Source organism: Pseudomonas sp. PDNC002 (genome assembly GCF_016919445.1).
In the GTDB taxonomy this organism is placed as follows: domain Bacteria; phylum Pseudomonadota; class Gammaproteobacteria; order Pseudomonadales; family Pseudomonadaceae; genus Pseudomonas.
Genome location: NZ_CP070356.1, coordinates 1,085,024 through 1,142,694, shown reverse-complemented (window position 1 = coordinate 1,142,694; position 57,671 = coordinate 1,085,024). Strand labels below are relative to the sequence as shown.

Annotated in this window: 40 protein-coding genes (2 of these 40 running past the window's edge); 26 read left to right on the top strand and 14 right to left on the bottom strand. The window is 63.9% G+C overall.

The features are described 5' to 3' along the window. Nucleotides 1–988, bottom strand: the 5' portion of a protein-coding gene (locus tag JVX91_RS05230) for an AraC family transcriptional regulator (protein ID WP_205338314.1). 50 nt of this gene lie to the left of the window's left edge; only the first 988 of its 1,038 coding nucleotides appear in the window; the start codon lies at nucleotides 986–988; its stop codon lies off the left edge, out of view. A 100-nt stretch (nucleotides 989–1,088) separates the two neighbouring features. Next, nucleotides 1,089–2,810: a Na/Pi cotransporter family protein gene (locus tag JVX91_RS05225; RefSeq protein ID WP_205338313.1), complete on the bottom strand. Its 1,722-nt coding sequence runs from the start codon at nucleotides 2,808–2,810 to the stop codon at nucleotides 1,089–1,091. Between the two features lie 329 nt (nucleotides 2,811–3,139). On the opposite strand from JVX91_RS05225, the gene JVX91_RS05220 reads away from it, so the two are divergent. Continuing rightward, a complete protein-coding gene (locus JVX91_RS05220; protein ID WP_205338312.1) occupies nucleotides 3,140–4,447 on the top strand; it encodes a sorbosone dehydrogenase family protein in 1,308 nt (435 codons plus the stop codon). A gap of 17 nt (nucleotides 4,448–4,464) precedes the next feature. Further along, a complete protein-coding gene (locus JVX91_RS05215) occupies nucleotides 4,465–4,938 on the top strand; it encodes an LEA type 2 family protein (RefSeq protein ID WP_205338311.1) in 474 nt (157 codons plus the stop codon). Nucleotides 4,939–5,024: 86 nt separating this feature from the next. Here JVX91_RS05215 and JVX91_RS05210 read toward each other — a convergent pair whose 3' ends face one another. From JVX91_RS05210 to JVX91_RS05195, 4 genes are all read right to left on the bottom strand, one after another. Then, on the bottom strand, nucleotides 5,025–5,786 hold the full coding sequence (locus tag JVX91_RS05210) for a TerC family protein (protein WP_205338310.1): 762 nt from the start codon (nucleotides 5,784–5,786) through the stop codon (nucleotides 5,025–5,027). 17 nt (nucleotides 5,787–5,803) lie between these two features. After that, nucleotides 5,804–7,108 carry a CitMHS family transporter gene (locus tag JVX91_RS05205; RefSeq protein WP_205338309.1) on the bottom strand — a complete coding sequence of 435 codons (1,305 nt, stop codon included), beginning with the start codon at nucleotides 7,106–7,108 and terminating at the stop codon, nucleotides 5,804–5,806. 405 nt (nucleotides 7,109–7,513) lie between these two features. Further along, on the bottom strand, nucleotides 7,514–8,488 hold the full coding sequence (locus JVX91_RS05200; protein WP_205338308.1) for an AEC family transporter: 975 nt from the start codon (nucleotides 8,486–8,488) through the stop codon (nucleotides 7,514–7,516). A gap of 79 nt (nucleotides 8,489–8,567) precedes the next feature. Beyond that, nucleotides 8,568–11,003 (bottom strand): carbohydrate-binding family V/XII, encoded by a 2,436-nt coding sequence (locus JVX91_RS05195; protein ID WP_205338307.1) that lies wholly within the window; start codon nucleotides 11,001–11,003, stop codon nucleotides 8,568–8,570. Between the two features lie 317 nt (nucleotides 11,004–11,320). Here JVX91_RS05195 and JVX91_RS05190 point away from each other — a divergent pair, with 317 nt between their 5' ends. From JVX91_RS05190 to JVX91_RS05175, 4 genes are all read left to right on the top strand, one after another. After that, nucleotides 11,321–12,295, top strand: coding sequence for an ABC transporter substrate-binding protein (locus JVX91_RS05190; RefSeq protein ID WP_205338306.1), 975 nt, complete (start codon nucleotides 11,321–11,323; stop codon nucleotides 12,293–12,295). A gap of 57 nt (nucleotides 12,296–12,352) precedes the next feature. Next, nucleotides 12,353–13,159 carry an ABC transporter permease gene (locus JVX91_RS05185; RefSeq protein WP_024764976.1) on the top strand — a complete coding sequence of 269 codons (807 nt, stop codon included), beginning with the start codon at nucleotides 12,353–12,355 and terminating at the stop codon, nucleotides 13,157–13,159. Next, entirely contained in the window at nucleotides 13,147–13,980 is an 834-nt protein-coding gene (locus tag JVX91_RS05180; protein WP_024764975.1) for an ABC transporter ATP-binding protein, read from the top strand. Before JVX91_RS05185 ends, JVX91_RS05180 begins: the two co-directional genes overlap by 13 nt. 174 nt (nucleotides 13,981–14,154) lie before the next feature. Further along, a complete protein-coding gene (locus JVX91_RS05175; protein WP_205338305.1) occupies nucleotides 14,155–15,783 on the top strand; it encodes a GMC family oxidoreductase N-terminal domain-containing protein in 1,629 nt (542 codons plus the stop codon). A 145-nt stretch (nucleotides 15,784–15,928) separates the two neighbouring features. Here JVX91_RS05175 and JVX91_RS05170 read toward each other — a convergent pair whose 3' ends face one another. Together JVX91_RS05170 and JVX91_RS05165 are read right to left on the bottom strand one after the other, a co-directional pair. After that, entirely contained in the window at nucleotides 15,929–16,399 is a 471-nt protein-coding gene (locus JVX91_RS05170) for a nuclear transport factor 2 family protein (RefSeq protein WP_205338304.1), read from the bottom strand. Between the two features lie 352 nt (nucleotides 16,400–16,751). Further along, complete coding sequence (locus tag JVX91_RS05165; protein ID WP_205338303.1) at nucleotides 16,752–17,726, bottom strand: GlxA family transcriptional regulator; 975 nt, start codon at nucleotides 17,724–17,726, stop codon at nucleotides 16,752–16,754. Between the two features lie 224 nt (nucleotides 17,727–17,950). Here JVX91_RS05165 and JVX91_RS05160 point away from each other — a divergent pair, with 224 nt between their 5' ends. The 12 genes from JVX91_RS05160 (at nucleotide 17,951) to JVX91_RS05045 (ending at nucleotide 41,869) form a co-directional block, all read left to right on the top strand. Beyond that, nucleotides 17,951–18,889: a choline ABC transporter substrate-binding protein gene (locus JVX91_RS05160; protein WP_205338302.1), complete on the top strand. Its 939-nt coding sequence runs from the start codon at nucleotides 17,951–17,953 to the stop codon at nucleotides 18,887–18,889. Between the two features lie 88 nt (nucleotides 18,890–18,977). Beyond that, on the top strand, nucleotides 18,978–19,862 hold the full coding sequence (locus JVX91_RS05155) for a 3-keto-5-aminohexanoate cleavage protein (RefSeq protein WP_205338301.1): 885 nt from the start codon (nucleotides 18,978–18,980) through the stop codon (nucleotides 19,860–19,862). Nucleotides 19,863–19,999: 137 nt separating this feature from the next. Next, nucleotides 20,000–20,965, top strand: coding sequence for an L-carnitine dehydrogenase (locus JVX91_RS05150; protein WP_205338300.1), 966 nt, complete (start codon nucleotides 20,000–20,002; stop codon nucleotides 20,963–20,965). Nucleotides 20,966–21,050: 85 nt separating this feature from the next. Continuing rightward, nucleotides 21,051–21,524, top strand: coding sequence for a thioesterase family protein (locus JVX91_RS05145; protein WP_205338299.1), 474 nt, complete (start codon nucleotides 21,051–21,053; stop codon nucleotides 21,522–21,524). Nucleotides 21,525–21,530: 6 nt separating this feature from the next. Continuing rightward, a complete protein-coding gene (locus JVX91_RS05140) occupies nucleotides 21,531–22,460 on the top strand; it encodes an alpha/beta hydrolase (protein ID WP_205338298.1) in 930 nt (309 codons plus the stop codon). Between the two features lie 260 nt (nucleotides 22,461–22,720). Next, nucleotides 22,721–22,969: a hypothetical protein gene (locus JVX91_RS05135; protein ID WP_205338297.1), complete on the top strand. Its 249-nt coding sequence runs from the start codon at nucleotides 22,721–22,723 to the stop codon at nucleotides 22,967–22,969. A 235-nt stretch (nucleotides 22,970–23,204) separates the two neighbouring features. Further along, entirely contained in the window at nucleotides 23,205–24,881 is a 1,677-nt protein-coding gene (locus tag JVX91_RS05130) for a ShlB/FhaC/HecB family hemolysin secretion/activation protein (protein ID WP_240201756.1), read from the top strand. 33 nt (nucleotides 24,882–24,914) lie between these two features. Then, nucleotides 24,915–27,377 (top strand): filamentous hemagglutinin N-terminal domain-containing protein, encoded by a 2,463-nt coding sequence (locus tag JVX91_RS05125; protein ID WP_205338295.1) that lies wholly within the window; start codon nucleotides 24,915–24,917, stop codon nucleotides 27,375–27,377. Continuing rightward, entirely contained in the window at nucleotides 27,259–38,109 is a 10,851-nt protein-coding gene (locus JVX91_RS28970; RefSeq protein WP_240201755.1) for a DUF637 domain-containing protein, read from the top strand. The genes JVX91_RS05125 and JVX91_RS28970 overlap by 119 nt, the downstream gene beginning before the upstream one ends. Before the next feature lie 3 nt (nucleotides 38,110–38,112). Beyond that, entirely contained in the window at nucleotides 38,113–38,628 is a 516-nt protein-coding gene (locus tag JVX91_RS05055) for a hypothetical protein (RefSeq protein WP_205338294.1), read from the top strand. A gap of 910 nt (nucleotides 38,629–39,538) precedes the next feature. Beyond that, a complete protein-coding gene (locus JVX91_RS05050) occupies nucleotides 39,539–40,381 on the top strand; it encodes a Slam-dependent surface lipoprotein (RefSeq protein WP_205338293.1) in 843 nt (280 codons plus the stop codon). Between the two features lie 75 nt (nucleotides 40,382–40,456). Continuing rightward, nucleotides 40,457–41,869 (top strand): porin family protein, encoded by a 1,413-nt coding sequence (locus JVX91_RS05045; protein ID WP_205338292.1) that lies wholly within the window; start codon nucleotides 40,457–40,459, stop codon nucleotides 41,867–41,869. A 165-nt stretch (nucleotides 41,870–42,034) separates the two neighbouring features. Here JVX91_RS05045 and JVX91_RS05040 read toward each other — a convergent pair whose 3' ends face one another. Both JVX91_RS05040 and JVX91_RS05035 read right to left on the bottom strand, forming a co-directional pair. Next, entirely contained in the window at nucleotides 42,035–43,141 is a 1,107-nt protein-coding gene (locus tag JVX91_RS05040; protein ID WP_024766695.1) for a GlxA family transcriptional regulator, read from the bottom strand. Between the two features lie 385 nt (nucleotides 43,142–43,526). Further along, on the bottom strand, nucleotides 43,527–44,903 hold the full coding sequence (locus JVX91_RS05035) for an L-serine ammonia-lyase (RefSeq protein ID WP_205338291.1): 1,377 nt from the start codon (nucleotides 44,901–44,903) through the stop codon (nucleotides 43,527–43,529). Between the two features lie 347 nt (nucleotides 44,904–45,250). Between JVX91_RS05035 and JVX91_RS05030 the strand changes: the two genes are divergently transcribed. From JVX91_RS05030 to choV, 4 genes are all read left to right on the top strand, one after another. Continuing rightward, nucleotides 45,251–46,189, top strand: a complete 939-nt coding sequence (locus JVX91_RS05030) for a choline ABC transporter substrate-binding protein (RefSeq protein ID WP_205338290.1) — start codon at nucleotides 45,251–45,253, stop codon at nucleotides 46,187–46,189. A gap of 241 nt (nucleotides 46,190–46,430) precedes the next feature. Further along, a complete protein-coding gene (locus JVX91_RS05025; protein WP_205338289.1) occupies nucleotides 46,431–47,369 on the top strand; it encodes a choline ABC transporter substrate-binding protein in 939 nt (312 codons plus the stop codon). Nucleotides 47,370–47,435: 66 nt separating this feature from the next. Then, complete coding sequence (gene choW, locus JVX91_RS05020) at nucleotides 47,436–48,275, top strand: choline ABC transporter permease subunit (protein WP_015479715.1); 840 nt, start codon at nucleotides 47,436–47,438, stop codon at nucleotides 48,273–48,275. A 5-nt stretch (nucleotides 48,276–48,280) separates the two neighbouring features. Continuing rightward, nucleotides 48,281–49,459 carry a choline ABC transporter ATP-binding protein gene (choV, locus tag JVX91_RS05015; RefSeq protein ID WP_205338288.1) on the top strand — a complete coding sequence of 393 codons (1,179 nt, stop codon included), beginning with the start codon at nucleotides 48,281–48,283 and terminating at the stop codon, nucleotides 49,457–49,459. A 452-nt stretch (nucleotides 49,460–49,911) separates the two neighbouring features. Here the strand turns inward: choV and JVX91_RS05010 are convergent, their stop codons facing one another. The 4 genes from JVX91_RS05010 to JVX91_RS04995 all read right to left on the bottom strand — a co-directional run bounded on the left by JVX91_RS05010 (nucleotide 49,912) and on the right by JVX91_RS04995 (nucleotide 54,828). Beyond that, nucleotides 49,912–50,922: an alpha/beta hydrolase gene (locus JVX91_RS05010; RefSeq protein ID WP_205338287.1), complete on the bottom strand. Its 1,011-nt coding sequence runs from the start codon at nucleotides 50,920–50,922 to the stop codon at nucleotides 49,912–49,914. Between the two features lie 235 nt (nucleotides 50,923–51,157). Continuing rightward, nucleotides 51,158–52,027 (bottom strand): helix-turn-helix transcriptional regulator, encoded by an 870-nt coding sequence (locus tag JVX91_RS05005; protein ID WP_205338286.1) that lies wholly within the window; start codon nucleotides 52,025–52,027, stop codon nucleotides 51,158–51,160. A 53-nt stretch (nucleotides 52,028–52,080) separates the two neighbouring features. Beyond that, nucleotides 52,081–53,499 (bottom strand): aminotransferase, encoded by a 1,419-nt coding sequence (locus JVX91_RS05000; RefSeq protein ID WP_205338285.1) that lies wholly within the window; start codon nucleotides 53,497–53,499, stop codon nucleotides 52,081–52,083. A gap of 225 nt (nucleotides 53,500–53,724) precedes the next feature. Continuing rightward, a complete protein-coding gene (locus tag JVX91_RS04995) occupies nucleotides 53,725–54,828 on the bottom strand; it encodes a polyamine ABC transporter substrate-binding protein (RefSeq protein ID WP_054907630.1) in 1,104 nt (367 codons plus the stop codon). A gap of 160 nt (nucleotides 54,829–54,988) precedes the next feature. Here JVX91_RS04995 and JVX91_RS04990 point away from each other — a divergent pair, with 160 nt between their 5' ends. The 4 genes from JVX91_RS04990 to JVX91_RS04975 form a co-directional block, all read left to right on the top strand. Further along, complete coding sequence (locus JVX91_RS04990; protein WP_205338284.1) at nucleotides 54,989–55,636, top strand: TetR family transcriptional regulator C-terminal domain-containing protein; 648 nt, start codon at nucleotides 54,989–54,991, stop codon at nucleotides 55,634–55,636. A 110-nt stretch (nucleotides 55,637–55,746) separates the two neighbouring features. Beyond that, nucleotides 55,747–56,499 carry a response regulator gene (locus tag JVX91_RS04985; protein WP_205339934.1) on the top strand — a complete coding sequence of 251 codons (753 nt, stop codon included), beginning with the start codon at nucleotides 55,747–55,749 and terminating at the stop codon, nucleotides 56,497–56,499. 90 nt (nucleotides 56,500–56,589) lie between these two features. After that, entirely contained in the window at nucleotides 56,590–57,351 is a 762-nt protein-coding gene (locus JVX91_RS04980) for a transporter substrate-binding domain-containing protein (RefSeq protein WP_205339933.1), read from the top strand. Beyond that, a protein-coding gene (locus JVX91_RS04975; protein ID WP_205338283.1) for an ATP-binding protein crosses the window boundary here: on the top strand, nucleotides 57,348–57,671 show its 5' portion. The gene runs 1,920 nt beyond the window's last position; the window shows 324 of its 2,244 coding nt (coding positions 1–324); the start codon lies at nucleotides 57,348–57,350; its stop codon lies off the right edge, out of view. Before JVX91_RS04980 ends, JVX91_RS04975 begins: the two co-directional genes overlap by 4 nt.

Genomic DNA, 57,671 nt, shown 5'->3' with positions numbered 1-57,671 from the left:
CGGTCCAGTGGCGGAAGGCGCGGAAGAATACGCTGGGTTCGGAGTAGCCCAGCAGTGCGGCGATATCGGTGGCCGGCAGGTTGCCTTCCCCGAGGTAGCGTTCTGCCAACTGTCGCCGTGTGTCGGCGAGCAACTGTTGATAACTGCTGCCTTCCTCGGCTAGCCGGCGCTGCAGCGTGCGTTCGCTCAGGCCCAACTCGTTGGCCAGGGCGGCGCGGCCTGGCTCGCCCCGGGTCAGTTGTTCACCCAGTAGCGCCACCACACGGCCACTGATGCTGGCGCTGGGCAGGCGCGCGAGCAGGCCTTCGGCGTGCTGCCGCAGGAGGTCGCGCAGCGGCGGGTTAGCCTGGGGCAGGGCGGCGTCGATCATCGCCTTGGGCAGGCCCAGGGCGTAGTCCGGGGCGTCGAACTGCAGCGGGCAGCCGAAGAACGCCGTTTCGTAGTCCGTGAGCTTATCCGGCTGGCCGTGCATGAAGCGGCAACCGGCCAGTTGCAGGCCGCTGAGCAGCGCCTTGAGCTGTCGCGCCCAGAAACCCAGCAGGGCCAGCGCGCGGGCTCGGGTTGCCGGGAGTTCCGGATTGAGCGGCCGGTAGGCCACCCAGATCACCTCTGCCTGGGCCTCGATCGAGACCTGGCCGCCTTCACCGACCAGGCGCTGGTAGCGCAAGGCCGACTCCAGCGCATCGCCCAGCGTGGTGCTGGTCTGCAGCAGGTAGCCGAGTGCGCTGAATGACGCCGACGACAGCGCGCGACCCAGCGCAAGTCCGGGTTCGTCATTGGGCAGGCTCGACTGGATGGCTTGCCACATCAGTTCCTGGCGCATGAAATCGATGCGCGCATCGGGGTCGCTGAGTTGGGATGCCTGTATGCCGCTGGCGGCGAGCAGCGTGTCGCGGTCCAGGCCGAGACGAACGGCCGCCAACAGGATGGCCTGGGTCAGGCTGGCGCTGACCGAAGGCGGGCGTTGATTGTGAGTGCTTTCTTCCATGGCGGCGGATTCTGCCCTAACCCTGGGCCGGGTGTAATCGTCACTTTTAGGGCGCAGCTCGATACGCCGACGAAGCGTTCGAACAGCGCCCATCCAGCTTTCAACCCGTGGCGCTGGAACCGGGCGGGGCCGGCCTGTCCTCCTGCGCCGCCTTCACTTCGCGTTCGACGAAGTCCGGGTCATCCTCGGGCTCCTCGATTGCCGCACTGCTGGCGTCTGGGTTATCCAGAACAGCATAGGCGATAGCGCAGAACAGCGAGTTGAGACGCTTCATATCGCTGATCAGATCCAGGTGCAGGGAACTGGTCTCGATGCTCTGCACCACCTGCTGCCGAAGGCGATCGACGTGGGAGTGGGCGAAGCGCCGTTCCTGCAGGCGGAAGCGCTGCTTGGCGCGGCGCAGGCGCTTGGCGCCTTCCTGGTCGCCATTGAGGAATACCGAGAGCGACAGGCGCAGATTGGCCACCAGTTGGCCGTGCAGCACGGTGATCTCCTCCAGGCCGTTATCGGAGAAGGAGCGGCTGCGCGAGGTCTTCTTGTCCTGCACGGCGCCGAGCATGTGCTCGATGATGTCGCCGGCCTGCTCGAGGTTGATCGCCAACTCGATGATCTCCGCCCAGCGGCGGCTGTCGGCTTCGCTGAGGTCCTCCCGGGGCATGCGCGCCAGGTACAGCTTGATCGCGGTGTAGAGCGCGTCGACGTCGTCGTCCTGCTTGCGGATCTCCTTGGCCAGCAGCGGGTCGCCGCTGTGGATAACCTGCATCAGGTTGTTCAGCATCTGCTCGACGATATCGCCCATGCGCAGGGTTTCGCGTACCGCGTTGACCAGCGCCAGGCTCGGCGTATCCAGGGCGCCGGGGTCGAGATGGCGCGGGCGCACGATGTCTTCCGGCGAATGGCGGTCCGGCATGATGCGCGTGCAGAAGGCCGCCATCTGCCCGGTCAGCGGCAGGCAGGCGAGGCAGCGGGTGGTGTTGTAGAGCACGTGGAAGGCGATCACCAGCTCCGCGGTGCTGAACTGCCAGTGGTCGATCCAGTCGGCCAGCGGACCCACCAGCGGCAGCACCAGGGCGCAGCCGGCGACCTTGAACAGCAGGCTGCCCAGCGCCACGCGGCGGCCGGCGGCGTTCTGCGACGAGGCGCTGATCATCGCCAGGATACCGCTACCCAGGTTGGCGCCGATCACCAGGCACAGCGCGACCTTCAGCGAAATCACCTTGGACGCCGCCAGTGTCGCGGTGAGCAGCACGGCGGCCAGGCTGGAATAGGAAATCATCGCGAACAGCGCGCCGGTCAGGGCGTCCAGCATCACGTCGCCGGTCAGGCTGGAGAACAGCACCTTGACGCCCTTGGCCTGGGTCATGGGTTCTGCGGCGGCGACGATCAGCTGTAGCGCGAGGATGATCAGCCCCAGGCCGATGAACACCCGGCCCAGCTGGCCGAGGCGCGACTTCTGGCGGCCGAGGAAGAAGATCACGCCGAAGAAGATCAGCAGCGGCGACAGCCAGGAGAGGTCCAGGGTCAGCACCCGTGCCATCAGGGCCGTGCCGACATCGGCGCCGAGCATGATCGCCAGGGCTGGCGCCAGCGCCATCAGCCCCGTGGCGACGAAGGAGGTGGCCAGCAGCGCCGTGGCGTTGCTGCTCTGCACCAGCGCGGTGACGCCGATCCCGGCGGCGAAGGCCAGTGGGCGCTTCTGGACGCTGCGGCTGAGTATCTTCCGCAGGTTGCTGCCGTAGACCCTGAGTATGCCGGTGCGGACGATATGGGTGCCCCACACCAACAGGGCGACGGCGGAGAGCAGATCGAGCAGTTTGAGCATGTCGGGCCCCCTCGCACTCAAATGGGCCCGCTGGCGGCAAACGTCGACGGACCCTGTAACGACCTCGCCCGCAGCTCCGTACAGACAGCGCGGAGGGCCGAGAAGGACACGGCAGCGCACAGGCGATTGTCACAAGACTGTCATGGTAGACCCTCGTTTTTCCCTGAGGGTTCGCCAAATCCCTGATTTGCTGAGGTTCCTGTGTCTGAGTAAAGCCGATTCGGAGCCCGCGCGAGAGGCGTTGCATCGACTATTTCGCACGGAAGGGTGCCCCGACCTGTCTAGACTGCGAAGCTATTGCAGCGATCCACAGGTCGAGGAGAAGTCGCATGCGTTGGTCGTTCCCCGTCTTTGTCGTGCTGGCGCTGGCCGGCTGCGGCGACAAATCGTCATTGCCGTTCACCGCCGGCACAGGCCCGCAACCCCAGTTGCCCGAACCGCAGAGCAGCCTGCTGCCCACCGTCAACATCGCCACCGCCACCGGCTGGCCCGCCGGGCAGACGCCACGCGCCGCCGAGGGGTTGGAGGTGCAGCGCTTCGCCGACCAGCTGGAACACCCGCGCTGGCTCTACGTGCTGCCCAATGGCGACGTGCTGGTGGCCGAAAGCTCGGCGCCGCCCAAGGAAGAATCCGGTGGCGTGAAGGATTGGGTGGCCGGCAAGATCATGTCCAAGGCCGGCGCCACGGTACCCAGCGCCAACCGCATCACCCTGCTGCGCGATGCCGACGGCGATGGCGTGCCGGAACAGCGCAGCGTGCTGCTGGAAGGACTCTTCTCGCCATTCGGCATGGCCCTTGTGGATAACTGGCTGTATGTCGCCAACGCCGACGCCGTGGTGCGCTTCCCGTACAAGACCGGCGAGACGACGATCAGCGCGCCGGCGGAAAAGGTCGTCGACCTGCCCGGCGGACCGATCAACCATCACTGGACCAAGAACATCCTCGCCAGCCCCGATGGCCCCTACCTCTACGCCAGCGTGGGTTCCAACAGCAACGTCGGCGAAAATGGCCTGGACGCGGAGAAGAACCGCGCGGCGATCCTGCAGATCGACCTGTCCAACCGCAACGTTCGCGTATTCGCCTCGGGCCTGCGCAACCCCAACGGAATGGACTGGGAACCCAACAGCGGCGCCCTGTGGACAGCCGTGAACGAGCGTGATGAGTTGGGCAACGACCTGGTGCCGGACTACATGACCTCGGTGAAGGACGGCGGCTTCTATGGCTGGCCCTGGAGTTACTTCGGCCAGCATGTGGATAAACGCGTCGAGCCGCCGCGCCCGGATATGGTGGAGAAGGCCCTGGTGCCCGACTACGCCCTGGGCTCGCACACGGCCTCGCTCGGCCTGGCCTTCTACCAGGGCAGCCTGCTGCCGGAGCGCTATCGTGGCGGCGTGTTCATCGGCCAGCATGGCTCGTGGAATCGCACGCCGCGCAGTGGCTACCAGGTCGTCTTCATCCCCTTCGGCAACGGCAAGCCCAATGGCCAGCCGGTGGCGGTGCTGGATGGTTTCGTCAACGACAAGGATGAAGCCATGGGCCGCCCGGTCGGTGTCGCTGTGGATAAGTTCGGGGGCCTGCTGGTGGCCGATGATGTTGGCAACACGGTGTGGCGCCTGCGCCCGGCTAGCGTGAAATGAGTCGGGGCGCGGAGTGCATGGATAGGGCGCGGCGTTTCGCCCTGATGATTCTGCTGCTGGCGCTGGGTGCCTGCAGCAGCCTGTTCGGTACGCGCGATCCGCTGCGCATCGATCTGGTCGGCCTGGAACCGGCGACGGGCCAGGGCATGGAGGCGCGCTTCACCGTCAAGTTGCGGGTGCAGAACCCCAATGACCAGGCCATCGACTACAACGGCATCGCCCTGGACCTGTCGGTGAACGGTCAGCCGCTGGCCAGCGGGGTGAGCGATGCCAGCGGGCAGGTGCCGCGCTTTGGCGAAAAAGTGATCAGTGTGCCGGTGAGCATTTCGGCGTTTTCCGCCATTCGCCAGGCCTGGGGACTATCCGGCGGGCCGCCGCGCCAGGGCATGCCGTACGAGATCAACGGCAAGCTGGCCGGTGGGTTGTTCGGCACGGTGCGCTTCAACGACAAGGGTGTGCTGAACTGGCCGGAGCCGGTCGCACGCCCTTGAAATCGATCTGCTGTGAATAAAAAGCCGGGCTGTGGATAGCCCGGCTTTTGTCGTTTCGCGGTCTGCCTGTGGATAGCGCTTGAGGACTACTGGCCGGGAATATCCTTGCGCAGTTTCACCGGGTCGGCGGATTTCTTGCCGCGCGCGGTGCGCATGCGGATGTTCAGCGCTTCCACCGCCAGCGAGAAGGCCATGGCGAAGTAGACGTAGCCCTTGGGCACGTGGACTTCGAAGGCTTCGGCGATCAGTACCGTGCCGACCACGATGAGGAAGGACAGCGCGAGCATCTTCAGCGACGGGTGCTTGTCGATGAAGTCGCTGATGGCGCCGGCCGCCAGCATCATCACCAGCACCGCGACGATGATGGCCGCGACCATCACCGGCACGTTGGAAACCATGCCCACGGCGGTGATCACCGAGTCCAGCGAGAACACGATGTCGATGATCGCGATCTGGATGATGGTGCCGATGAAGCCGCCCATCACGCTCTTGGGTTCGCCTTCGGTTTCATCCTCGCCTTCCAGGCCGTGGAAGATTTCGCTGCTGCTTTTCCACAGGAGGAACAGGCCGCCGAAGAACAGGATCAGGTCGCGCCCGGAGATGCCCTGGCCGAACACGTGGAACAGGTCGGCCGTGAGGCGCATCACCCAGGTGATCGACAACAGCAGCAGGATGCGCGTGACCATCGCCAGCGCCAGCCCGAAGAAGCGCGTGCGCGGCTGCAGGTGCTTGGGCATCCGGCCGACCAGGATGGAGATCATGATGATGTTGTCGATGCCCAGGACGATCTCCAGGGCCGTCAGGGTGAAGAACGCAATCCAGATTTCAGGGCTGGTCAGCCATTCCATTGTCGCGGTACTCGAAGTCAGTCGTTGAAGAGGGGGAACAGGCCCAGCAGCAGCGCGGCAGCCAGGATCGCCAGGCACACCAGCACGGCCCACTTGAGGGTGAAGCGCTGGTGGTCGCCGAAGTCCACCTTGGCCAGGCCCACCAGCAGGTAGGTGGACGGCACCAGCGGGCTGAGCAGGTGCACTGGCTGGCCGACGATGGAGGCGCGGGCCATTTCCACCGGGGTGATGCCGTACTGCGCGGCGGCCTGGGAGAGTACCGGGAGCACGCCGTAGTAGAAAGCGTCATTCGACATGAAGAAGGTGAACGGCATGCTCACCAGCGCCGTGATGGTCGCCAGGTATGGCCCGAGCGCCGGCGGGATCACCGCCAGCAGGCTCTTGGACATGGCTTCGACCATCCCCGTTCCGGACAGGATGCCGGTGAAGACGCCGGCGGCGAAGATCAGCGAGACCACCGCGAGGACGTTCTCGGCATGGGCACCGATGCGCTTCTTCTGCTCGATGATGCAGGGATAGTTGACGATCATCGCGATACCGAAGGCGATCATGAACAGTACGGGCATCGGCAGCAGCCCGGCGATCAGGGTGCCCATCAGCAGCAGCGTGAGGATAGCGTTGAACCACAGCAGCTTTGGCCGGCGCGCCTCGGGATATTGCGACACGCTGACTTCCGCCCCCTCCACCGGGTCGGTGGGCAGGTGCAGCTCGCCCAGCCGCGCGCGCTCGCGTTTGCCGTAGACCCAGGCCAGGCCGAAGATCGCCGCGAGGCCGGCAATCATGGCCGGGATCATCGGTACGAAGATGTCCGCCGGGTCGACGTGCAGCGCGCTGGCCGCCCGTGCAGTCGGGCCGCCCCAGGGGGTCATGTTCAGCACGCCGCTGGAGAGCATGATCAGGCAGGCCATCAGCAGCGGGCTCATGCCCAGGCGGCTGTACAGCGGCAGCACGGCGGCCACGCAGATCATGTAGGTAGTCGAGCCGTCGCCATCCAGCGAGACGATCATCGCCAGCGCAGCGGTGCCCATCGACACCTTGAGCGGGTCGCCCTTCACCAGTTTGAGGATGCGCCGCACCGCCGGGTCGAACAGTCCCGAGTCGATCATGATGGCGAAGTAGAGGATGGCGAACATCAGCATCACGCCGGTCGGTGCCAGCGTGCGGATGCCCTCCAGCATCATCGGCCCCAGGCCCTTGGCGAAGCCGCCGAGCAGCGCGAAGGCGATCGGGACCAGGATCAGCGCGATCAGCGCCGAGAGCCGCTTGGTCATGATCAGGAACATGAAGGTCGCCACCATGGCGAAGGCGAGGAAAGTCAGCATGGGGATAACTCCGGTCTGGCGCGTGGATCAGCGGCGGCTGTGGATAAGCACGCGCGGTGCGGACGGAGTAGGAGCGGGTAGAGACAGGAAACGGGGCATGAGCGATCACCGATTGTTGTTTTTGTACGCTGCGCGAAGGCAGGTCCGGCCGGGAGGACCGAGGCGGCGATGCTAGGGGGTCAAGCTTTCAGCAGGCTTTCGCGGAGTACTTCCGCAGATCGGTGGGGATGTGTGCAGAACGAGCTTGCTCGCGAACCTTGTCGATCCCTATGCATAAGTTCCAGCGCTTTTCGTAGGAGCGGACCTTGTCCGCGAATCCCTGGAGGATGCACCGGCCTGCCGGCCGGAATCGCGGATAAGATCCGCTCCTACGGGGTAAGCCTTGGCAGACTTCGTTCGCGCTGGTCAGCCCAGCGACTGAATCAGCCCCATCACCAGCAGCAGACTGGCGCCGGCCAGCAGCGTCTGCAGGGTGATGATCCCCGCCATCAGCCCGCTCTCGCCGCCCAGCTGGCGGGTCAGCACATAGGCCGTAGGCGCAGTCGGCAGCGCGAAGAACATCACCAGCAGTGCACTTTCCAGCGCTGGCAGGGCGAGCAGGCGAGCGATGGCGAAGGCCAGCAATGGCATGGCCAACAGGCGGATCGCGCAGTTCCAGCCCAGTGCCGAGACTTCAGCGCGCAGTTCCTGCGGCTGCAACGCCGCGCCCACGCAGAGCAGGCCCAGCGGCAGGCTGGCTACCGCCAGCAGGTTGAACAGCCGGTCCGTGCCGCCGGGCAGGCCGATGCCGCTCACGTTCAACAAGGCGCCGGCCACGCAGGCGAGGATCAGCGGGTTCTTCACGATCGGCAGCAGCAGGGAACGCAGACTGATGCCGCGTTCGGCGGTCAGCGCCCAGACCGACATCACGTTCACCGTCGGCACCATCAGCGCGAGCATCAGCGCGGCCAGTGTCAGCCCCGGCTTGCCGTACAGGCTGCCGACGGCGGCCAGGCCCAGGTAGGTGTTGAAGCGCAGCACACCCTGGGCGATGGCGCCGAAGCGCGCCGCATTCCAGCCGCGCAGGCGCTTGGCGATCAGCAAGGCGATCCAGGCGATACCCAGGCCGAGCACCACGGCCAGCGCCTGGCGGGCGAGGCCGGGGTCGTTCAGCGGCGCGCTGGCCAGGCTGCTGGCGAGCAGGGCGGGGAAGAGGATGAAGTAATTGAGCCGCTCGGCCGCCGGCCAGAAGGCCTCGCCGGGGAAGCCTTTGCGGCGTAGCACGAAGCCGCCGACGATCAGCGCGAACAATGGCCAGAGGGCCTGGAACAGAGCGGTCACGGCAATCCCGAGAGGAGGGTGGGAGCGGGCATCTTGCCGAGGACGTCTGCTGGAGGGCAAGGCGTGTGGATAAGTTTCTCACGCCGGTAACTGGGGTTTTCCACAGCTGGGGACGCTGTGGAAAACCCTGTTCGGCTAGTTAGCGACGGAAGCCTCCGCCGCCGAAGTGCCCGCCACCAAACCCACCGAAGTGCCCGCCGCCGAAGCCGCCAGAGCGATCCCCGCCGAACCCGCCGCCGTTGCCCCACTGATGTTGAGTCTGGTTGAAACGCTGCTGGCCCAGTTGGCGTGACTGGAACTGCTGGTCGAGGTTGTTGCGCAGGTCGTTGTTGGCCGGCTGAACCGGCTGCCAGCCGCTGTCGGTGTGCTTCTGCCAGCCGCCGTCCTGGGTGTGCTGGTAGACGTTGCCGTCATGCCCGGCGTAGATGTCGCCGTTGTTCCAGCCCACGGCGTTGCCGGTGCGGCGGTTGTAGCTCACGCCCTGATGCTGGTGATCGAAGCTGTCCGGGTTGTCGTCGATGTCTCCTTTGACGCCACTCTGGGCGATCGTCGTGCGGCCGGTCTGCGCGTTGTGCTGGACGACCTGGCGTCCGGCCTCGAAGTCACCGCTGTCATGGTCGATGCCGGCCGCGCTGCGGCCCGCGCCGGAAATGCCGGTGGCGGCATTGGAATAGGCGCCGCCGCGAGCGGCGGCACTGCGGTTGGTGTAGGGGTTGAAGGCCGTGCCCTGGGCACCTTCGAAGTGGGTGCCGGTGCGCGGGTTGTAGCCGACGGCCGAGCTCCCCTGCCAAGCGGTACCGGTGTAGCCGTTGTAGCCGTAGCCATGGCTGACGGTGCCCTGGCCCCAACGGCCATAGAAGTTCGCCTGGTTGATGTTGGTGTAGCTCCAGCCGCCGGCCGGGTAGGCGCCCCAGTACGGGCCCCAGTAGGGTTCCGGGGCCCCCCACCAGGCGCCCGAGGCATAGCCGAAGGCGAACCCGGTCAGCGCGCCGACGGCAAAGCCGGCGCCGTAGCCGTAGGTGGGCGGATAGCCGTAGTACACCGTGCTGCTGACGTACGCCGGGTAGTCGTAGCCGGTGCCGTAGACCACCGTGCCATCGCTGTTGACCACCACGCCCAGATAGCCGGGCGTGTAGCCGACCACCACGGTCTGCGGAGTGACCGAATAGATGTGCACATAGGTCACGTAGTACACCGGCGAGCTGGGCGGAATCCCGTAGATGACCGCCGGCACTTCGGTCGCTACCTGCCATGGCCCCGTCGCGCTGGGGGCGACGAACCAGACGCCATTGCTCACCGCGAAGAATTGGTTGGAAGCGACTTCGATCACCGGCGTCGGCGTGTTCACCGCATAGCGCAGGTCAGTCCCGGAGATGGGCTGGAAGCTGGGCGAGCCATCGTAGTTGACCTTCAGTTTCGCCTTGCTGCGCGAGACGCTGGCGGTCTGCGGGATGCTCGCGGCGATGGCGGCCTCCTTGGCCTGCGGCGTGCCGGGCACCGAGACCAGCACGTTGGCCTTCGGGTCCTTCGGTGAAATCTTCGCGAAGTCCGCCGGCAGGTCCTTGCCGTTGACGTACTGCCACGGGCCCTTCTCCCCGGGGCCGCTGAACCAGCGCCCGGAGACCAGCACGTACCAGGTGTTGCTGGTCGGGTCGACGAACACCGCGTGGTCGGCGTTCTGCATCGTCAGCAGGCTGACGCCATCCACGGGCGCCATCTGCGCGGTGCCTTCGCTGACGATCAGTTCGGTGGGCTGGGTTGCCACCAGCACCGCCGGTGCCTTGGCTGGCTTCTTGCCGTTCTTGGGCAGCAGCGCATCCACCGGGCCGGCCTTCATCGCGACTGTCTGTGCGTTGATGAGTGCCTTGGGTGGCTGGCTCAGCACCAGCCAGTTGCCGTCGATGGACTGCGACGTGTACCAGTTGCCGGCCGCGTTCAGGAAGTGATTGCCCTGGGCGTCGCGCAGGATCAGCACGCGGCTGTTGAGCACATGCTCGAAGTCGCTGCCTTTGAGGCCCTGCCATTGCGGCTGGCCGTCGATCATCACCAGCACGGTCGGGGTGTTGGCGAAGAGGATCTGGGGCGCGTCGTTCTTCACCTCGACATGACGCAGTTTGTCCAACTGCTGGTTGACCGCGTAGCTGGCCTGCAACTGGTCGAGGGAGACGGTCAGGCCGTGCTTGGGCAACTGAGCCACCAGCGCATCGCGCACCTTGTCGGCGCTGTCCGGCGCGGTCGGCACTTCCACCTTCTCGATGCGCAGGTCGGTCAGCTGGACCAGTCCGCTGGACTTGTCGATCGCGGCGGCGGCCGAGAACAGCGCGACGCCATAGGTCGGCGCGGCCTTCGCGGCGCCAACGGCGATCGCGGCGCGACCGCTCATGCGGGTGCCATCCCAGCCTTCGACCTGCGGCTGGAATATCTGCACGTGCTGGTCGCCGAGGGCGAAGTCGCGCGGCCACTTCAACTCGGCGGCGGCGGAAGGCTGCTGAGCATTGGCTGCCTGTGAAAAGGTGGGGAGTAAAGACAGCCCGACGGCGAGCGTCAGGGCCGAAAGAACGGGGCGAAGAGCCATGATCAAACCTTCCTGAGGGGAGCGACGTTCAACGATAGTGCAGCGCGAGACGTGCCGCGTGTGTTCGAGTTCTCCCTTGCGCCATGCTGGTGCAGTTTCGCCGGCAAGGCAGCTTTTTCTTATGGCGCAACGACATATTTAATAATTTTCCGAGCCTCCCGCTTCGGCCACCATCGGTCTGTCAGACATGTCGCGAGACAAAGCCTTCAGACGCTAGGGCCACCCGAGCCCAATGCCGCCCATGTCCCGGTTCTTCCGGCCTCCTGGCCACTGCCGCAGTAAACCAATAACAAGCCCAACGGCTGTGGGAGTGCTTCATGATCAAGTCCTTGCTCGTGCGTTCCATCGCGTGTTCCGCCCTGGCTCTTGCCGCCGTTTCCGGCGCGCAGGCCGGTACCCTGTCCATCGGCCACACCACCTGGGTCGGCTACGGCACGCTCTACCTCGCCCGCGACCTGGGCTACTTCAAGGAGCAGGGCCTGGACCTGCAGCTGACCACCATCGAGGAAGCCTCGATGTACATGGCGGCCCAGGCCTCCGGCCAGCTCTCCGGTTCCGCCTCCACCATCGACGAAATCCTCAAGTACCGGCCGAAGTTCTGCTTCAAGGCCGTGGCCGCGCTGGACGACAGCCATGGCGGCGACGGCGTGCTGGTGGGCAAGGACGTCACCTCCCTGGCCCAGCTCAAGGGCCAGGAAGTGGCGGTCAACGAAGGCTCCGTCTCGCAGTTCTGGCTGGCCTACCTGCTCAAGCACGCCGGCATGAACATGAGCGACATCAAGGTGCAGAACATGACCGCCGACGATGCCGCCAGCGCCTTCATCGCCGGCCGCGTGCCCGCCGCCGTGACCTGGGAGCCGCACCTCTCTCTGGTGCGCGAGAAGCAGCAGGGCAAGGTGCTGGTGGACAGTTCCACCACCCCCGGCGTGATCGTCGACGTGGTCGCCCTCAACTGCGACGTGATCGAGAAGCAGCCCGAGGACGTGAAGGCCCTGGTGAAAGGCCTGTACAGGGCCGTGCAGTACACCAAGGAACACCCGGACGAGGCCTACGCGATCATGGCCAAGGGCGTCGGCGGCTACCTTTCCGATCCCAAGGCCCTGGCCGACGCCGCCAAGGGCGTGCGCTTCTACGACAAGGCCATGAGCGAGCAACTCATTGGCACCCCCGGCAAGCCCGGCGACATCAAGGGCTTGATCCGCCTCGCCAACGAGACCTGGAGCGGCCTGCAGGGCAAGCGCCTGGAAGTCAGCTACGACGACCTGGTCGATCCGCGCTTCGTCTCCGAGTAACCGTCTCTCTCTTGTCCCCGCGGGCGGCGCCGTGCCGCTCGCCTGGAGGAATCCGCGATGCCTCGTCGTTCGCAATCCTGGCTCAGCCGTTGCCTGACGCCCAAGGTCGACCTGCCGCTGAAGCTGGTCTGGTCCGCCGGCACCCTGTGCTGGCTGCTCGTGTTCGGCCTGTGGGCCGGGCTTTCCTACGGCGGCGTGGTGCCGGCGATGTTCCTGCCCACCCCGGATGCGGTGCTCGCCGCCGGCGTGCGCCTGGCCAGTGACGGCACCCTCGCCACCCACGTGATGGCCAGCGTCAAGGTGGTGATGATCGGCTTCATCATCTCCTCGCTGGTGGCGGTGCCGCTGGGCCTGCTGATGGGCAGCTTCCGCATCGTCCAGGCCTTCCTCGAACCGCTGGTGAACTTCATTCGCTACCTGCCGGTGACCTCCTTCGTGCCGCTGTTCATCCTGTGGATCGGCATCGGCCTGGAGCAGCGCGTCACCGTGATCATCTTCGGCGTGTTCTTCCAGCAACTGGTGATGATCGCGGACGTTTCCCGCGGCGTCGCCAAGGACCTGGTCAACGCCTCCTACACCCTGGGCTGCAACCGCCGCGACGTAGTCCTTCACGTGCTCGGCCCGGCCTCGCTGCCCGGCGTGCTCGACACCTTGCGCGTGACCATGGGCTGGGCCTGGACTTACCTCGTCGTGGCCGAACTGGTCGCCGCCTCCAGCGGCCTGGGCTACATCAGCCTCAAGGCCATGCGCGGCTTCCAGGTCGACGTGATCTTCCTGGCCATCGCCATCATCGGCCTGCTGGGCCTGATCACCGACCAACTCTTCCGATTCATCCGACTGAAGGTGGCGTCATGGGCGCAGTAGCGATCAAGCAGGAAGAAGCGGCCGTGACCGGTCAGGAACAAGCCAGGCCGCCACGCCTGCGGGTGGAAAACGTCAGCCTGCGCTATCGCACGCCCGAGGGCGGCACCTTCAGCGCGCTGGAGAGCGTCTCCTTCGAAGTGCCGGACCAGCAGTTCGCCGTCATCGTCGGCCCGTCCGGCTGCGGCAAGTCGAGCCTGCTCTACCTCACCGCCGGGCTGGCCGAACCCACCGAAGGCGACATCTACGTCGGCGGCCAACTGGTCGACGGCCCCGGCGCCGACCGCGGCATGGTGTTCCAGAGCTACACCCTGTTCCCCTGGCTAACCGTGCGGCAGAACGTCGAGTTCGGCCTCAAGCGTCGCGGCATGCCGGCGGCCGAGCGCCGCGAGATTGTCGACTACTACCTCGACGAAGTCGGCCTGCGCCGCTTCGAGAACAACTATCCCAAGCAGCTCTCCGGCGGAATGATGCAGCGCGTGGCGATCGCCCGCGCGCTGGCCAACGACCCGCAGATCCTGCTGATGGACGAGCCCTTCGGCGCCCTCGACAGCCAGACCCGCATGCAGATGCAGCAACTGCTGCTGCGCGTGTGGGACCACAGCAAGAAGACCGTGGTGTTCGTCACCCACGACATCGACGAGGCCATCCTGCTGGGCGACCGCGTCTACGTCATGGGCGCACGCCCCGGCCGCATCAAGCGCATCCTCGACGTGCCCATCGAGCGCCCGCGCTCGCTGGACATGGTCATGGACCGCCAGTTCATCGAGATGAAGCGCGAGATCCTCGGGCTGCTGCACGACGATCTGGAAGAGGCTCATTGAAAGCCCGACGACGCCCACCCTCACCCCAGCCCTCTCCCAGGGGGAGAGGGAGCTGTTGCGGCGCTCGCGACGAGCGCCGCGCTGGCCGGTTGATTCGGTTTGCTCCCTCTCCCTTTGGGAGAGGGCTGGGGTGAGGGGCTCTGCCATTCACGCAACACTCCCAAGGGAGCCCTTATGTCCCACTCCAACGATTCCACCTACGACTACCTCATCGTCGGCGCCGGTTCCGCCGGCTGCGTCCTGGCCAACCGCCTGAGCGCCGACCCGTCCGTGCGCGTCTGCCTGCTGGAGGCCGGCGGCAGCGATGCCAGCCCGCGCGTACAGACCCCCGCCGGCACCATCACGCTGTACAAGAGCAAGATCTTCAGCTGGAACTTCTACTCCGCGCCGCAGAAGCGCCTGAACAACCGCTCGCTGCACTGCCCGCGCGGTAAGGCGCTGGGCGGCTCCAGCTCGATGAACAGCATGATCTACATCCGTGGCCACGCCTCCGACTACGACCGCTGGGAGCAGGACGGCTGCCCCGGCTGGGGTTGGAAGGACGTGCTGCCGTTCTTCAAGAAATCCGAACGCAACGTGCTCGGCCAGGACCCGGCGCTGCACGGCACCCTGGGCGAGCTGGTGGTGGACAAGCCGCGTGACCCCAACCCGCTGTCGAACCTGTTCATCAAGGCCGCCGAACACCTCGGCCTGCGCCGCAACGATGACTTCAACGGCCGCGAGTTCGAGGGCGTCGGCATCTACAACGTGACCCAGAAGGACGCCAAGCGCCTGAGCAGCTACCGTGCCTTCGTCGCGCCGTTGCAGCGGCCGAACCTCACCGTGCTGACCGACCGCCAGGTGGGCCGCCTGCTGCTGGAAGGCGAGCGCGTCACCGGCATCGAGCTGCGCAGCGGCGAGCGCCTGCTGGCGCGCCGCGAAGTGATTCTGTCGGCCGGCTCCCTCGGCTCGCCGCAGATCCTCCTGGCCTCCGGCATCGGTCCGGGCGAAGAGTTGAAAGCCGCCGGCATCCCGGTGAAACACGACCTGCCGGGCGTGGGCAAGAACCTCCAGGACCACCTCGACGGACTGGTCACCGTGCGCTCGCCAAGCCCGCTGAGCCTGGGCTTCTCCCTCGGATCGCTGCCGCAGATCCTGTTGTCGCCGTTCAAGTACCTGCTGGCGAAGAAGGGCTGGCTGACCACCAACTACGTCGAGGCCGGTGGATTCGCGCGGACACCTCTCGCGCAATCGCTGGCCGACGTGCAGTTCCACTTCGTGCCCGGTTACCGCAGCCACCGTGGCCGCCTGTTCGAGTGGGGCCATGGCTACGCCGTGCACACCTGCGTGCTGCGTCCGAAGAGCATCGGCGAGCTACGCGTGAAGCCCGGCGGTGACATCGAGATCGACTACAACTTCCTCGCCAACGAGGAAGACGGCCGCGTGCTGGTGGAAGGCGTGAAGCTGGCGCGCAAGATCCTCGCCCAGCCGGAGTTCGACAAGATCCGCGGCGCCGAGATGCTGCCCGGCCCGCAGGTGCAGACCGACGAGCAACTGCTCGAGCACCTGCGCGAGTACGCCGCCACCGTGTTCCACCCGGTGGGTACCTGCAAGATGGGTGAGGACGCGATGGCCGTGGTCGACCTGCGCCTGCGCGTGCATGGTTTGAAGGGGTTGCGCGTGGTGGATGCGTCGATCATGCCGACGCTGATCAGCGGCAACACCAACGCGCCGTGCATCATGCTCGGCGAGCGGGCGGCAGCGATGATCCTGGAAGACAGCCGCATCTCCTCCACCGCACCCGCCCGGGCCGTTCCGGCCTGATATCGAGGGCGCCCTTCGGGCGCCTTTCGCGGACAAGGTCCGCTCCTACGGGTTATCCACAGCACCGGCCCTTGTAGGAGCGGATCTTATCCGCGACCCGGCCGCAGGCCGGTCTATCCCGCGGAAAAACCGCTATGGATAAGCCTCACAAGCCCAGCTCGCTGAGCGACGGATGTTCATCCGGCCGGCGCCCTTGCGGCCAATGGAACAGGCGCTCGTCCTCGCGGATCGGCAGGTCGTTGATGCTCGCATGGCGCTCGAACATCAGGCCGTTCTCGTCGAAGACCCAGTTCTCGTTGCCGTAGGAGCGGAACCAGTTGCCCGAGTCGTCGTGCCATTCGTAGGCGAAGCGCACGGCGATGCGGTTGTCGGTGAAGGCCCAGAGTTCCTTGATCAGCCGGTACTGCTGCTCGCGCACCCACTTGGCGGTGAGGAACTGGACGATCTGCTCGCGGCCCTGGACGAAGGTCGCGCGGTTGCGCCAGCGGCTGTCCGGTGTGTAGGCCAGCGACACGCGGTGCGGATCGCGGCTGTTCCAGCCGTCCTCGGCAAGGCGGACTTTCTGGATGGCGGTTTCGCGGGTGAAGGGCGGCAGAGGGGGACGGGATTCGCTCATGGTGGTCTCCGAAGTTCAGTGAGGAGGGAACCTGGTGCCCATCCTCTGCCTGGTCCGTGGATGGGTAAATGACGGTAGTCCCACAGATATTGCCAATGACGCTCCTGTATCTACTTGTAGGTGCGGGCCGCCAGACCGGCGATGGGCGCCGCTGCTGCGGGATGTTTCTACGCCCGGGGCGGCCCTCACCCTAACCCTCTCCCAGAGGGAGAGGGGACCTTTCAGTGCGAGCAGAAAGGTCGGCGTCACTGGTCATATGGTGCAGGAAGTGCGGCGATCTCATCCGCCACTGCGGACTGCCCCCTCTCCCACTGGGAGAGGGCTGGGGTGAGGGAGATACCCAGGCATGTAGTCATGCTTGTGGCGGAACCGCCTTAGCCGCCACCTTGCGCAACCCCACCCGATCCTGGCTCGGGCACACACCGAACTTCGCCCGGTAACTGCGCGACAGGTACGAAGGCGTCTCGAACCCGCAGGCCACGCCGATCTCCAGCACGCTCATGTCGGTCTGGCGCAGCAACTGGCGCGCCTTGTCCAGGCGCAGGCTGAGGTAGAAGTTCGAGGGCGTGTCGTTCAGGTGCAGGCGGAACAGGCGCTCCAGCTGGCGCCGGGTGACCTGGATGCGCTCGGCCAGCTCCAGCGTGGTCAGCGGTGGTTCGGTGTGGCGCTCCATCTCGCCGATCACCTGCACCAGCTTGCGGTTGCTCACCCCGTAACGGCTGGCGACCTGCAGGCGTTGGTGATCCTGGCGGGGACGAATGCGCCCGACCACGAACTGCTCGGAAACCTGTACGGCCAGCTCCGGCCCATGGTCCTGGGCGATCAGGTCGAGCATCAGGTCGATGGACGCGGTGCCGCCGGCGGAGGTGATGCGCGGACCGTCGATCTCGAACAGCTCCTGGGTCGCCTGCACCTGTGGATAAGTCTCCCGGAAGGCGTCCAGCGCCTCCCAGTGCACCGTGCAGCGCTGGCGCTGCAACAATCCGGCCTCGGCCAGCACGAAGCTGCCGGTGTCGATGCCGCCCAGCGTCACGCCATCACGATCCAGGCGCTTGAGCCAGTGCAGCAGCGCCGGGGTGCAGGCGCGCAGCGGTTCGAAACCCGCCACCACCAGCAGCGTGTCGCTTTCGCGCAGGGCTTCCAGGCCGCTGTCGGCGTTCATCGACATGCCGTTGCTGGCGAGCACCGGCCCGCCGTCCAGGCTCATCAGGTGCCAGCGGTACAGCTCGCCGCGGAAGCGGTTGGCCACCCGCAGCGGCTCAACGGCGGAAACGAAACCCATCACCGAAAAACCGGGCAACAGCAGGAACCAGAAGTCGTGGGACATGGCGGGTACCGTGCGATTGGAGGGCAGCGTAGTGGCAGCCTGCCCCTGCTTATGGACCAAGGACGTCGCCCTGGCAATCGGGGAGGTCGCTGCTGTGCAAGAGCTGGTCGCCACTGTGCGATTCACCGGGGCGACGCCTGCGTAATTTGTTCTCCAGCCCCCGTGAGGGCCGCATGACGTACAACAACGATAACCAACGCCGCAAAGGCCTTGAGGGAGAAGTCATGAAGCTATCGATCCGAGCGTTCGGCTGTGCCGCGCTCATGCTCGCCGCCAGCACCACCTGGGCCGCCGAGCCCGCCCAGTGCCAGAACGTGCGCATGGGCACGGTGAACTGGACCGACGTGGTGGCCAGCAGCGCCGTGGCCGAAGCCGTGCTCGACGGCCTGGGCTACAAGGTCAAGCAGACCAGCGCCTCGCAGCAGATCATCCTCGCTGGCATGGCCGACAAGCAGCTCGACGTCTTCCTCGGCTACTGGCAACCGACCATGCAGCCGGTGGCCAAGCCCTACCTCGACAAGCAGCAGATCGACGTGATCACCCCGCCGACCCTGCCCGACGCGCAGTCCACCTACGCCGTGCCGACCTACGTCTACGACGGCGGTCTGAAGACCTTCGCCGACATCGCCAAGTTCAAGGACAAGCTGGGCAACAAGATCTACCTGATCGAGCCGGGCAGCGGCTCCAACCGCATCACCGCGAAGATGATCGCCGACGACAAGTTCGGCCTGAAGGGCTTCCAGATCGTCGAATCCAGCGAGGCCGGCATGCTCACCGCGGTCAAGCGCGCCATCAAGCGCCAGCAGTGGGTGGTGTTCTTCGGCTGGAAGCCGCACCCGATGAACCTGCAGATCGACATGAAGTACCTCACCGGCAGCGACGATGTGTTCGGCCCGAACGAAGGCTCCGCCACCGTCTCGATCATGACCGCCGGCGGCTACCAGGCGCAGTGCGGCAACGTCGCCAAGCTGCTGCACAACCTCAAGTTCAGCAGCCAGCAGGTGAGCCAGGTGATGGTGCCGATCCTCGACCGCAGCCAGCCGGTGGATGCCGCCAAGGCCTGGCTGAAGCAGAACCCCGAGCCGCTCAAGGCCTGGCTCGACGGCGTGACCACCTTCGATGGCAAGGACGGCCTCGCCGCCGTACAGGCCTCGCTGAAATAGCTCTCCAAAAAGTAACGCCCTACCAGCAACTCCCTGCGCGTCGTCCGGCGCGCAGTGGGTTCGTTCGACCTCAAGAAGGACAGCCACCGTGAATTACGAAGTGATCGTCACCTGCGCGGTGACCGGCGCCGGCGACACCGTCGGCAAGCACCCGGCCATTCCCGTTACCCCGAAGGAAATCGCCGCCGCCGCCATCGAGGCCGCCAAGGCCGGCGCCACTGTCGCCCACTGCCATGTCCGCGACCCGCTGACCGGCAAGCCCAGCCGCGACGTGAAGCTCTACCGCGAAGTGGTCGAGCGCATCCGCGAGAGCGACACCGACGTCATCATCAACCTCACCGCCGGCATGGGCGGCGACCTGCAGATCGGCCAGGGCGAACAGCCGCTGGAGTTCGGCGCCGGCACCGACCTGGTCGGCCCGCTGGAGCGCCTGAAGCACGTCGAGGAATTGCTGCCGGAAATCTGCACCCTGGACTGCGGCACCCTGAACTTCGGCGATGGCGACTTCATCTACGTCTCCACCCCGGCCCAGCTGCGCGCCGGCGCCAAGCGCATCACCGAACTGGGCGTGAAGGCCGAGCTGGAAATCTTCGACACCGGCCACCTCTGGTTCGCCAAGCAGATGCTCAAGGAAGGCCTGCTGGAAGACCCGCTGATCCAGATCTGCCTCGGCATCCCCTGGGGCGCGCCGGCCGACACCACCACCATGAAAGCGATGGCCGACAACATCCCCGACGGCCTGACCTGGGCCGGCTTCGGCATCGGCCGCTCGCAGATGCCGATGGTTGCCCAGGCCATGCTGCTGGGCGGCAACGTGCGGGTCGGCCTGGAAGACAACATCTGGCTCGACCGCGGCGTCCACGCCACGAACGGCCAACTGGTCGAACGCGCCATCGAGATCATCGAGCGCCTGGGCGGCCGCGCCCTGACCCCGGCCGAGGGGCGCAGGAAGATGAATCTCAAGCCGCGCTGATTCCGAACCTTAGGGCGAATAACGCTGCGCCCTACGCAACCGCTCTTCGTAGGAGCGGACTTTGTCCGCGAAAGCCCCAACGGGCTCATCGCCAACCGGTTCGCTCCCACCCCAACGCTCAATTCGCTGGAGTCACCATGCCCTTCATCACCGCCATCAAAACCTTCGCCGCCCTCGGCAGCGGCGTCATCGGCAGCGGCTGGGTCGCCCGCGCCCTGGCCCACGGCCTCGACGTCGTCGCCTGGGACCCGGCCCCCGGCGCCGAAGCCGCCCTGCGCGCGCGCATTGCCAACGCCTGGCCAGCGCTGGAAAAGGCCGGCCTCGCCCCCGGTGCCTCACAGGATCGCCTGCGCTTTGTCGCCACCATCGAGGAGTGCGTGCGTGACGCCGACTTCATCCAGGAAAGCGCCCCCGAACGCCTCGACCTGAAATGCGAGCTGCACGCCAAGATCAGCGCCGCCGCCAAACCCAACGCCTTGATCGGCTCCAGCACCTCGGGCCTGCTGCCCAGCGAGTTCTACGCCGACGCCACGCACCCGGAACGCTGCGTGGTCGGCCACCCGTTCAACCCGGTCTATCTGCTGCCGCTGGTGGAAGTGGTGGGTGGCGCGAAGACCGCGCCCGAAGCCGTGCAGGCCGCGATTAAGGTCTACGAATCCCTCGGTATGCGGCCGCTGCACGTGAGGAAGGAAGTACCGGGCTTTATCGCCGACCGCCTGCTCGAAGCGCTCTGGCGCGAGGCCCTGCACCTGGTCAACGACGGCGTGGCCAGTACCGGCGAAATCGACGACGCCATCCGCTTCGGCGCCGGCCTGCGCTGGTCGTTCATGGGCACCTTCCTCACCTACACCCTCGCCGGCGGCAACGCCGGGATGCGCCACTTCATGGCCCAGTTCGGCCCGGCGCTGCAATTGCCATGGACCTACCTGCCCGCCCCGGAGCTGACCGACACCCTGATCGACCGCGTGGTGGAAGGCACCAGCGAACAGCAAGGCTCGCGCAGCATCGCCGAGCTGGAACGCTACCGCGACGACTGCCTGCTGGCGGTGCTCGGCGCCATCAAGGAAACCAAGTCCAAACACGGCTTCGCCTTCGCCGACTAACCTCAACGTTCACCGCCTGCTCGGAACGGCTCCCTCTCCCTTCAGGGAGAGGGCTGGGGAGAGGGGCTCTCTGGGAAATAGAAAAATGCACGCCCTGAAAACCTGGGAAACCCCCATCCTCACCGAGTGGACCGACTACAACGGCCACCTGCGCGACGCCTTCTACCTGCTGCTGTTCAGCTACGCCACCGACGCCCTGATGGACCACCTGGGCCTCGACGCGGAACATCGCGCCGCCACCAACGATTCCCTGTTCACCCTCGAAGTGCACCTCAACTACCTGCACGAGGTGAAGGAGGGCGAGAAGGTCGAAGTGCGCACCCAGCTGATCGCCCACGACCGCAAGCGCCTGCACGTTTTCCACAGCCTGCACCGCGCGGGTGAAGACCTCGCCCTGGCCGCCAGCGAACAGATGCTGCTGCACGTGAACCTCGAAGGTGGCGCGCGCTCCGCGCCCTTCGAAGGCGTGGTGCTGGAGCGTGTGCTGGCGCTGGCGGAGGCGCATCGACCGCTGCCCCGTCCGGACTACGTCGGCCGCGTCATCGGCCTGCCGGGCTGATCGCCGGTGGCGCGGCGTTATCCAATGTCCGACGCCATGCAGGCCTTCGTGGCACGGACGCAGGCCTTCACCGAACCCGACCCTTCACCCGCAGCCCAACGCGCCGCCTACCAACGCATGGCGCTCGCCTTCACCCCGTCGCGCCCGCCTGGATTGCGCATCAGCGAACTCTGCCTGGACCGCCTGCCCTCGGTGCGCCTGTACCGCCCGGTGGGCAGCCCGCCGGATGCCGGCTGGCCAACGCTGCTCTACCTGCATGGCGGTGGCTGGATACTCGGTGGCCTGGATTCCCACGACTTCATCTGCGCCGAACTGGCCGCTGAACTGGGTGCATTGGTCGTCGCGGTGGACTATCGGCTGGCGCCGGAGCATCCCTACCCGGCGGCGCTGCACGACTGCCTCGCCGTCTGGCGGCGCCTGTACGACAACACCCTGGGGGAGCCGGTGGATCGTGCGCGGCTGCTGGTGATCGGCGACAGCGCTGGCGGCAACCTCGCTGCCGCGCTGTGCCTGTCCCTGCGCGATGCGGGCGAGCCGCTGCCCTGTGGACAAGTGCTGATCTACCCCGTACTCGGGGACGCCGATACCTCCGCGCGCGCGTTGTGCGCAGATGCTCCGCTGTTGTCGCGGGCCGACCTGGAGGCGTGCCTGTCAGCCTATCTGCCCCATGCCGGCGATCGTCGCGATCCGCTGGCGCTGCCTCTGCGGGCCGACCACCTGCGAGGCCTGCCGCGAGCCTTCATCGCGGTCGCCGAATTCGATCCGCTGCGCGACGATGGCGCGTTGTACCGCGACCGCCTGCGAGAAGCGGGCGTGGCGGTGGACTATTTCGCGGGTGCCGGCCTGGTCCACGGCTGCTTGCGCGGCCGCGACATTCCGGAAGTGGCGGAACTGCGCGGAGTGCTGCTGGAGACCCTGCGCCGCTGGCTGTGCTGAGGGAAAAAAAATCCCCTGCGGCGCCCGACGCGCGGCAGGGGACAAATTGAGCCGGATCGGGCTCTCAATGTGCGAGGCCCCGCCCGCCGGTGCCGGCTGCGGGGTATGGAGACCAGTCTGCGCGCCACCGCGCCGCCTCGGTTAGCCGAAAACGACCTGCGCGTGCCCGCCGCGGACATTCCGTCGGGAGAGTGCTTGCCGCGTCCCGCCGGGCTTACCAGAATCGATGCAGACCCATGCCGCTCCCAAGGAGACCCGCGATGATGCACGCCGACCTGATCGACCAGGACGATTTCCGCGAACGCCTGCAAGCGCTGGGCTTCGCCGTGCCGCCGGACGTCACCGCGGAACAGGCCTGCGAATACGCCGTGCGCGGCCTGACTCCGGAACGCTCGCTGGCGCTGCGCCGCCTGGTGGAGGAAATGCTCGCCGGCAACGCCACCCTGCTGCCCGCCGTGCGCGAGGCGATCTCCCGGCAACTGCTGCCGGCACTGGTGCCCAAGGTCTGACTGAGGAGCACTCAGCTGGATAAGGAGCGGCTCGACGTCGCGATATCTGTAAGCCGACGTCTTCCGTTCCCTGGAACTTCCCGGACTTAAACAAAACCGTCTTACAGGCTCTGCGACGGCTGTCCTACATATTCCTCGCGAAGGCACGTGCTGAAATCCGCCCTCCAAAAAATCCGGCTGGTCGACGGCTGGAAAACGAGGGTTTGTACGGATGCTTTTCCTTCTTCGCGGCTGGATGCCCGCCTTGGCTTTCCTTTCGGTTGGCGTGGCCGTTGCCGCGCCATTTCCTTCGCCGGGTGACAACGATCTTCAGCGCCAACGCCAGGAGCAACTCCTGCGCGAACAGCAGCAGCGCCTGGACGAACTCCAGCAGCTCCCCGGCAAGGCGCCTGCCGAAGCTCCCGCGACAACGGCCCCCGATACCCGCTGCTTCACCATCCGCAGCATTGCGCTGGAAGGCGCCGATCATCTCGATGCGGCCACCCGCGAGAAGCTGATTTCGCCCTATCGCGGGAAGTGCCTGGGCGTCAGCCAGATAAACGAGCTGCTCAAGGCGATCACCGACCATTACCTGTCACGCGGCTTCGTCACCAGCCGGGCCTACCTGCCCCAGCAGGATCTCTCCGGCGGCGAACTGAAGATCATCGTGGTGGAAGGCCGCTTCGAGGGGTTCGACCAGACGGAACTGGTTTCGCCGCGCGAACTGAGCATGACCTATGCCGGAAGTCCCGGTGAGCTCCTGAACCTGCGGGACCTGGAGCAACTGGTCGACCAGGTCAATCGCCTGCCCTCGCGCCAGGTGCAGATAGAGCTGGTGCCCGGCCAGGAAGTAGGCGGCAGCCGCGTGCAGCTCAAGGGCGAGCGCGAAAAGCCCTGGCGCGTCTCCGCCAGCCGCGACAACAACGGTGACGCCAGCTCCGGCGAACAGCAGGCCGGTATCGGCCTGGACTGGGACAGCCCGCTGGGCCTGGCCGACCAGTTTGGCCTGCGCATGGGCGAGGACGTGGTCAGCGACCACTGGAAGCACTCCGACAACCAGAGCCTGTGGTACAGCCTTCCCTACGGCTGGTGGACCTTCAACTACAGCTACAGCCGCAACTACTACCGCACCCGCAACGAAGACGCCGGCTTCGCCTTCAAGTACGACGGCGACAACGAGACCCACCAGTTGGGCGCCGAGCGCGTGCTGCACCGCGACGACGTGAGCAAGACCGCCATCAACGTCGGCCTCAGCCACCAGCGCACGCGTAACTACATCGACGACACCCTGCTCGACGTCTCCAGCACCCACCTCAGCGAATTCAGCCTCGGCCTCAACCATGGCCGGCGCATCGGCAGCGCCTTCGTCAACCTGGATGGCGGTTGGCAGCGCGGTATCGGTGCCTTCGGCGCGCAAAGCGATGAACACGACGCGCCGTCTGGCAGCCCCACCGCCCGGTACAGCAAATACAGCCTCACCCTGAGCTACCTGCAGCCGTTCCAGTTGTGGGACGAGGCCTTGAGTTTCGAGAGCCTGGTCACCGTCCAGCACAGTGACGACGTTCTCTACAGCCCCCAGCGCATCAGCCTTGGCGGGCTCAGCTCGGTTCGCGGCTTCAAGGACCAGAGCCTCTCCGGCGACTCCGGCTACTACTGGCGCAACCAGCTGCGCTGGCGCCGCGCGGTGACCTGGGAACCACTGCTGCCGTGGGTCCAGGAATACGGCATGGCCTACGCCTACGACTTCGGCGCTATCGAGCATCGCCGCTACAACCCGCAACTGAGCGGGCGCATGAGCGGGCAGGGCGTGGAGCTGAACGCGCGCGGCGAGTACGCCGCCGTCTCGGTGACCTTTGCCCACTCACTGGAGCGGCCGGACATCGTCGACCACGGCGAGCATCCGATCTATTTCCGCGCCGACCTCTTCTTCTGAACCCCTTCGCTCTTCTGCCAGTGAGGCTCCCACATGGACGTACGCCAACCGTTGTACCAGGCCATCGCCAGCATTCTGACCGGTATCCTGATCCTCAATCCCATCGTCGCGGCGGCAGCCGAACTGGCGGTGGATGCGGCGGCGGGAAGCAATACGCACCTCGGTGCGGCGGGCAACGGCGTCCCCGTGGTGAACATCGCCACGCCCAACGGCACGGGTCTCTCACACAACAAGTTCACGGATTACAACGTCGGGCAACAGGGCCTGATCCTCAATAACGCCGCCGGCCAGCAGGCCACCCAGCTCGGTGGCACCATCCAGGGCAACCCCAACCTCCATGGCGGGGCAGCCAGCAAGATCCTCAACGAAGTCACCGGGACGAACCCGTCACAGCTGCGCGGCTACACGGAAGTCGCCGGGCAGGCGGCCCATGTCATCGTGGCTAACCCCCACGGCATCACGTGCGATGGTTGCGGCTTCATCAACACCCCGCGGGCAACGCTGACCACTGGCAAGCCCGTGGTCGATGCCGGGCAGTTGCGCGGCTACGACGTCGACGGCGGTGAGATCGCCATCCAGGGCGCCGGGCTCAACGCCAGCAACATCGACCAGTTCGAGCTGATCACCCGCAGCGCGAAACTCAATGCCGAGCTTTACGCCAGGAAACTCACCGTGGTGGCCGGCCGCAACCAGGTGGATGCCGACACCCTCGCGGCGACCGCCAAGGCCGACGACGGCAGCGCCAAGCCGCAATTGGCCATCGACAGCTCCGCGCTGGGCGGTATGTACGCCGGGGCGATTCGCCTGGTCGGAACCGAACAGGGCGTGGGCGTGAAACTGGCCGGCAACATGGCGGCCAGCGCCGGTGACATCCAGATCGATGCCAAAGGCCGGCTGAGCCTGGCGCAGACGGCCACGGCTGGAAACCTGCAGGTCAAGGCGGCGGACGTTGCGCTGGAGGGGGCGGCCTATGCTGCCGGCAGCGCCGAACTGAGCACCCAGGGGCAGTTGCGCAATGCCCAGAGCCTGGCTGCGGGAACCAGCATCACCCTCCAGGCGGCAGAGGTCAGCAACCAGGGCACCGTGGAAAGCGGCGTGAGCCTCGACGGCAGCCGTAACGGGCAGGGCGACCTCACAGTGCATGCCGACACGCTGCGCAACAGCGGCGCTCTGGTGGCTGGACGCAAAGCCGAGATTGCCGTGCGGGCAACGGCGGACAACCGTGGCGGGGTCGTTTCGGCAGCAGAACTGCAAGTTCGCGCCGACCACGTGGACAACCGTCAGGGATCGTTGCTGGGCGAGCGCTCCGTGCAGATTACCGCGCAGACTCTGGACAACCGCGAGCGCGGCCTAGTCCAGAGTCGTAACGCCCTGGGCCTGCAACTGGAGCGGACGTTGGATAACAGCCAGGGCCAGTTGCTGGCGCTGGGGCGGGTCGGTCTGCAGGCCGGACAATGGCTCAACCAAGGAGGCGAATTCTTCGCTGGCCAGGGCGCCGAGCTGATGCTGGGTAGCCTAGACAACCGTCAGGGGGTGGTGACGGCCGGCGCGCAACTCGCGTTGCACAGCGCCGGGGACATCCTCAACCAGGGCGGGCAACTGGCCGCCGAGGGGGCCTTGAGCCTGGATGCCCAGGTATTGAACAACCGCGAAGGTGGGCACATCGCCAGCCAAGGCGAACTGACCCTGGCCCTGCGCGAACTGAACAACAACGGCGGCTGGGTACAAAGCGTCGGCGACCAGTTGCTCGAAGCCGCTCGTGTGGAGAACTTCGGCGGGTATCTGCTGAGCCTCGGCCAGTTGCAGTGGCATGGTTTCCAGCTGGACACCCGCGGCGGCGTCATGCGTAGCCAGGGTGATCTGCAGCTCGATGGCACCAGCGTGCTCAATCACGACGGCGACATCGCCACCCAGGGCAACCTCCGCAGTTCGTTGCTGGAGTTGCAACAGCACCAGGGCTCGCTCATCGCTGGCGGTCGTGCCGACCTGTCGGTCAGTGCCCTGGAGAACAGCCAGGACAGCCTGATTGCCGGCCACCAGTCGCTGGACTTGCAAGGCCGTTTCATCACCAACGCCCAAGGCGGTGAGCTGGCCAGCCAGGGCAATCTCGAGCTGCGCGCGGACCTGCTGGACAACCAGAATGGCGGGCGCATCAATAGCGCGGCCGATTTCACCTTGCGCGCCAACCGCGTCCTCAATCAGGCCGGCATCCTCTCCAGTGGTGGCCGTCTCGACCTGCTCGGCAGCCTGCTCGATAACCGCAACGGCGGCCTGGTGGTCAGCCACGATGGCATGAGCCTGTGCCTGAGCGAACAGCTGATGAACCAGGGGGGGACGCGTCTCCAGCGGTGCGGAACTGCTGCTGGTGGCGGCGTCAGTGGACAACACGGGCAATGGCCAGATCGGTGCCGCAGGTGCCCTGACCCTGCAAGCCCAGAGCCTGAACAATACCGGCGGCCAATTGCAGATCGGCGGTGGCCTGAGCCTGTCGGGTGATCATCTCGACAACCAGGGCGGCAACCTGGTCGGCAGCGGGGAAATGCGCCTGGACTACACCTCGGTCGATAACCGGGGCGGTCGGCTGGGCAGCGAAGACGACCTCATCCTCAACGCGCAGAACATCGACAACACCGAACAGGGCGAACTGCTTGCCGGTCGGAACCTGAGTGTCACTGCCGATACCGTCGATAATCGCACCGGCAGAATCTACGCCGGCTCCACAGCAGCGCTGGACCTTCATCGGCTGGACAATCGCCAGGGCCGCGTCGAAGGGCAAGGCGATCTCAGCCTTAGGGCGAGTGTCCTGGACAACCAGGCGGGCAGCATCACCAGCGAACGCAGCCTGGCGCTGTTCGTCGAGACGTTGCTCAACCGCACAGGTCTGATCAGCGCCAGTCAGTCTCTCGTGGTGCAGGGCGGCACGCTGGACAATGGCGGCGGCCGGATACTGGGCGCGGGCAGCGTAGCCTTGAGCGTCGAGCAACTCGACAACCGCGCTGGTGAAATCCAGGCGTCGCAGTGGCTCGATGTTGCCAGCGACACGCTGCTGAACGACGAAGGTTACTTCGCCTCGGCGGGCGAGCTGCAACTCGATGCACGACAAGTCGACAACCGCCACGGCGTCATCGCTGCACAGGGTGAGCTGCATGCCACGCTCAGCGGGCAGTTGGACCAAAGCGGTGGCGGAAGGTTGCTCAGCGAAGGCAGCCTGCAACTGCAGGCAACCGACATCCTCAACCAGAACGGTGGCGAGATCGCCGCGGTGGGCGACCTCTCAGTGGTCGCCGGCAGTCTTGACAACCAACAAGGCCGAATCAGCAGCCAGGCGCTGGCCAATCTCGGTATCCAGCACCTGGATAACCGCGGGGGCATCGCCTCGGGTGAGCAACTGATCGCGTCGTTCGATACGCTCGACAACCGCCAGGGCATCCTCGGCGCCAGCGGTGAGGCGAACATCGATGCCAGGACGCTGGATAACCGCGCCGGCCAACTCAACGCCAACCAGTTGACCGTCAAGGCAGGCCAGCTGAACAACCAGGATGGCCGGGTGCTTGGCCAAAGCGCGCTGTCGGTGTTCGTCGCCGATCTGCTCAATGGGGCGGGCGTGATTTCCAGCCAAGGCCATCTCGCGCTGCAGGGCGGCCAACTGGATAACCGTCAGGGGCTGATCCGTGCCGATGGCAACCTGTTGCTGGCCGCTGAGCAACTTCTCAATCGTGACGGCGAGGTTTCCAGCCGCGGCAACCTGCAGGCAAACGTCCAGGCCCTCGACAACACGTCGGGTCAATTGCTCGCCGAGGGTCGTCTGCAAGCGCAGGCCGACCTGCTGCTCAACGATGGCGGGCGCTTGTCCGCACGAGAGGGGCTCGATCTTCGCGCCGAGCGACTGAGCAACCAGCAAGGCGAACTCTCCAGTGCTTCCGCTGTGAGCCTGGAGGCCGGTGAACTCGACAATACAGCGGGCCAGCTCCAGGCCGGCGGCGAGCTGCAAGTCCGCATCGCCCGGCACCTGGAAAACGCCCTAGGTCTGATACTGGGCCAGGGTGCCAGCGTGCAAAGCGACACGCTGGCCAACCGCGAAGGCGTTATCGCCAGCGGCGCCGATCTGCTGCTGCAGGCGCGAGCACTGGATAATCAGGACGGCCAACTGATCGCCGAAGGCAATCTCGCTCTCGACGCGGGCGACCTCGACAACAGCCACGGCCGCATCGCTGCCAAGGGCGATCTCGACCTGACCGCAAGCGTGCTGGAGCAAAGCAGCGGCGAAATCCTCAGCCTGGGCAAACTGGCGGTTTCCGCCGAGCGCATCGACAACCTGAACAGCCTGATTTCGGGCGGAACGCAGACCCGCCTGCAGGCTACCGCGCTGAACAACCTGGCCGGCCGAATCTCCTCGGGTGGCGTGTTGGCGGTCGAAGCCGACGCGCTGGACAACCGCCAGGGCGAGATCGGCGCCCAGGACGCCGTGAACCTGCAAGTGCAAAGCCTGGACAACCGTGGCGGCCTGATTACCGGCAACGCCGGGCTTAGCCTGCAGGCCGGGCAGGTGGACAACCGAGATGGCGGCGAACTGAGCGCCCAGGGCTACCTGCTGGTCCGTGGCGGCGAGCTGGATAACCGTGGCGGCGTGGTCAAAGGCGGGCAGGATGTCGAGCTGGACCTCGAGCGCCTGCTCAATGCCGGCGGCCGGGTCACCGCGGCGGGCTGGCTGAAGCTGTCGGTGATCGACCTGCAGCAGGATGGCGGCGTACTTGATGGAGGCTCGCTCTCGCTCGACATGCGCGGTGGTGATTTCGACAACTCCGGCGGCCGCCTCAGCACGGACGGCTCGCTGTCGATCTTCAACGCACGGCAGTTGCTCAACCTGAATGGCGAGATGCTGGCCGGCCAGGACCTGATCCTGGCGGCCCAGAGCATCTATAACAACGGCGGCGTGATGGCCAGTGGCGGCCGTCTCCTCATCCAGCAGCCCAACGCCAGCATCTACAACGACCATGGGCACATGTCCGCCGCAGGCGGGGTGGACATGAACAGCTACTGGTTCAGCAATGCTTACGGCGTGCTTATCGGCGACACCGACATGCGCCTGTCTGTCGAATACCTCGATAACGGCAGCGAAGGCCTGATTCAGAGTGGCGAGAACCTGTCCGTTGACAGTATCGGCATCACCAACCATGGCGAGATGCTGGCCCAAAACACTCTTTACCTCGTGGCGCGGGACAGCATCGTCAATGGTGAAGGCGGTCGCCTTGCCAGTGGCGATCTCATACGTGTCCACACCGCCGAGCTGGACAATCGTGGCGGAGAAATCAACGCCCAGGGCGACCTGAAACTCCATGTCGACCGCCTGTTGCAAGAGCAAGGCATGTTGCTCGCCGGTGACAATCTCGAATACGACGCCAAGGGGCAGGACCTCAACAACAGCGGCGGCGCCATCTCCGTTGGCGGTGAGCTGCTACTGAGCAACCTGCACGACGTGATCAATCGGGGTGGAACGCTTGCCAGCCAGCAGGACATCAGCCTCGAACTCAACGACCTGGACAATAGCGGTGGCCTGATCGCCGGCAGCAAGGCGATCAACCTCCAGCTGCATGATTTGACCAACCAGGGTGGCCTGCTTGCCAGCCAGGATGACCTGACCCTGGCCCTGCGCAACCTCGACAACCAGGCCGGCGGCATGCTCGACAGCGCCACCGGCGGCCTGAACCTGCGCAGCACGGGGACGGTCGACAATCGGGACGGTGGCCTCATCCAGGGCAATGACCTGCTGTTGAACATTGCCGGCGGTCTCGACAACAGTCGGGGCACGCTTTCGGCGGTCATCGGCGACCTCACCCTGACGGCTCCCGTTGTCGACAACACTGGCGGCGGCCTTTACGCCTACCAGGCGCTGCACCTGCAAGGCGCAAACCTGGTCAATGCCGGTAACAGCCTGGCCACGGGCGGGCGAATCGGCGCTGGCGTTCTCGACGTGAACCTGAGTGCCGCACTGGACAACCACAATGGTCTGATCGAGGCGGCGGAAAAATTCGATGTGGTCGCCGCCTCCCTGAACAACCAGGGAGGCTATCTGCGCGACCTTGGCGAAGATGGTGCCACCCACCTCCAGGTCGGTCTGCTCGATAACCGTAATGGCGGCACCCTCGAAAGCGCAAACCACGACGTTCGCCTGGACATTGGCAGCCTGCTCAACCAGGGCGGCCGCATCCTCCATGCCGGCACGGGGGAGTTCGGCCTGAGCAGCCAGAACATCTTCCAGGGCGGCGGGCTGTTCGGCACCAACGGTCTGATGACCTTGCAGGCCGATAGCTGGACCAACGACGCCATCGTCCGGGCCGGGCGCCTCAACCTCGACATCGGTGAATTCCACCAGACCACCAACGGCAAACTCCTGGCCGCCGAAAGCCTGGTCGCACGCGGCAACAACTGGAGCAACGACGGCGTCATCGCCACCGATGGCAACCTCAGCCTCAACCTTCGTGGCGATTACAGCGGCGGTGGGCTGCTCAGTAGCCTGGGCGACCTTGACCTGAGCGCCGCCAACGTCACCCTGTCCTCGACGGGGCGCATCAGCAGCCGGGCCTCGATGCGGATCGACACCGGCGACCTGAGCAATGCCGGTCGCATCACCTCGGCCACTGACCTCTCCTTGAACACCCAGCAGATCGCCAACAGCGGCACCCTGGGCAGTGGCCGCTTCCTGCAACTCAGTGGCCAATCCCTGTTCAACCAGGGCCTGATCTTCAGCGGCAATGGCATGACCCTGCAGGTGGACAACCTGTCCAACGCCGGTGGCGATCTTTACAGCCTCGGCGCTCTCAGCCTGAGCGGCCAGGCCGGTGGGCGTACTCAGTACCTGGACAACAGCTCCGGTCGCCTCTCCAGCGTCGGCGACATGAACCTCAACGTCGCCAACCTGATCAACCGCAAGGATGGCGAGGCGCGCGCCGCCATGCTCGAAAGCGGCGGCAACTTCATCTTCAGCGGCAACGACTTCGCCAACCTCGACAGCAGTATCTTTGCGCAGCGCGATGTCCGCATCGTCACCGACGTCTTCCACAACCAGGGCTCGGTAGGTACCCCCGCGATCATTCACGCGGGCGGCGTCGTCAGCATCGAAGCCCGCGAGCGTTTGGGCAACGGCGAACTCCTTGATGGCAGCGCGAACGCCAACCCCACTGACAGCCTGGACGATACCAGCGCCAGCAGCCAAGTCTCGCCCATCACCCTCAGCGGTTCGGGCATGCCCACACGGGTCGCGCCGAACCTCAGCCTGCCCCAGGGCGGCCTGTTCCACCTCGCCGACTCCAGCAACCCGCAACCAGGTAGCGGCGGTACACCCGGCGCGCCCGACGCCTATCAGCCCAGCCACACCGCCGCGCCCGCAATACCGACGCAGCCAGGCAGCGACTGGCAAGCCGCCGACAGCGTCGCTGGCGACGCATTGGCCCATCTTGGCGTCCGTGTGACCGTCGATGGCGGCAAAGTACAAGTGGCGCCCCCAAAAGGCCTCAACGCCGACGGCAGCATCAAGCGCCCGGGCGCCGACGTGCTGGCGGTCAGCATTGCCAATGCGGGGAGCGTCCCGAGTGTCGACTACAACGGCGTCGACATCGCCCGGTTCGTCCCCGTCGCGGCCGGCGTCAACGGCCTGCCGGGCAGCAACTGGTCCACGCCCAGCCACAAGTACCTGATCTACACCGACCCGGACTTTAGCGCGGTCATACCCGACCAGCCTGGCAATGGCGGCGGCACCACCGGCGGCGGCAGCATTCCCGACCAGGACGGTTACCCGACTGGCCATGACCAGGGCACCAGCACCGGGGGCAGCGCTCAGGGCGGTTCCCAGAACAACAACCACCCGAGTGGCAACGGCCAGGGTGGCCAATCCGGTGCCATGAGCTCGGACTACCTGCTCGCCCTGCTCGGCTTCGATCCCGACCGTGCCCAGAAGCGCCTGGGCGACGGCCTGTACGAGCAATACCTACTGAGCCAGGCACTGATCGCAAAAACTGGCCAGCGCTACCTGAACGGCCTCAATAGCGATGCCGCGGTCTTCAAATACCTGATGGACAACGCCGTCGCCTACAAGGCCCGGCTGCAACTCACCCTGGGCGTCGCCCTCTCCGCCGAACAGGTTGCCGCGCTGACCCACGACATCGTCTGGCTGGAAGAGCACGTCGTGAACGGCGAAAGAGTCCTGGTGCCGGTGCTCTACCTGGCCAGTGCCGACGGCCACCTGATGGCCGACGGCTCGCTGATCCAGGGCCGCGACGTCAACCTCATCAGCAGTGGCCAACTGGCCAACACCGGCACCCTGCGTGCCAGCAACAACCTCAGCCTGGGAGCCCAGAGCCTGGAAAACGCAGGCCAGATCGACGCAGGCAAGCGCCTTGATGCCCGCGTGGCCGACAGCATTCGCAACCATGCCGGCGCAACCCTCAAGGGCGGCGACACAAACTTTATCGCCGGTGGTGGCCTGTACAACGCCGGCACCCTGGCGGCCAACGACAACCTCAACATCAGCGCCCGCAATCTGGACAACCGCGGCTGGATATCAGCTGGCAACCAGGTCGGCATCGCCGTTGCCGGAGGCATCGACAACGCCGCTACGGCAGCGATCCGTGGCAGGGACATCAGCCTCCATGCCGGTGGCGACATGGTCAATGCCGGCGTTGTTTCAGCGCAGAACAACCTGGATATCACGTCCAGGTCGTTGGACAACCAGGGCTGGATTGAGGCCGGAAAGCGCCTGGACATCAATGTCAGCGAGGGCATCCACAACGCACAACAGGCCGGGATTCGCGGTGGCGACGTTGCCGTATCCGCCGGCGGAGAGCTGAACAACGCTGGCCAACTGCACTCTCGCGGCGACCTGAGCATCATCGCTCAACAAGTCAGCAACTCAGGGGCGCTGGCGTCCGATGGCGACATGGGCATCCTCGCCAAAAGTCTCGACAACAAAGGATGGGTCGACGCCAAAGGTCGGCTCGATGTCAGCGTCGATGGCGATATCCGCAACAGCGCCAAGGGTGAGATCCACGGCGGGGATATCCGTATCGACGCCGGTGGCGCCCTGCAAAATGCCGGAGCCCTGGTTGCCAGCGGCGACCTGAGCGCCCGCGCCAGTAGCCTCGACAACAACGGCTGGATCGACGCCAAAGGCCAGCTCGATGTCAGCGTCGATGGCGACATTCGTAACACCGCCACGGGGGCCATCCATGGCGATGACATCAGCCTTCGCGCCGGTGGTGATATAGCCAGTGCGGGCGTCGTGTCAGCGCAGAACAACTTGGACGTTACGGCCAGGTCGCTGGACAACCAAGGTTGGATCGAAGCCGGCAAGCGCCTCGACATCGACGTAAACGAAGGCATCCACAACGCGCAACAGTCTGGGATTCGCGGTGGCGACGTTGCCGTATCCGGCGGTGGAGACCTGAACAATGCAGGCCAACTGCAGTCTCGCGGCGACCTGAGCATCATCGCCCAACAAGTCAGCAACTCAGGGGCGCTGACATCCGATGGCGACACGGACATCCTGGCTCGGACCTTCGACAACAGCGGCTGGGTCGACGCCAAAGGCCGGTTGGGCGTGAGTGTCGAAGGCGACATTCGTAATGCCGACAAGGCAGAAATTCACGGAGGAGATATCAGCCTTTACGCCGGTGGCTCCCTGCAGAATGCGGGCGCCTTGGTTGCTACCGACAATCTGGATGTCACGGCGCGAAATCTGGACAACACCGGCTGGATTCAGTCCGGCGGCCACGTGGCTGCCAGCGTGACGGATAGCATCCACAACCACGATGGCGGCGTCATCAAAGGACGCGATGTCTACCTCGAAGCACAGAACGGCAGCCTCATCAGCGAACCGGGCTCACAGCTCAACGCCGAGCGCGACCTCAGCCTGAGCGCGGGTGGCGATCTTCGGTTCAACAGCCCAATCAATGTAAGCCGTGACGTCACCCTGGTGACAGGTGGCGACTTCACCAACACCTCCGAAATTCGGGCAGGTGAAAATCTCGCCATCGTCGCCAACACAGTCGACAACAGCGGCCAGCTCGAATCGGGCAAGCGCCTCGACATCCTCGCCCAGGACAGCATCCGCAACCACAGCGGTGGCCTGATCAAAGGCGGTGATGTCAGCCTGACCACCCTCACCGGCGACATCGTCAACGAGCGCGACTTTGCTTCGACGCGAACCCAGACGAAAAAAGAGACTCGCCGCGACGATAGCATCGGCTCTGCTTCGCGCATCGAAGCCAGCGGCAGCCTCACCCTGGACGCCGGTCGCGACATCATCAACACCGCCAACCCCCTGAGCGCCGGCGGCGACGCGAGCCTGCGCGCCGGGCGCGACCTGGTTATCACCGGGCTGGCGGAAACCCACGAGCGCGCGAGCGGCAGTAACAACCGCAGCTCCAGCGTCACCCAGCATGGTTCGCAGGTGGCCGTCGGCGGCAACCTCGAATTGCAGGCCGGGCGTGATGCGACGTTGATCGGCAGCCAGGTGAAGGCCGGTGGCGATATCACCCTGAGTGCCGGGCAAAACGTCACCGTGGTCTCGGCGGAGAACGAGCAACACAGCTACAAGCGCGATCCCAGCGGCAGCAAGAAATCCACCCGCCAGCAGGACCACATCCAGCAGCAGGCCAGCGAGCTCAATGCCGGTGGTGACGTACTGGTCAGCGCCGGCAACAACATCACCCTGGTCTCCAGCAAGATCGGCGCGGGCAACGAGGCGTACCTGGTGGCCGGCAACCAGATCAACCTGCTGGCCGCCAACGACAGCGACTATTCGCTGTACGACATGAAGAAAAAGGGCAGCTGGGGTAAGAAAAAGACCCAGCACGACGAATCCACTCACGTCACCGCCGTAGGTAGCGAAATCACCGCCGGCGGGCCAATCAGCGCCATCAGCGGCGGCGACCAGCACTACCAGGCCGCCGAACTGAAATCCGGCGAGCAGATCGCCCTGATCAGCAGCGGCAAAATCACCTTCGAAGCGGCCAAGGACATCAACCAGGAGAGCCACAACAAAAGCAGCAACAGCCTGGCGTGGAACAGCAGCAAGGGCAAAGGCAACACCAGCGAAGACATCCGCCAGACCCAACTGATCGCCCAGAGCGGCGTGACCATCCAGGCCGTGGAAGGCCTGCAGATCGACTACAAGCAGCTCAAGAAGAAAGACGTCAGCCAAGCCATCGATGCGATGGTCAAGGCCGACCCGGGTCTGGCGTGGATCAAGGAAGCTGAAGCGCGAGGGGATGTGGATTGGCGCGCGGTGCAGGAAATCCACGACAGTTACAAGTACAGCAACAACAGCCTGGGGGCTGCGCCGACGCTGATCATTTCCATCGTCGCGGCGTACTTCATGGGACCGGTTTACGGAGCCATGGCCAGCAACCTGGCGGTGGGCACCATCAACAACGGCGGAGACATCGGCAAAGGGCTGCAACACGCCACCTCATCGGATGCGCTCAAAAGCTATGCGATGGCGTACGTGGGCGAGCGCATCATATCCCCAGCGTTGAACGAACAGTACGGGGTCACCAACGACAACGCTTATCAAGTCACTAAAGGCTTCGACCTCAGCACCTGGGGTGGCGAGAAAGGTCTTGCTGCCTTTGCGCAATACAACAGCGCACAGGCGTTATCCCAAGCCGTCATGCAACAAGCGGCCTTTGGCGGCAGCTTCATGGACAACCTGGGCAACTCCATGGCAGGCCAGGGCACCGACTTCGCCATGGCACTGGGCTTCAATAGCGTGGGCAACTGGGCTCAGGGTGACTATGGCGGCAAAGTTTACCTGGATGGAAGCCCGCAGAAAGTCGTTGCTCACGCCATGATGGGCGGCTTGCTTGCCGAGGCCTCCGGCAGCGACTTCAAGACCGGAGCCATGGCAGCGGGTGTGAACGAGGCCATGGCCAACGTCCTTGGCAAATGGGCCAAGGGCGATCCGAAGTTCGAGCTGATGGAGTCGCAGATCGTTGGCGTTCTGGCCGCCATGGCGGTGAATGGCGACGTAAGCAAGGGTGCGGAGATTGCGAAGAACGCGACTGCCTACAACCGCCAACTGCACCCGGAAGAGCAGCGGCAGATCCGCGAGAAGGCGAAGGAACTGGAGGCCCAGTACGGCAAGATCGACCTCGGCAGCCTGACCTGGGAAGACATGCTAACCCTGAGCGCCGGCACTGCCGTGGACAAGGCTCAGAGTGAGCAGTACCTCAGCCTGCTCAAACAATTGAATGGCCTCAATCCGGACAGCAGTCTGAGAGCCAACTTCGACCACATCAGTGAGATTGCCCTTAACACCGTCTCGACGATGGGCATGGGCAGCGAGCCGTTACGCTGGGCCAATGGCGAACCGATCCTCGCCCACGGTCAGCCGGTGTACGCCTTCCAGGCCACAGCGGAACAATTTGCCGACAGCAACCTGTTCAACCAGCCCTATCAGGGTAATCAGGCCAGCGCAGCATGGGCCAACCTGAGTCGAGCAGTAGCCCAATACGGGCAGGGCCAGGCCACCAACCACAACGGAGAAATAGTCGGCTACAAAGGCCAGGAGGAGCTGCAAAACGACATCCGTACGGCACTGGGCCTGGCGGTGGGTGATGGCATCCTGACCAGCACGCCGGAGGACTACCTGATACCAGCTGGAGGAGCAGCCAAGGGCGCTGCAACAGCGACTGGAAAGCTGGTTAAGGAGTTTGGCGGGGCTCTTATTGGTAGGATTGAGGCTAAGCTGACAGAGTCAGCGGCGGCACAGGCGGCTACAAAAGGGATTGCGACGGCGGAAGTACCGGCTACTTCGGCGGCTGCGCGTGCCGGACTGAGGGACGATCTGGCCGCACAAGCAGGGATTCCCCGGAATATTGTTGAGTCGCCTTCGAGCATGTGGGGTAAGTCGATTGATGACATTAAACAATCGTTGACTCTTGATGGTGCGACTCTTACTCCAAAGCCTGCACGCTCAGGCAGTTCAGGAAAGGCTCAGGTGTTTACAGTTGAAGGACATCCGGCAATAAAGGAAGTTGAATACCATCCTGGCGGAGGAGTCCATGGCGATACTTCTTATTATAAGTTCATACGTAACGATGGCGTAGAGGTTAGAGTTATCAATCCTTCGCCTGACTTTAGCCCAGGGACCATAACACGATATCAGCAGTACTTTGATACTCAAGGTAATCGCCTTAAGTACGAAGGTGGGCAGTGGAAGGTTTGGGAATAAATCATGATAAAATTTACCCCAGATATTGATGCCGAGTTGATTCCTGGCGTGAGCGCAGCTGGTTTTGTTATAGGTGAGTCACTGGCTGCGGTCAAAGAAAGAATTGGAAGTTTCGAGTGCTACGGTCCGGATGTCCATCTTAGAGATATTCTTCTGAGTAGTAGCGGATGGATTGGTACGAAAAGAAGGATTGGTCTTGATGATCAATTTGTGTTTTCTTATCGCTACATGAATGAGCTGGTCTCTTTGTATTTCGAGGATCGAGAAATACTCTACAGGATAGCTGTTGGAGTCGGCTATCGAGGGAGCTTTCATGGTGTCAGGCCTGCGGATAGTATTTTGAAGTTGGCGGAGTCATTTGATGTGGACTTCAATTCGGATGAAGATGAATTCATTGCCATGAAGGGAGGTAAAGATATTTTTGGAATTAGTTTTGTAACAGACCATCGAGCCTCCCTAGAGCATGCCCCTGAGCAGACTATTCAATTCATATCCATACATGACTGGTCGCTTCGATAAGTAAAAATAAAAACCCCAGCCACCGAGCTGGGGTTTTATTGCCTGCGATTAACTACCGCCCCCGTCTCTGCTCGTGATCGGCATGATACAACGACCATGCATCGGAAATCAGCAACAACAGCGCACCGCTGACCTGGGAAAACGGATTCTCTTCCGCGTCGCCCAGGCGCAGCGCCGAAAGCAATTCGATCACCGATCTAAAAAGGGGCTGCGGTAGTTCCACGCCAAGGAGCCACCACATTTGAACCTGGCAAGACGCTCGGAAGTTTTAGTGTATCCGAACACCAAGGGCTGAACGCCAACAAGAACCTTGGCTATGATGTCCATGTTCCGTTGGAGGCTAGTAAGAAAGGTATTTTGAGAGTTCCTATCTCTGAACTCCAGATGCAGGGTTTAGGCAAGATTGATGTGCATAAGCTGGAGCAACTTAATCCTACGACAATTGCACGAGAAATTGAGGTGAGGGCTGTTAGTGATCCAGCTGATCCTGAATCGAAAAAGGGGCCAGATTATTTTCCAGCTCTAAAGCTGGGCGATGATCCCGGATTAGAGTACAGAAAATAAATCTATCCCATTTTTATCTCTTTCTTCTCTGTAAGTTTGCGAGGGATAAAGAGGGGGCGGTTTACGGGGGATTGCCGTTTCCAGAATGAGATAGAAAGAATTTCGGGTGTTCGTATTTCGTGACGTGGCCATGACCGGACCGAATAAGAGTAGTGAAAGTGAAATCGCCACTTTTTATGCGAATTCTTATTTTTCCTATGTAGGAAACTAGAAATTACGTTGCATGAATGTACCGCTTCCATGACCTTCTATTGTCGATCCCAGGTTAATAAAATACAGTCATTTTCTCTATTCCACGCTGATGGAATGGCAGTTCGAATAATCTGAGTGTTTTGGATGAGAGAAAATGGAATTTATTAAACTTGGGCGTTTTACCGCAATTGGAATGGCAGTTTGCCTAGCTATGGGGTGCTCGTCGGGTGGCGGCGGTCATCACAGTAGCAGTTCAAGCGATACGCCTAGCTCCAATGAAAGTCCGACAGGGACGAATGCCAGCGAGGGACAAGCTGGTGGTAGCGGGCAAGGTCAGAACAATGGCAATGGCAATGGCAATGGCAATGGCAATGGCAATGGTAGTGGTAGTGGTAGTGGTAGTGGTAGTGTAACCGGCGTACCTGCTAGTAGCGCGACAGCTGGAACAGCATCAGGCCAGACGTATGTCGCTCCCTCAGGCGCCAGTTACACCATGAGCCCTATCACTGGAACGTCGATGTCAGCTGGACAAAACGGCACATTATCGTATGGCAGCAATGGCGCTAATGGTTACGCAAGGTACGGTGCATGGTATTCCAAGGCGCATACCACGACGGAATACTTCTACACAGGCGTGAACCCGACTACGGCGGAGCAAGTTCCGACGCAAGGTACTGCTACCTATGTGGGTAAAGCGATCAGGAGCAACACCACCGATGGCGTATCTGTTTCCGGTGGCAGTGCCGAGATTTCCTTCAATGTCGACTTCGCTGCGAAAACTATCAGCGGGGCAACAGTACAGCGCGCAGGCTTTGATACCGTTTCCATGACCGGCTCGATCAATGGTGGAGGGATCTCGGGCACCGCCAAGTCAGGTGGCGAAACGGGCAGCATGAGCGGACACTTCTACGGTCCAGATGCCTCAGAGTTGGTAGGTATTACAACTTTTGAAAAAGATGCAAGGAAGAACATCGCCTTTGGCGCATCCAAGCAATAAAAATAGTCAGTCGATATTGCGGGGAGGGTAGGAGCAAATCTTACCCTCCCTTTTTATATTCAATACATTCTGCCCATGAAAATAAAACGCTACGCGTACGTATGTCTTTTTCTTTATTCACTTAATGCATTCTGTGCAGTTCCTGAAGCAGTGGTTGTACCAGCGGGTAATGACATCAGGCCTGAGGATTATCAGCGCAAAGAATCTGGCTCCCCTGGCAAGAATGTCGTCACCAACACGGAGTTGGGGCGCGATCCTGAGCTGGCAGGGAAATTTCTAAGTCAGGCCGTGGAGGACGGGGCCTGGGACATTGTGCGAAGCATACTTCCCATATATGCAGGCTCGGCGAATCCAGATCCAGTCCTGATCTCCTATGCTCAGGGAGCATTGGCCTGGAGTGAAAAGGACTACAAAAGATCAATTGCAATCTATCGTGGGATACTTGCTGCGAATCCGCAGCTTGTTCGTATTCGGTTGGATTTGGCTAAGATGCTGTATGAAAATCAACAGTATGATTCGGCCAAGTATCAGTTTGAAAAGGCGAGTGCTGACCGACTGCCGTTGGTTGTACAGGAGAATGTCCAATCCTATTTGCAGGCGATCGAGCGTATTCATGATTGGTCTGGGACGGTGGATTTCAGCTACTTGAACGATGACAACGTCAATAATGCCTCAAGTGGAAGGTATGTGGATATTGGCGGTAAGCGCTTCCTAAGAAATCCCGATTCTTATCCTCAGAAAGGACATGGGTTTTCTTACGCCGGTAGTGCGCAGCGGGACTTGCATTTGAGTGATAATCATAGCCTGCGACTCCAGGGCGTCGTCTATGGCCGTAGTTACTGGGATAATCACAAATACGACGATATCCTTGCGCGGAGTTACGTTGGATATTCGTACTCTGATGCAAAACAGCGGATTTCTCTTCTACCCTTCTATGAAAAGCGTTGGTATGGAAACGATGCCTACTCCTCAGGTTTCGGAGTTCGTACGGAATACACCCGATACTTTTCCTCGAACTGGCAATTAAGCAATGCGATCGAGTATCAAGGCTTACATTATGATAGCGCGCGATATCGCTATCAGGATGGGCAGAGCTCGCTCTTTTCCACTACCGTGGGTTACGCCTTCAGCAGTCGCTTGGCGCTCTATGGTGGAGCGGATCTAGGCAAGCAGAATACGCGTTTGGAGGCCGATACCAATAACCTCGTGGGGCTGCGAACGGGGTTCGAGGCCGAGTTTCCGTATCGGCTATCAGCGTCGTTTCTTATAGGGATTCTAGAGAGAAAATATGCGGATGATGACGATATATTTTCTATACGGCGCAAGGATCGTGAGGACAATTATCTACTTTCCCTGTGGCATCGTGATTTTTCCGTCCTGGGTGTTATGCCAAAACTGAATTTTTCCTACAAGAAAGTCGATAGCAATATTGAGTACTACAGTTATGAGCAGTTCCGCGTATTTCTAAGCGCGACACAAGCCTTTTAATCTCGGGAACTGGGGCAGGAAATAGCGGAGCGCTTTCCTGTTATCTGACTGTTCGCGACTCAGGATCAGATCCGCAACGCTTTTGGTACCAATACGAACATGGGTGTGCGTGCGTGAAAAGGGAGGCCATTGGCCTCCCTTTTTTGTTGCCGCAATAAGGGACGTCTAGAGCACTCGCACGCTGGCGAAGGTCGATTCGCCCTGGGCCTGGCTGAGGGCCGAGATGGCCGAGGAGTTGGGCATGAGGGCAAGGTCCTGCGGGATGGGCATGACCATGACCGGTTGGCCGATCGGCTGGCCCTGGCGCTCGTCGCGTGGCGGGATGCCGAAGTACTCGCGGTAGCACTTGGAGAAGTGCGGCGTGGAGACGAAGCCGCAGACCGAGGCGACTTCGATGATCGACATCGACGTCTGCTTGAGCAGCTGGCGTGCGCGGATCAGGCGCAGCTTCAGGTAGTAGCGCGACGGCGAGCAGTGCAGGTATTTCTGGAACAGCCGTTCGAGCTGGCGGCGCGAGACGTTGACGTAGACGGCCAGTTCGTCGAGGTCGATGGGCTCCTCGAGGTTGGCTTCCATCAGCGCGACGATTTCCTGCAGCTTGGGCTGGTTGGTGCCGAGCATGTGCTTGAGCGGCACGCGCTGGTGGTCCTGCTCGTTGCGGATGCGCTCGTAGATGAACATCTCGGAGATCGCCGCCGACAGCTCGCGGCCGTGCTCGCGGCCGATCAGGTGCAGCATCATGTCCATCGGCGCGGTGCCGCCGGAGGAGGTGAAGCGGTTGCGGTCGATGGAGAACAGGCGGGTGCTCATGGCCACGCGGGGGAAGGCTTCCTGCATGGCGGCCAGGCATTCCCAGTGCACCGAGCAGTCGTAGCCGTCGAGCAGGCCGGCGCGGGCCAGGGCCCAACTGCCGGTGCACACGGCGCCGAGCTTGCGACCCAGGCGCGCCTGGGCCTGGAGGAAGGTGGTGTGTTCGCGGGTGACGCTGCGCTGGATGCCGACGCCGCCGACCACGATCAGCGTGTCCATCTGCGGGGCGCTGTCGCAGGCCGCGTCAGGGGTGATCTGCAGGCCGTCGCTGGCCCAGACCTGGCGGCCGTCGAGGCTCAGGGTGTGCCAGCGGTAGAGTTCGCGTCCGGACAGCTGGTTGGCCATGCGCAGCGGTTCCACCGCCGAGGCCAGGGAGATCAGGGTGAAGTTGTCCAGCAGCAGGAAGCCGATGGACTGCGGAGCTCGGTTTTGCGGGGGAACTCCGGGGTTGAACGCATTCATTCGATCACCTCACGCTAGTCACAGTCGCCTCACGGGAGGCGTTTCTTATGCTTGTTCTTCTGTTGGGAAATTCGCCCGGGTTTCGCCCTGGGCTATTTCTCTGATTGCTCTCTACCTGATAGCAAGGCAAATGCCGTGCCTAGGTTGAATGGGCGTTCAATTAAAAAAGAAAACGGCATGGGAATGCCGCTTTTGCAGGTCCGGATTGCGACGCCTCGAAGGTCGCAAATACGCATGAATGGTGGGCTGGGGCTTTTGGTAGCACTCACTGGTCACGCGACCGGTGGTGCTATGCCCGGAACGGTAACGCCCCTGGTGTGGTCGGGACGGGCGTACCGCTTGCGCCATCGGGGGGCGCGCTGGGCCTGGCGTGGTCGATTGCGGGTCAGCACTCGATGATGCTGACGGCCAATCCGCCGCGCGAGGTTTCCTTGTACTTGTCGTGCATGTCGGCACCGGTGTTGCGCATGGTGCGGATCACCTGGTCGAGGCTGATGAAGTGCTGACCGTCGCCGCGCAGGGCCATCTGGGCTGCATTGATGGCTTTCACCGCGGCGATGGCGTTGCGCTCGATGCAGGGCACCTGGACGAGGCCGCCGACCGGGTCGCAGGTGAGGCCCAGGTTGTGCTCCAGGCCGATCTCGGCGGCGTTCTCCACTTGTTCGGGCGAGGCGCCGAGCACTTCGGCGAGGCCTGCCGCGGCCATGGCGCAGGCGGAGCCGACCTCACCCTGGCAGCCGACTTCGGCGCCGGAGATCGACGCGTTCTTCTTGCACAGGATGCCGACGGCGGCAGCGGCCAGGAAGTAGTTGGTGACGTCGTCGTCGCTGGCGTCCGGGTTGAAGCGCATGTAGTAGTGCAGCACCGCCGGGATGATGCCGGCCGCGCCGTTGGTGGGCGCGGTGACCATGCGTCCGCCGGCGGCGTTTTCCTCGTTCACGGCGAGGGCGAAGAGGTTGACCCATTCCATGGCGGAGAGGGTCGAGCCGATGACGTTGGGCTTGCCGATGTCCTGCAGGTTGCGGTGCAGGCGCGCGGCGCGGCGTTGCACGTTGAGGCCGCCGGGGAGGATGCCCTCGTGGCTGAGGCCGTTGTTCACGCAGTCGCGCATCGCCTGCCAGATGACCTTGAGGCCTTCGCGGATGTCGGTCTCGCTGCGCCACATGCGCTCGTTGGCCATCATCAGTTCGGACACGCGCAGGTTGTGGCGGCGGCAGAGCATGAGCAGTTCGGCGGCGCTGGCGAAGTCGTAGGGCAGCACGGTGTTGTCGGTGTCGAGGCTGCCGGAGGCGGCCTGCCCCTCGTCGACCACGAAGCCGCCGCCGATGGAGTAGTAGGTGTCGCTGTGCAGCACATGGTCGCCTTCGATGGCGGTCAGGCGCATGGCGTTGGGGTGGTAGGGCAGGTTCTCTTCGAGCAGGCGCATGTCGCGGATCCAGTCGAAGGGGATTGTTCTTTCGCCGGCCAGCAACAATCCGCCGCTCTTTAGAAGCTCAGCCATGCGCGGTTCGATCTGGCTGGGGTCGATGCGGTCCGGCCATTCGCCCATCAGGCCCATGATTACCGCGCGGTCGGTGCCGTGGCCGACGCCGGTGGCAGACAGCGAGCCGTAGAGGCGTACTTCTACCCGCGTGGTGCGTTCGACCATCTGCCGTTCGCGCAGGGCACCGACGAACAGTGCGGCGGCGCGCATGGGGCCGACCGTGTGCGAACTGGAAGGGCCGATACCGATCTTGAACAGGTCGAACACACTGATTGCCATGCCGGACTCCGGGCGAGCTGCGCATCCATGAAGGAGCATCTCTTGTAGGGATGAGTAGGCACGTCCCTGTGCCCGCGATGCCCGGCCATGATCGACCCAAGTCCGGCGCCGGCTGCGTCCATCGACGACGCGGCCGTATCCAATAACGCCGCCCGCGCACCCCGCCGATGCAGGGCGCGGGCTCTCCTGTTCCGGGGCCGACGAAAGCTTGCCTTTTTACGACGCGAGTGACGCGAACCACGACCGGTCGATAGGCGCGCAGCGCTGTGCTGTTCCATGATCCGCCACCGACGAACGGCCGCGTTCGCCCGTATCCACCCCCTTCTCCGCAGTCAGAGGCTGGCCTCATGAAGAGTCTTGTGTCGTCGCTGTTGGCGTTATCCGTGGTACTACCGGGCGCCGTGCGCGCCGCCGAACCCGAATCCTGCGCCGTGGTGCGCTTCGCCGATGTCGGCTGGACCGACATCACCGTGACCACCGCGGTGACCCGCCTGGTGCTCAGCCATCAGGGCTACCGCACGCAGGTGGTGCGGCTGTCCGTGCCGGACACCTACAAGGCGATGTCGGAGAAGAAGATCGACGTGTTCCTCGGCAACTGGATGCCGAGCATGGCGAACGACATCAAGCCTTTCGCCGACAAGGGGCAGGTGGAAACGGTGGGCGCCAACCTCGAAGGCGCCAAGTACACCCTGGCGGTGCCGCGCTACGCCTATGAGGCCGGGCTGAAGACTTTTGCCGATATCGCAAAATTCAAGGAGCAACTGGGCGGGCGCATCTACGGCATCGAGCCGGGCAACGACGGCAACCAGCTGATCCAGAAGATGATCAAGGAAAAGGCCTTCGGCCTGGGCGACTTCAAGCTGGTGGAATCCAGCGAGGCCGACATGTTGGCCTACGTCAAGCGAGCCGGGGCCTTGAAGCAGCCCATCGTGTTCCTGGGCTGGGAGCCGCACCCGATGAATACCCGCATCCAAATGAACTATCTGGAAGGAGGGGATTCCTACTTCGGTCCCAATTATGGCGGTGCGACGGTCTTCACCAACGTCAGAGCAGGCTATCTTCAGGAGTGCCCCAATGTCGCGCGGCTGCTGAAGAACCTGAAATTCGACCTGGCGATGGAGAACCAGTTGATGGATGCGGTGCTCAACGAGCGCCTCAATCCTCGCCAGGCCGCGAAGGGTTGGCTGAAGGCCAATCCACAGATGCGCGATGGCTGGCTGCAGGGTGTCGCTCCGAGTACATCGGGCGCGGCGCCAGGGGGCCAGAAAACCGCCGCCATGGAATGATCCGGGCCTCTGCAAGTCGCTGGAACCGGGCCTTTCCACTGGATGCGACATGGCTGGTGCTGAATACGACTTCGCCTGCACTGGATGCGACCCACCCGGTAGGCGACGAAATTTTCCTGCTCCATGATCGTTTACGAAATGACAACAAAAGGACCTGCGCCCTGAGGTCCCACCCATAATTCAGACCGCCGCGCCCCAAGCGGGCAGCGCCGGCGCCCCACCCCCGCAGAGGAGTACGCTCATGAATGGTTTCAAGTCTTTGCTGCTGGCTGTGTCCCTAGGTGCGCCGCTGGTGGTTCAGGCCGCTGAACCTGAGTCGTGCGGCACGGTTCGCTTCTCCGATGTCGGCTGGACCGACATCACCGTGACCACCGCTACTACCCGTCAGGTGCTCGAGTCGCTTGGCTACGCCACCAAGGTAACCATGTTGTCCGTGCCGGTGACCTACAAGTCGCTGGCGAACAAGGATCTCGACGTCTTCCTCGGCAACTGGATGCCGAGCATGGCCAACGACATCAAGCCCTATGCCGACAATGGTTCGGTGGAGACGGTGAAAGCCAACCTCGAGGGCGCCAAGTACACCCTGGCCGTTACCCAGGCCGCTTACGACGGCGGGCTGAAGTCCTTCGCGGACATCGCCAAGTACGCCGACAAGCTGGGCAACAAGATCTACGGCATCGAGCCGGGCAACGACGGCAACCGCCTGGTCCAGGGCATGCTCGACAAGAACCAGTTCGGCCTGGGCAAGTTCAAGCTCGTGGAGTCCAGCGAGGCCGGCATGCTCTCGCAGGTCGGGCGCGCCGACCGCCGCAACCAGTGGATCGTGTTCCTGGGCTGGGAACCGCATCCGATGAACACCCGCTTCAAGATGAAGTACCTCGAAGGTGGCGATGACGTGTTCGGCCCCAACTATGGCGGCGCGACCATCTACACCAACGTGCGCAAGGGGTATGCCCAGGAGTGTCCGAACGTCGGCAAGCTGCTGACCAACCTGACCTTCACCCTGGAAATGGAAAACAAACTCATGGACGCCGTGCTCAACGGGGGCAAGAAGCCCGAAGAGGCGGCCAAAGCCTGGTTGAAGGACCATCCGGAACTGCTCGACGCCTGGCTCGCCGGCGTGACCACCCGTGACGGCAAACCGGCCTTGGCGGCAGCCAAGGTGGCACTCTCGAAATAAAAAGTCGAAATAAGTGCCGAGTAATTGCCGTTGGCCGATTCCTCAAGCTTCTGATGGGCCCGCATTATGTTTCTGACTGACCACAAGCTACCGCTGGGCGAGCATATTGCCGCCTTCGTCGACTGGCTCACGCAACATGGCGCGTCGGTGTTCGACAAGATTTCCGACACCCTCGAATTCCTAATCCACGGCGTCACCAACAGCCTGCTCTGGTTCAACCCGTTGGCGCTGATCGCGCTGATGGTCTTCCTGGTGTTCTACATCCAGCGCAGCTGGGGTCTGGCGGTGTTTGCCCTGGCCTCGCTACTGCTGATCCTGAATCTCGGGTATTGGCAGGAAACCATGGAGACCCTGGCGCAGGTGATCTTCGCCACGGTGGTCTGTATCGCCATCGGGGTGCCGCTGGGCATCCTGGCGGCGCACAAGCCCTGGTTCTACACCGCGCTCAGGCCCTTGCTGGATTTGATGCAGACGGTGCCAACGTTCGTTTACCTGATCCCCACCCTGACCCTGTTCGGCCTGGGTGTGGTTCCGGGTCTGATCTCCACGGTGATCTTCGCCATCGCCGCGCCCATCCGCCTCACCTGCCTGGGTATCCAGGACGTGCCGGCGGAACTGATGGACGCCGGCAAGGCCTTCGGTTGCTCGCGCTGGCAACTGCTGACGCGCATCGAGCTGCCGCACGCCATGCCGAGCATCGGCGCGGGGATCACCCAATGCATCATGTTGTCGCTGTCGATGGTGGTTATCGCCGCGCTGGTGGGTGCTGACGGCCTCGGCAAGCCGGTGGTCAATGCGCTCAACACCGCGGACATTTCCCTCGGCTTCGAGGCCGGTCTGGCCATCGTCCTGCTCGCCATCCTGCTCGACCGGGTGTGCAAGCAACGTTCGCTGCGGGGGAGGTAAGCACTATGTCGGCGATTCGATTCGAACATGTGGATGTGATTTTCGGCACCCACACCAAGGAAGCGCTCAAGCTGCTGGACAAGGGCCTGGGCCGCGAGGAAATCCTCAAGCGCACCGGCCAGGTGCTGGGTGTGGAGGATGCCTGCCTGGATGTTGAACGCGGCGAAATCTGCGTGATGATGGGCCTGTCGGGCTCCGGCAAGTCCAGCCTGCTGCGCTGCATCAACGGCCTCAACCGGGTCAGCCGCGGCAAACTGCTGATCGAGCACGAAGGCCAGCAGGTGGACATCGCCAACTGCTCGCCGGCGGCGCTCAAGACCATGCGCACCAAGCGCATCGCCATGGTGTTCCAGAAGTTCGCGCTGATGCCCTGGCTGACCGTCGCCGAGAACATCGGCTTCGGCCTGGAGATGCAGGGCCGACCGGCCAACGAACGGAAGAAGGTGATTGACGAGAAGCTGGAACTGGTCGGCCTGTCGCAGTGGCGCGACAAGCGCCCGGACTCGCTCTCCGGCGGCATGCAGCAGCGCGTCGGCCTGGCCCGCGCGCTGGCGATGGATGGCGACATCCTGCTGATGGACGAGCCCTTCTCCGCACTCGACCCGCTGATCCGCCAGCAGTTGCAGGACGAACTGCTGGTGCTGCAACGCCAGCTGCACAAGACCATCGTCTTCGTCAGCCATGACCTGGACGAGGCGCTGAAGATCGGTTCGCGCATCGCGATCATGAAGGACGGCCGCATCATCCAGCACGGCAAGCCCGAGGAAATCGTGCTCAGCCCGGCGGACGACTACGTGCGCACCTTCGTCGCCCACACCAACCCGCTCAACGTGCTGTGCGGCTCCAGCCTGATGCGTGGCCTGGACCAGTGCCGCCGCCAGGCCGACGAGGTGTGCTTCGACCAGGGCCGCGACTGCTGGCTGGGCCTGACCGAGACCAACCAGATCAAGACCGCGCGCCAGGGCAGCAACATCATCGACCTGCAGCAATGGCGCCCGGGCGACCCGGTGGAGAAGCTCAAGCACGAGCCGACCCTGGTGGACGTCAACATCCGCATGCGCGACGCGCTGCAGATCCGCTATCAGACCGGCCACAAGCTGGTGCTGCAGGAGCAGAGCCGCGTCGTCGGCGTGCTCGGCGACAGCGAGCTGTACCACGCGCTGCTGGGCAAGAACCTGGGCTGATTCTTTCGGCTGCATGAAAACGCCGGCTCCCTGCGAGGGGAGCCGGCGTTTTTTGTGGGCGCTATTCGCGTGCCTGGGAGCTGCATGTTTGTGGGAGCGAGGGGGAGGCCCAGTTCTTGCTCGCGAACGGATTACCCGGCGGCTCAGGGGCGGTTTGCGAGCAAGCTCGCTCCTACAAGTTGTGCCCGGTGCCTCGGCTGGCCCTCACCCTAACCCTCTCCCAGGGGGAGAGGGGACTGTCCTCTGCGCTCGGGAAGCTTCGAGCACGCCGGCTACCTTCGTTACCGATCTAGTACTCCGAACGGCTCCCTCTCCCTCCGGGAGAGGGTTGGGGTGAGGGGATAGCCCGCACCGATGTCGCAAGAAGCGTAGGAGCGGACTCCGTCCGCGATGGTATCCGGCGCGAAGCGGAACCGATCGCGGACGGAGTCCGCTCCTACAGGCTTGCCACGTCAGTGCTTCAGATCAGCCAACCCCTTGAGCAGCGCCTCGTGGAAACGCTTCGGATCCTGAATCTGCGGCGCGTGGCCCATGTCGTCGAACTCCACCAGGGTGGCGTTGGGAATGGCCTTGGCGGTCGTCTTGCCCAGCTCGGCGTAGTTGCCCAGCTTGGCTTTCAGCTCGGCCGGGGCGATGTCCTTGCCGATGGCGGTGTTGTCCTTGGTGCCGATCAGCAGCAGGGTCGGCATCTTCAGCTGGCCGAATTCGTAGACCACCGGCTGGGTGAAGATCATGTCGTAGAGCAGCGCCGAGTTCCACGCCACGCGCTCATGGCCGGCGCCGTTGAACAGGCCGGCGAGCATGTTCACCCACTTGTCGTACTCGGGCTTCCACTGGCCGGCGTAGTAGGTGGCCTGCTCGTACTGGCGGATGCTGTCGGCGCTGGTCTTCAGCTCGCGCTCGTACCACTGGTCCGGGGTGCGGTAGGGCACACCGAGGGCTTTCCAGTCTTCCAGGCCGATGGGGTTGACCATGGCCAACTGCTCCACCTGCTGCGGGTACATCAGCGCGTAGCGGGCGGCGAGCATGCCGCCGGTGGAGTGGCCCAGCAGGGTGATCTTGCCGATCTTCAGGTGGTCCAGCAGCGCGTGGGTGTTGGTCGCCAGCTGCTGGAAGCTGTACTGGTAACGCTCGGGCTTGGTGGATTTGCAGAAGCCGATCTGGTCCGGCGCCACCACGCGGTAGCCCGCATCGCTCAGCGCGGCAATGGTGGTTTCCCAGGTGCCGGCGCAGAAGTTCTTGCCGTGCAGCAGCACCACGGTGCGGCCGTTGGGCTGTTTCTTCGGCTTCACGTCGATATAGGCCATGTGCATGTGGTGGCCCTGGGACGCGAAGCTGTAGTGGCCGACCGGGTAGGCGTAGTTGAAACGCTCCAGTTCCGGGCCATAGGTGGGTTTGGATTCGGCGGCGTGCAGCGGCAGGGCGGCGGCCAACAGCAAGGCGGGTAGCCAGCGTCGGGACATCGGGGAGCTCTCCTGAGGGTGGGGCACGGGTCAGACAGCGGGAAAGGCCATAGGTTGGCAGATTTCCGGTCGCTCCGCCGCAACGACGGGTAATGCGAGGAGCGCTTTTTTTGTAGGAGCGAGGGGGACGCCCAGTTCTTGCTTGCGAGCCGGGTGGGCACGGCGTCAGGCGTTCCCGAGCAAGGGCTAGGCGCCCCCCTCGGTCCTACAGGATTGGATCACCTGTGAAATGAAGTCAGGCGGCGGTGGCGTCGCCGGTCAACCAGTCGATGAACAGCGAGAACAGCTCCGCCTGGGAGTTGATCTCGAGCTTCGTGTAGAGGTGCTTGCGGTGCATGCGCACGGTTTCCGGCGAAATATCCAGCACCCGCGCGCTGGATTTCACCGAGTGCCCGCGCAGCAGCAGGTGGGCGATTTCCCGTTCGCGCTCGGTGAGCCGGTCGGCGCCGAAGTTCATGAAGGCCGCGCGGATGTGCCGGTTCAGCGGCGCCTGATCGTCCGGCGCACCGACACTCACGCCGCGCCCGGCCAACAGCAGGTCCAGCCCGCCGTTGCGCTCGAACTGGAGGATCAGCTCGCGTACCAGCGGCAGCACGGTGGCCAGCAGGTCCAGCTGGGTCTCGCTGAAGCGCACGCCGCTCTTGCCCTGGTACAGGCACAGGGAGACCTTGCGCGCTTCACCCAGGTCGATGATGAAGTGGCAGTCTTCGGTGCAGCCGAACTTGAGGTAGTAGGTCTTGTAGTACTCGCTGGCGAAGAAGTCGTCCGGGGCGATGTCGGCCAGCGGGTAGAAGCCTTCGGTGAGGCCGTCCTCCATGGCCAGGCAGAAGGGGTCGAGCAGATAGCCGCGGGCGTAGTAGCGGTCGATCAACCCTTCGTGGTGCTCCGGCACGATGCCGCGCTGGTACAGCGGTTGCGGCGGTTGGCCACGCTGTTCCAGGCCGAGCATCACTGACTCCACCGGCACCAGGCAGCCCAGGGCGTCGGCCAGGCGTTCGACGAAGGCGACCTCGCCGACGCTGGCCATGACGCGCGCCAGCCCCGCATGCCAGGCATGCAGGGCCAGTGCGTCGGATGTTTCGCTCAGTGCCTGAGATTCGCTCATGCCCGGCAGCATAAAGGGCTGCCGGGGCGTAGGCAAAATCCTCGGATCGATCATCAGTGCCCCGCGTAATCGCCGCTGCGCTGGAGGTCTTCGGCGGCCTCCAGGATCGACTCGCGCAGGGTGTCGACGATCTCGTCGACCTGCTCACGGGTGATGGTCAGCGGCGGCGACATCACGTTCAGGTGCACGATCGGCCGCACCAGCAGGCCCTTGGCCTGGGCGCGCAGGTGGATCTTCTCGCCAATGTTCAGCTCCTCGGGGAAGAGCACCTTGCTGCGCTTGTCGGCGACGAACTCGACGCAGGCCATCAGCTTCTGGCAACGCACGCTGCCCACCAGCGGCAGGTCGGCCAGTTCCTGCAGGCGCTGTTCCAGATAGCCGCCAACGTCCTTCACGTGTTCCAGCAGATTCTCACGCTCGATGATCTCGATGTTCTTCAGCGCCGAGACGCAGCTCACCGGGTGCCCGCTGTAGGTGAAGCCGTGGGCGAAGCAGCGGCCCTTGTCGGCTTCGCCGATCACCTTCCAGATGCGGTCGGAGAAGATGCACGCGCCCAGCGGCAGGTAGCCGGAAGTCAGGCCCTTGGCGGTGGTGATGATGTCCGGCTGCATGCCGAACACGTCCTCGGAGGCGAAGAAGGCGCCCAGGCGGCCGAAGGAGGTCACCACTTCGTCGGCGACGTAGAGCACGTCGTACTTCTGGCACACCTGCCACATGCGCTGGTGGTAGCCCTTGGGCGGGATGATCACGCCGCCCGAGCCCATGATCGGCTCGGCGAAGAAGGCGGCGACCTTGTCTTCGCCCAGTTCGAGAATCTTGTCTTCGAACTCCTTCACCAGGAATTCGAGGAAGTCCCCTTCGGTCATCCCTTCCGGCGCGCGGTAGGGGTTGGGGCAGGAAATGTGGTGGATGACGTCCTTGAGGAAGTCGAACTCGGCCGGGTGGTCGGCGACCTTGCCGCCCAGCGACATGGTGAGGAAGGTCGAGCCGTGGTAAGCGTTGACCCGGCTGATGATGTGCTTCTTCTCATGCTTGCCGCGGCAGTTCTGGTAGTACTGGATCAGCCGGTAGGCGGTGTCCACCGCGGTGGAGCCGCCGGTGGTGAGGAACACGTGGTCCAGGTCGCCTGGGGCGAGCTGCGCGAGCTTTTCGCAGAGCTGGATCGCGGTGACGTTGGCCATGTCGCAGAAGGGGTTGGAGTAGGCCAGCTGGCGCACCTGCTCGGCGATGGCGTCGGCCATTTCCGCGCGGCCCAGGCCGATGTTCGTGCACCACATGCCGCCCACGGCATCCAGGTAGCGATTGCCCTTGGTGTCGTAGATATACGCGCCCTCGCCGGCGGCGATGTTCAGCGCACCGTTGACCCGGTGATCGTCGAACACGTGGTAGCCGTGCATGTAGTGGGCTTTGTCGGCGGCGACCAGCTGCTCGTCGTTGAACTGGGCGAAGAAGGCTGGGGTGGTGGTGGTCATCTGCTTTACCTCGAAATTTCGGTTCGTCGTGCGAGTCCTTGCCCTCTCCCTAACCCTCTCCCTGAAGGGAGAGGGGACCGTTCGGTGCGCTCGGCGATTCCGAAGATCATGTCTGACCCGCTGCCAGCTGAACCTCAGAAAGATGACTTCCTTGAAGACGGCGGCGGGCTGCCCCCTCTCCCTTCAGGGAGAGGGCTGGGGAGAGGGGGCTGTGGTCTTGCGCTATCAGGTCCCGGTCTTCACCGCGTTCCAGGTGCGGGTGATCAGGCGGGTGGCCTTGGGGTTCTGCACTTTCTGGGTGAACAGGCGGGCGCGGGTCTCGGCGTCGGGGTAGATCGCCGGGTCATTGCGCACTTCGGCGGCCAGCAGCGGGGTGGCGGCGGCGTTGCTGGAGGCGTAGCGGATGTAGTCGGCGACGCCCGCGGCGACCTTGGGCTGCAGCATGTACTCGATGAACTTGTGGGCGTTTTCCACGTGCGGCGCGTCGGCCGGGATGTAGAAGTCGTCGAACCAGATCAGCGAGCCTTCCTTGGGCACGAAGTAGCCCAGCTTGACCTTGGCGCCGGCTTCGTCGGCGCGGGCCTGGGCGGTGGCGTAGTCGCCGGACCAGGTCATCGCCATGCACTGGTCGCCGTTGGCCAGGCCGTTGAGGTAGCTGGTGGAGTCGAACTTGCGGATGTACGGGCGGATCGATTGCAGCAGGTCCTGGGCGGCCTTCAGGTCCTCGGGCAGCGCGCTGTTGGGGTCGCGCTTGAGGTAGGCCAGGGCCAGCGGGATCACGTCGGTGGGGGAATCGATGATGGTCACCCCGCAATCGGCGAATTTCGACACGATCTTCGGATCGAACAGCATCGCCAGCGAGCCGATGGGCGCGTCGGGCATGCGCTGCTTGATCTTGTCGATGTTGTAGGTGATGCCGTTGCTGCCCCAGGTGTAGGGCGCCGAGTACTTCACGCCCGGATCGTAGTGGTCCAGGTGCTTGAGCACGTCCGGGTCGAGGTTGTTCCAGCTGGGCAGCTTGGACTTGTCCAGCGGCTGGAAGACGCCGGCCTTGAGCAGCGGCGGCACCAGGGCGGCGTTGAGCACCACCAGGTCGTAGCCCGAGCGGCCGGGCAGCAGCTTGCCCTGCACAGTCTCGTAGGAATCGAAGGTGTCGTAGACCACCTTGATCCCGGTTTCCTTCTCGAAGTCGGCGACGGTGTGCTCGCCGATGTAGTCGGTCCAGTTGTACAGCCGCAGCGTCTTCGCGCCGGCGGCATCCTCCCCGTGACCCAGTGCCGGCAAGGTCGCCAGCGCCGCGCTGAGTACTGCTGCGAGCGTTTTCTGCATGTCAGTCCCACCTTTGATTTTGTTATGGATTGGAGATATCGCGGATGAAGCCACTCTCGACCAGGGGCGGTGCCCGGACCATTCCCCGAACGGGTAGGTAAGGCTGGCTTCCTGTCGAACAATCGTTCAGATTGGCCACCTGAACCCTAGGAGCCCAGGCATGAACGAGGAAGTCCGCTTTACCCGACTGGAGCCGGAGCAGCGCAAGGCGCTGCTGATCGAGGCGACCCTTGCGTGCCTGAAGCGCCATGGCTTCCAGGGAGCTTCCATTCGCAAGATCTGCGCCGAAGCCGGCGTCTCGGTGGGGCTGATCAACCACCACTATTCGGGCAAGGACGAACTGGTGGCCGAGGCTTACCTCACCGTCACCGGGCGGGTCATGCAACTGCTGCGCGAGGCCATCGCCGAAGCGGCGCCGGATGCCCGTGCGCGCCTGTCTGCATTCTTCCGCGCGTCGTTCTCCGCCGAGCTGCTCGACCCGCAATTGCTGGATGCCTGGCTGGCGTTCTGGGGCGCGGTGAAGACGGCCGAGGAAATCAACAAGGCCCACGATCATTCCTACGGCGAGTACCGCACCTTGCTGGCGCAGGCACTGAATGATCTGGCGAAGGAGCAGGACTGGTCGGATTTCGACGCCGATCTCGCCGCCATCGCCCTCAGCGCACTGCTCGACGGCCTGTGGCTGGAGTCAGGCCTGAACCCCAATACCTTTACCCCGGAGCAGGGTGTGCAGATCTGCGAGGCGTGGGTGGACGGCCTTCAGTTCGGCGGCCGGCAGCGTTTTTGTCGGGCGTCGGGAGCCTGTTGATCGATTGTTCAGTGATCGGTAACCTGCCGCCATCTGCAGGACAGTTCCTACAGCTCTACCTCCACGCATAACAAGAATTGCCCCGCCACGCGCGGTGGCGTCAGCAGGGTATTGCGATGACTTCCCGTGTACTGATCGTCGACGACGATCCGGTGATTCGCGAGCTCCTCCAGGCCTACCTCGGCGAGGAAGGCTATGACGTGCTTTGTGCCGGCACTGCCGAACAGGCCGAGGCGACGCTCGTGCAAGCCGAGCAGGCCGACCAGCCCATCGACCTGGTGATGCTCGATATCCGCCTGCCCGGCAAGGACGGCCTGACCCTGACCCGCGAACTTCGCGTGCGTTCGGAGATCGGCATCATCCTGATCACCGGGCGCAACGACGACATCGACCGCATTGTCGGCCTGGAATGCGGCGCCGACGACTACGTGATCAAGCCTCTGAACCCCCGCGAGCTGGTGTCCCGCGCGAAGAACCTGATCCGCCGCGTGCGCCACGCCCGCCAACCCGTGGTTGTGCCAGCCACGACGGGGTCGCCACGACAGAACCACAAGCGTTTCGCCCAGTGGACACTGGACCCGGACCGCCGCCGCCTGATCGATCACGATGGCAGCGAAACCCCGCTGACCCACGGCGAGTTCCAGCTGCTTGGCGTGTTCCTGCGCAACACCGGCCACACCCTGAGCCGCGACCAACTGATGGACCAGATCCGCAACCGCGAATGGCTGCCCAACGACCGCTCCATCGACGTGCTGGTCGGCCGCCTGCGCCGCAAGCTGCGCGACGACCCGGCCGAGCCGGAGCTGATCATCACCATCCACGGCGCCGGCTACCTGTTCACTGCCACGCCTGCCGACACCTGAGTTAGCACGGTGATTGCCTGGGGCGCAGGACGGTCCCCTCTCCCTTTAGGGAGAGGGTTAGGGAGAGGGAAACCCCTGCTTCGACTCCTCCTGTCTCTGCTGGTCCTGCTCTTCTGCACCACCACCCGCGCCGCCCAACCCATCCGCTACTGCGACTACCCCGTCTACCCGCCCATCTCCTGGAGCGACGGCCACGAAGTACGCGGCCTGGCCCCGCAGACCGTGCGCAGCATCCTCGGCGAGCTGGGCTACGAGGTGAATACCGTGGTGCTGGGCAACTGGAAGCGCTGCCTGCTGGACGCCGCCGAAGGCCGCGTCGACGTGGTGCTCGCCTACCAGACCCCGCAGCGTGACGACGGCCTGCTGTTCTCCCGCGTACCGGTGCTGCGCGAGGAAGTGGCGATCTTCTACAACCGCCGCAAGCCGGTGCGTTTCGACCAGTTGAGCGACCTGGCGAATTACCGCGGCGGGCTGCTCTTCGGCGAGAGCTACGGGCCGGCGTTCGACAGATTCGTCGCCGAGCACGGCAACGTCGAATGGGTCTCCGACAGCCGACAGAACTTCGGCAAGCTGATCCGCCAGCGCATCGACTTCATCGCCCACGAGCGGCGCACCGGCACGCTGTTCGTCGAACAGCTGGCCGGCGGCCAGGACATCGCGGCGTTGCCAAAGCCGCTGACCGTGGACTACCTGCGCATTGCCGTCTCCCGCCATTCACCGCTCGCCGCACGGATGGACGAAATCGACGCCGCACTGAAGCGGCGCGTGGACGACGGCAGCATCGCCCGATGGCTGGACGAGAGCGAGCGCGGTTACCGCGCCATGCTCGCCGGCGACGGGGTGCCACGTTGAAACTGCCCGGCGGCCTGGCCCGGCGCCTGCTGCTGCGGGTGCTGCTGTTCAGCCTGTGCTTCACCGTGCTGGCCAGCGCGGTGCAGCTGTACTTTGAGTACCGCCGCGAGATGCGCGATATCGATACGCGCCTGGACCTGATCCGTGTCGGCTACCTGGCCAGCTTCGAGCGCAGCCTCTGGGACCTCAACCAGGAGCAGCTCAACGTGCAGCTGCACGGCCTGGCCGACTTCCCCGACATCGCCCAGGTGCGCCTGCGCAGCGCCGACTTCAACCTGGTGCAGGACGCCGACGACAAGCGCGGGCCGTTCCGTACCGAG

What these genes read in the sequence shown, in the direction of transcription:
- JVX91_RS05225 (WP_205338313.1), bottom strand. Translation starts at nt 2,810, where the DNA reads ATGCTCAAACTGCTCGATCTGCTCTCCGCCGTCGCCCTGTTGGTGTGG.
- JVX91_RS05025 (WP_205338289.1), top strand. Translation starts at nt 46,431, where the DNA reads ATGAATGGTTTCAAGTCTTTGCTGCTGGCTGTGTCCCTAGGTGCGCCG.
- JVX91_RS05195 (WP_205338307.1), bottom strand. Translation starts at nt 11,003, where the DNA reads ATGGCTCTTCGCCCCGTTCTTTCGGCCCTGACGCTCGCCGTCGGGCTG.
- JVX91_RS05175 (WP_205338305.1), top strand. Translation starts at nt 14,155, where the DNA reads ATGTCCCACTCCAACGATTCCACCTACGACTACCTCATCGTCGGCGCC.
- JVX91_RS04990 (WP_205338284.1), top strand. Translation starts at nt 54,989, where the DNA reads ATGAACGAGGAAGTCCGCTTTACCCGACTGGAGCCGGAGCAGCGCAAG.
- JVX91_RS05130 (WP_240201756.1), top strand. Translation starts at nt 23,205, where the DNA reads ATGCCCGCCTTGGCTTTCCTTTCGGTTGGCGTGGCCGTTGCCGCGCCA.
- JVX91_RS05045 (WP_205338292.1), top strand. Translation starts at nt 40,457, where the DNA reads ATGAAAATAAAACGCTACGCGTACGTATGTCTTTTTCTTTATTCACTT.
- JVX91_RS05150 (WP_205338300.1), top strand. Translation starts at nt 20,000, where the DNA reads ATGCCCTTCATCACCGCCATCAAAACCTTCGCCGCCCTCGGCAGCGGC.
- JVX91_RS05125 (WP_205338295.1), top strand. Translation starts at nt 24,915, where the DNA reads ATGGACGTACGCCAACCGTTGTACCAGGCCATCGCCAGCATTCTGACC.
- JVX91_RS05205 (WP_205338309.1), bottom strand. Translation starts at nt 7,108, where the DNA reads ATGCTGACTTTCCTCGCCTTCGCCATGGTGGCGACCTTCATGTTCCTG.
- JVX91_RS05040 (WP_024766695.1), bottom strand. Translation starts at nt 43,141, where the DNA reads ATGAATGCGTTCAACCCCGGAGTTCCCCCGCAAAACCGAGCTCCGCAG.
- JVX91_RS05005 (WP_205338286.1), bottom strand. Translation starts at nt 52,027, where the DNA reads ATGAGCGAATCTCAGGCACTGAGCGAAACATCCGACGCACTGGCCCTG.
- JVX91_RS05055 (WP_205338294.1), top strand. Translation starts at nt 38,113, where the DNA reads ATGATAAAATTTACCCCAGATATTGATGCCGAGTTGATTCCTGGCGTG.
- JVX91_RS05010 (WP_205338287.1), bottom strand. Translation starts at nt 50,922, where the DNA reads ATGTCCCGACGCTGGCTACCCGCCTTGCTGTTGGCCGCCGCCCTGCCG.
- JVX91_RS05170 (WP_205338304.1), bottom strand. Translation starts at nt 16,399, where the DNA reads ATGAGCGAATCCCGTCCCCCTCTGCCGCCCTTCACCCGCGAAACCGCC.
- choW (WP_015479715.1), top strand. Translation starts at nt 47,436, where the DNA reads ATGTTTCTGACTGACCACAAGCTACCGCTGGGCGAGCATATTGCCGCC.
- JVX91_RS05050 (WP_205338293.1), top strand. Translation starts at nt 39,539, where the DNA reads ATGGAATTTATTAAACTTGGGCGTTTTACCGCAATTGGAATGGCAGTT.
- JVX91_RS05185 (WP_024764976.1), top strand. Translation starts at nt 12,353, where the DNA reads ATGCCTCGTCGTTCGCAATCCTGGCTCAGCCGTTGCCTGACGCCCAAG.
- JVX91_RS05210 (WP_205338310.1), bottom strand. Translation starts at nt 5,786, where the DNA reads ATGGAATGGCTGACCAGCCCTGAAATCTGGATTGCGTTCTTCACCCTG.
- JVX91_RS05035 (WP_205338291.1), bottom strand. Translation starts at nt 44,903, where the DNA reads ATGGCAATCAGTGTGTTCGACCTGTTCAAGATCGGTATCGGCCCTTCC.
- JVX91_RS05145 (WP_205338299.1), top strand. Translation starts at nt 21,051, where the DNA reads ATGCACGCCCTGAAAACCTGGGAAACCCCCATCCTCACCGAGTGGACC.
- JVX91_RS05135 (WP_205338297.1), top strand. Translation starts at nt 22,721, where the DNA reads ATGATGCACGCCGACCTGATCGACCAGGACGATTTCCGCGAACGCCTG.
- JVX91_RS04995 (WP_054907630.1), bottom strand. Translation starts at nt 54,828, where the DNA reads ATGCAGAAAACGCTCGCAGCAGTACTCAGCGCGGCGCTGGCGACCTTG.
- JVX91_RS05000 (WP_205338285.1), bottom strand. Translation starts at nt 53,499, where the DNA reads ATGACCACCACCACCCCAGCCTTCTTCGCCCAGTTCAACGACGAGCAG.
- JVX91_RS05160 (WP_205338302.1), top strand. Translation starts at nt 17,951, where the DNA reads ATGAAGCTATCGATCCGAGCGTTCGGCTGTGCCGCGCTCATGCTCGCC.
- JVX91_RS05180 (WP_024764975.1), top strand. Translation starts at nt 13,147, where the DNA reads ATGGGCGCAGTAGCGATCAAGCAGGAAGAAGCGGCCGTGACCGGTCAG.
- JVX91_RS05165 (WP_205338303.1), bottom strand. Translation starts at nt 17,726, where the DNA reads ATGTCCCACGACTTCTGGTTCCTGCTGTTGCCCGGTTTTTCGGTGATG.
- JVX91_RS05030 (WP_205338290.1), top strand. Translation starts at nt 45,251, where the DNA reads ATGAAGAGTCTTGTGTCGTCGCTGTTGGCGTTATCCGTGGTACTACCG.
- JVX91_RS05190 (WP_205338306.1), top strand. Translation starts at nt 11,321, where the DNA reads ATGATCAAGTCCTTGCTCGTGCGTTCCATCGCGTGTTCCGCCCTGGCT.
- choV (WP_205338288.1), top strand. Translation starts at nt 48,281, where the DNA reads ATGTCGGCGATTCGATTCGAACATGTGGATGTGATTTTCGGCACCCAC.
- JVX91_RS05215 (WP_205338311.1), top strand. Translation starts at nt 4,465, where the DNA reads ATGGATAGGGCGCGGCGTTTCGCCCTGATGATTCTGCTGCTGGCGCTG.
- JVX91_RS05220 (WP_205338312.1), top strand. Translation starts at nt 3,140, where the DNA reads ATGCGTTGGTCGTTCCCCGTCTTTGTCGTGCTGGCGCTGGCCGGCTGC.